The sequence below is a fragment of the Zhouia amylolytica genome, assembly GCF_900116365.1.
GTDB classification, from domain to species: domain Bacteria; phylum Bacteroidota; class Bacteroidia; order Flavobacteriales; family Flavobacteriaceae; genus Zhouia; species Zhouia amylolytica.
In genome coordinates, this window is record NZ_FPAG01000009.1 from 115,343 (window position 1) to 173,013 (window position 57,671).

Consider the following 57,671-nt stretch of genomic DNA (forward strand, 5'->3'; position numbering starts at 1 on the left):
ATCTTATTCCCTGGCATTGGAGAAATTGTAGGTGGATCACAACGTGAAGAACGTTTGGATGTTCTAAAACAAAAAGTTGCTTACCTTGGAATAGACGAAAAGGAACTGTGGTGGTATTTAGATCTTAGAAAATATGGATCTGCCGTACATAGTGGTTTTGGATTAGGGTTTGAGAGGCTTGTGCTTTTCACAACTGGAATGACTAATATTAGAGATGTAATTCCTTTCCCGAGAACTCCTCAGAGTGCAGAATTTTAACATCTGATCAAATTATATAAAAAAGGCCTGCTAGTTTAAGCAGGCCTTTTTTAATTGAAGGCTTCAAAGCCTTTGCTACAAGGCGTTTAAGAAGTTTGGCACCATAATTGTAAAAAGTAATAAAATAGAGATCGTCTTTATAGTTAATTTAAGAGCGAATTCCCTCTATATTCATTATTTTTGTTTAAGTAAACGTACTATTTTTTATGCTAAAGCAGCAACTACAATTTAAATTATCGCAAAAACTATCGCCTCAACAAATTCAATTAATGAAGCTGATACAATTGCCTACGCAAGCATTTGAACAGCGATTGAAACAAGAATTGGAAGAGAACCCTGCCTTGGAGAGTGGTCGTGAAGAAACTTCTGAATACGATGATTTAGATGACAACTACGAAGATCAGTACGAGGATGATTATGATCAGGACAATACTAAAGACGAGATCGATATTGATGAGTATTTAAGTGATGATGAAATTCCTGAATATCGTCTTCAGGCTAATAACTATAGTTCTGACGATGATGAAAAAAAAGTACCATATGCTGCCGGCACTACATTTCATCAATATTTAATCAATCAGCTGCACACTATTTCGTTGGGCGAAGAAGACATGGCTATTGCCGAATTCTTAATTGGCAGTATTGATGATAGTGGCTATATAAGAAGGTCTATACCTGATATTGTAGATGACCTTGCATTTACCCAAAGTATTTTTACCGAAGAAAAAGAGGTCGAGAGAATTTTAAAGATTGTTCAGGAGATAGATCCTGCAGGTGTTGGTGCTCAAAATTTACAGGAATGTCTTCTTATTCAATTAAAAAGAAAGGATAAAAATGCGAAGGTAGAACTCGCCATTGATATCCTGGAAAATTCTTTTGACAAATTCACCAAGAAGCACTATAAAAAGCTGATTCAAAAGCACAATATAACTGAAGAAGAACTCAAAGTGGCCATTCATGAGATTGAAAGGCTTAACCCTAAACCAGGAGGGGCATATTCAGGCAACAATAAAATAATTGAACACATTACCCCGGATTTCACCATCAGAATTATCGATGGTGGTTTGGAACTTACGCTTAATGGCAGAAACGCACCTCAATTGCATGTTTCCAGAGAATATAACAACATGCTGAAAGGATATAAAGAGGCGAAGGATAAAACGAAATCCAGCAAGGATGCTGTGCAATTTATTAAACAAAAACTCGATGCCGCAAAATGGTTTATCGACGCTATTAAACAAAGACAAGAAACGCTACTGGTGACTATGAATGCCATCATGCATATTCAGGAGGAATATTTTTTAACCGGAGATGAGCGTAAATTAAAACCAATGATATTAAAAGACATTGCTGATCAAATAGACATGGATGTCTCTACAGTATCACGTGTGGCAAATAGTAAATATGTAGACACTCCTTACGGTACGATTTTAATTAAGGATCTTTTTTCCGAATCGGTAAAAAATGAAGAGGGAGAAGATGTATCTACACGACAAATTAAAAAGATATTAGAGACTGTAATAGAGGAAGAAAATAAAAGAAAACCTATTACAGACGAAGGCCTGGCAGGGATTTTAAAAGAAAAAGGATTCCCTATAGCCCGAAGAACCGTAGCGAAATACAGAGAACAATTAAACATCCCTGTAGCCCGCTTAAGAAAAGAGATTTAATGCAAAAAATAGCCAAAGTATTAAGCTTTATATTTCATCCATTATTCACTCCTATAGCCGGGACCATTATCTTTTTTATTATAACTCCTAAATATACACCGCCGGAAATTATTCGGCCTATATTCCTGTCCATTCTGATTATCTCCGTTTTTATTCCAATTGTACTGCTCCTACTATTTAAAAATCTTGGGTGGATAAGTTCTATATATCTGGACAAGGTAGAAGAACGAAAAATTCCTATTTACGCTTATATAGCCTTAAACTATATCATTATTTTAAAGGTTATACCTTTTAATCTCTACGAAGAGCTTTATTACTTCCTGGTTGGTATCGTAGGGGCTTTAGTAGCCTGTGTAATCCTGGTTTATTTTAAATTCAAGGCTAGCCTTCACTTAATGGCCATTAGCAGCTTAACGACCTTTATAATCGGTCTAGCGTTTCATTATGAAATAAACATCACTTTCGCCATAGCTACTCTAATTTTTTTAATGGGATTAATTGCTTCTGCGCGGATGTACCTGAGAACACATAATATGCAGGAAATGATCGTGGGTTTTATTATCGGCTTTATCCCTCAACTGATAACCTTTAACTCCTGGTTATAATATATAGAAGATCAAACCCAAATGGAGTACATTCATGGCTATGGGTTCGCCTTCCGAAGTTATAGCATTATCTAACAAATCATTCAACTGATATTGCACATATACATTCCAGGTATTATATCCTACACTTAAGTAGGCTCCATATTGAAGCTTATTCACATCAGGGTTGTCAAAAGATACACGTGATTCTTTAGCTATATACCGCGATCGGTTCGCAAACGCATATCTAATTTTTAAACCTGTATGAACGCGCCAAAAACTATGTGTTTGAGTGTCGGAGGTACGGAATCTCAGCTCTAACGGAAAATCGATGGAGTGAGATTCAATTTTGTTCCGTTTAAAATCTACAGAATCGGGTATTCGATCATACAGGACCACACCATTCTCTTTATAAGCCTTTAAATTTTCGTAGAATGAATTTACTGCATAACCCAACCCCACTCCAAGGGCGATATTTCTTTTTTGATTTAAGGGAATATCTTTAATAAAACCAAAGTGCAAGCCGTACGACAAACTACTTTGCTTAATCCCTTCCGGTTTATTTAACAAAGCATTGTACCCTATCCCTATGTAAAACTGATCTTCTAAATACTTGGTATCGGGTGCTCTATTGAGCAGGGAATCGAGTTCCTGAGCATGGGAAGACACCACATTAAATAAAATAAAAAACAAAATTACAGGACATCTCATGTGCGATACTTTAAGCGAATATAAAAGTATAACTAAAACATTATTATTAAAAATAATAAAAGCGCTTCTATTACTAGAAGCGCTTTTATTAAGTTAAAAAGAAATTCAATTTAGTTCTGTGAAGCCTCTCCAACACGGGTTGTATAGTTAATCTTTAAAGCATTAACATCTCTAAGTTGTTGCTTTATATCAGATATAAGTCCCATATTGGTTTCCTTGTCAACTTTTAGAGCCGTAGTAAGAACGTTCTGAATTTCAGGACGTCTACCTGCTCTTTCTTCCAAGATATATGCACCTACATCCTTTACATCTCTCAACTGGTCATTTAACTGCACTTTAGCAGCACTACCATAGGTTGCACGGTATCTTTCATGAGGCTTACCGGCATAGATGTAAATGATCCGGTCTTTTTTATCAAGCTTCTGCACCTGATCTGCATAAGGCAATTCGTTAATTACCTTAAGCTCGCTATCCTTCATTGTAGTTACTGTCATAAAGAAGAACAACAACATGAATACGATATCTGGCAATGAAGCCGTGGAAACCGGAGGCAATTCGCCTTTCTTTTTCTTTGTGAATTTAGCCATAATACCTCAGTTTTTAATTTGTTTTGTTAGGCTCAGCTTCTGATAATTTCTGAGGATAAGCCTCCTTAATATCATCTAGCATCTTTTTAAGCCTATCTTTTACATTTTCCTCGGTTTGAGGGTCATCATACTCCTCTTGCATTTGAACATAGTTCATATTTGCATTAGGATACTTAGCTAATGTGTAACGGTTACGCAGATCATTATAGGCAGCTACCAATTCATTTTGTACTGCAATATAAGTCCCGTACTTTGTTTCACGGTCATTCTGTAATGAAATGATCGCCTTAGTAGGGTTATCAGATGATTCTGGATCTTTGGCACCTTTACAGTATGAACAAGCATCAGTCCCAGTTCCTCCACCATTGTCCAAGAACTTCATTGCGGCCTCGCGTAAGTCCTTCAATTCCATTGGCTGTTCTTCTACAAGTAATTGTCCATTTTTATTCACAACTACCTGAAAGATGTTCTTCTGTTTAATAATCGGTGGGTCAACCTGATCCTCCGCTGGCGGTAACTTTCTGTTGATACCACTATCTGTCTCAATGGTAGTTGTTACCAGGAAAAAGATAAGTAGCAAGAAAGCAATATCTGCCATAGAGCCCGCGTTAACTTCCGGTATTGCTCTTTTTGCCATAATTATCTAACTTTTTTAAATCCGGAAAAGACCATAGAAAGAACCGCTAAACCTCCCAAAATATAAAAGGCTATCAAACCAGCACCAACAGTTTTGGAGGCGCTTTCTGAAGTCTCTATACCTCTTTCAGCCATTTTGGTTAAATCTACATCTGTACCACTAGAAACAGCATAGCTAATTACAACGATCAAGGCAAAAACTCCAATAGATATTAACGCCTTCTTTAGCTTACTCGGGTGAGTAACTAAATTACCAACTGTAAATAACAATGCTACAATAGCAGCCAGAATGGTCATATACTTTCCTAAGTTAATCATTATATCAATCGTACTAGAGCTACCTGGATCATCGGTACGGGCAATTGTAACCCATAGCACTACTCCAACTACTCCTAGTATTATTGCAAGTATTTTTGCTATTTTATACATAAATAGAGTCTTTAAAAATTATTTTTTATGTGCTGCAAGCATGTCTATCAAAGTAATAGACGAATCTTCCATATCGTTAACTAAAGTATCGATTTTAGCGATAATATAGTTATAGAATATTTGAAGGATAATTGCAACGATAAGACCGAATACTGTTGTTAATAATGCTACCTGAATATCACCTGCAATTAACGATGCATCAAGGTTACCAACAGCAGCAATTTTTTCGAATGCCTGAATCATACCAATAACTGTTCCCATGAAACCAAGCATTGGAGCAATTGCGATAAATAAAGACAACCAAGAAACGTTCTTTTCTAAAAGACCCATTTGAACACCTCCGTAAGCAACAACAGATTTTTCTGCCATCTCTACTCCTTCAGCTGATCTATCTAAACCTTGATAGAATATTGAAGCTACAGGACCTCTTGTGTTTCTACATACCTCTTTTGCAGCTTCAACACCTCCTGAAGAAAGTGCATCTTCTACTTGCTGAGTAAGCTTTTTTGTGTTTGTTGTAGCCATGTTCAAGAATATAATTCTTTCGATTGCTACTGCAAGACCTAAAATTAAACAGAGTAATACTACTCCCATAAATCCTGCACCACCCTGGATAAATTTTTCTTTTAAAACCTGGTGGAATGTTTTTGATTCTTCAGCAGGGGCTTCATCTTGTACAAGAGCCGCAGCATCATCAATAGCAACAATTTCTGAAATGTTTTCAGCTACCGTAGGCTCAAGAGCCTTTGCATTGGCGTTTGTTGCGTTTAGAGCCAATAATCCAGCTATAGCTAGAATAGAGAATAATCTTTTCATTTTCTTTTAAACTTAATTTTGTTAGTTAATAGGGTTAAAGATAAAAAAATTATAATTAAATAATTAAACTACAGCAGAGAGGAAGGGATTCGAACCCTCGATACGGTTTTGCCGTATACACACTTTCCAGGCGTGCGCCTTCGACCACTCGGCCACCTCTCTGTATCCGTAACTTTTTAGGGTGCCTAAATAACAAATTTTTTTTTAGACCAAGAAATTAAATCTGGTTTTTTAACTCATTTCTCCCCTTAAAGATGTTTCAAATACTGTTTTGAATGTTTTTTTGTTAATTCCAGCGCCCAAAAGGTACATCAGTTTGGCAATCGCTGCCTCAGTTGTTATATCTTTTCCGCTGATTATGCCCAACTCCTGGAGGTGCACACTTGTCTCGTATTGCCCCATATTCACACTTCCTCCTGAGCACTGCGTTACATTTACAATAAACTTCCCGGCATCAACTGCCTTTTGTAACACTTTATAAAACCATTCTTCCGTCGGAGCATTCCCAGCCCCATACGTCTCAATAATTACAGCCTTAATATAATCGTTATCAATAATACATTCAAAGCTGTGTTCATTAATACCGGGAAATAACTTTATAACAGCTATCCTGGCATCGAGATCTTTTCGAACCACCAATTCTTTATTAGTGGGTTTCAATAAATATTCTTTATGTACTTTCAAATGCACACCACTTTCTGCTAAAGCCGGATAATTCAATGATGCAAAAGCTTGAAAATGCTCTGCATTAATTTTTGTGGTACGATTGGCTCGATATAATTTATATTCAAAATACAAACACACCTCCTTTATTACCGGTTGGTTATTTTCCATCAATGAAGCAATTTCTATTGATGTAATGAGGTTTTCTTTTGCGTCGGTCCTCAGATCTCCAATAGGCAATTGTGATCCTGTAAAAATTACAGGTTTCGAAAGGTTTTCAAGCATAAAGCTTAAGGCCGAAGCAGTGTAACTCATGGTATCACTTCCATGCAAAACCACAAAACCATCAAAAACGGTATAATTATCTTCTATAATTTCTAAAATCCTTACCCATGAATCAGGATTCATATTGGAGGAATCCATAGGTTCTTCAAAAGATATGGTCGAGATATCACAATTTAAATGGGACAGCTCCGGGATGCGTTTCAAAAGCTTATCAAAATCGAAAGCTCTTAAAGCCCCGGTTTTATAGTCTTTGATCATCCCGATAGTACCTCCTGTATAAACCAGTAAAATATTGGGCTTCTTATTCATTTTAAATCTGAATTAAATGAATATACTTTTTAGATTTAATTGTTAAAAGCAGTCTGGCGAATTTAATCCAGACTCAACTTATTTTTTACGGGGTTAGCATACATTGCTAAAAAGTTCTGAAGTGCAACTGTATTATCCTTTTCCACCCTCCGTGCTATTCTTCTATCAAACTGACGCTTTTGCTTGTCAGAATATTCAGCACTAAAGCGATCCGTATTATTAAGCAAATCATAGGCCATATAATTGGATGGCCACAACTTATAATTCTTATGAATCTGTTCATCAATAACATCAGCCAGCATCTGATATTGTTTATTCAGTGTCTCTCCGCTATTTGCTATATCATCTAATTCATCACTTAATACATCTCCCACTGAAATATGAATGTGTTTCTTTTGACCCGTAGCTCCTTTTAATATAGAGTTAAAATCTTCATTATTTGACTTCACATACTCTTTATCATAATGCTTGGCCATCAACTCCGGCATCTTCAGCATATCTGTTGGATCATATTCGTATGATATTGAAACCGGAACAATTTTCAAATTCTTAAAATATTCCATCACATTCCCTTTTCCGGCAGCCAGACCTATCATTTTTAATACTCCCTGATGCGTAAGGTCATTACCATCTTTGGTTCTACCTTCTCGCTGAGCGATCCAAACGCTTCTTTTTTCATTTGTGACCAACTCCTTAATATATTCTGAAACCAACCTGGAACTTTGTAACATCTCTCTAGGTGTTAAACCGCGTCGAATAAGAAAGTTTCTATTCAACTTGGACAAAGCCATCAAAAAGGGCTTTTGAACCAGGTTATCCCCGATGGCTGAAGCAGTCATTATTTGCTCATGCTCATAGAGGGCTACATTCAATAAAGATGTATCCAGAATAATATCTCTGTGATTAGAGATAAACAAATATGGCGTATCCGCATCTAATTTATCAAAACCACTGGTTGAAAAACCATCAGAACTCCGCCCTATGACATTTTTAACTGCATAATAAATCACCTTTGTTTGAAAATCTCTTATGGAGTGACAGTTCAAAACTTCCTGTTGAATTTCATCAGCATCTTTATCAGGAAATGCAAAATGAAGCAATGCTTTTATCATAGGATGTGAATGAATTTGCTCTAAAGCAGTATTCACCTCACTATCTTTATACGGACGTATGTGGTCGAATTTCGTCAATGATTAGATTTTAGTTAAGCAAATGAACAAAATTTTGATGAGTTAATAAATTAAACACCAAAAACTTCTTTTGAATTCAAGGTCGTTTGTTCAACGATCTCTTCGAGTGATAAGCCATAAACATCTACAAGCTTCTCTGCAACATTCATTACATAGGCACTTTCATTACGCTTTCCTCTGTAAGGCGTTGGCGCTAAATATGGGGCATCAGTTTCTAAAACAATATGTTTTAAATCAATTTGATTTAAGAACCTGTCAATTTTACCATTTTTAAAAGTAACCACGCCTCCTATCCCGAGTTTCATATTATAGGATATGGCCTTGTGTGCTTGCTCTAAAGTACCTGTAAAACAATGAAAAATTCCATACAGGTTATCATCTTTATGTGCTTCCAAAACTTCAAAAACTTCGTCAAAGGCATCACGACAATGAATTACAATTGGTAATTTATGCTTTTTGGCTAGTTCAATCTGTCTTCCGAAGGCCTCTTGTTGTTCTTTTAAAAATGATTTATCCCAATAAAGATCCACACCAATTTCTCCTACGGCATAAAACGTATGTTTTTCTAACATTTCCTCAACGTGCCTGATCTCCTCCTTATAATTCTCTTTTACATGGGTTGGATGCAAACCCATCATCAAAAACACATGTTCCGGATAATCAGCTTCGAGGTTTAACATTCGTTCTGTATAGGCCGAATCAATGGCCGGAATAAAAAATCGCTCTACACCTTGGTCGATAGCGCGATTTATCATTTCATCTCTGTCATCATCAAACGCTTCACTATATAAATGCGTATGGGTATCTGTTAAAATCATGGCGCAAAAGTAATAGATTATTAATAGCAACAAAACTTTAAAGATTCTTTCGGCTATATTTGCTGAAAATTAGAACCTATGCAAAGCCTTAAAAAGTTTTTAACCGAGAAAGGTTATCATAAAATACCCCTTGTATTAACGAAGACAAACCATTTTGAGGTGGTTGCTACTGTTAATTCAATTGAAGGCAGGTTTATTCTTGACACTGGAGCTTCAAGCACATGCATTGGTTTTGACTGCGTCGATCACTTCGATCTTTTTACCGAGGAATCTGAAATAAAAGCCGCGGGCGCAGGCGCCATAAATATGGTAACTCAAATATCCAAAAAGAACAAATTAGAGATCGGGGACTGGAAGTTAAAGAAGCTGAAAATTGTGCTTTTTGACCTGACTCATGTTAATTCTGCATTAACTCAACACGACGCTTTACCGGTTCATGGAATCATTGGAGCTGATGTTTTAAAAAGGGGAAAAGCAATTATTGATTATCAAAAAAAATCACTATATTTAAGAAAGAATAAGTAACCGATCATCAAATCTTCTTATGCCTCCCCAAAATGCATCTTGCATTGTCACGTTGTGACTTCTTATCAGTTATATACATCATTCTTGTTTAACCTTTAACAATAACAAAAGTTTTATTTTCATTTTACCTCTGTTTTAAAGAATTCAGAGTTCGAGAACCTTTACAGGATTTTAAATATCCTGGTGATAATAGGACCCTAATTTTTCCCTCCTCATATTAAGCCCTATTAAAAAGGGGAAAATCCCCGTTGATTACTGTCTTAGTAATCAGCACCTTTGAAGTGCTATTAATCAATAAACTAGAACGCAATGAAATCAAATACTCAGAAATTGAAATTAAACACCGACGATTCAGTTTTAGCTATATTAATTATCGCCTTGACGATTATCACATTTCTTTTAAACTTACTTCTCATTATTTCACTTTAAAAATTTGTTTTGGAATAAAAAAGCCCGGAAGTCTCCGGGCTTTTTTTATTAAATCATAATTGAAATCTACTTATAACTCCAATGCCTTTTTAGGGTCATTATCCATTAGAAGCTCTACCGGGTTCTCGATCGCTTCTTTTACAGCTACCAAGAAACCTACAGACTCACGTCCGTCAATGATTCTATGATCATATGACAGCGCCAGATACATCACCGGAGCGATTGCGATCTGACCGTCTTTTACTATCGGACGCTCCACTATGTTATGCATTCCTAAGATCCCACTTTGAGGAGGATTAATGATTGGTGTAGACAACATACTTCCAAACACTCCTCCATTAGAGATCGTAAAGGTACCTCCTGTCATTTCATCTACAGTAATTTTACCATCACGTGCTCTGATAGCCAACCTCTTTATTTCAGATTCAACACCTCTAAAACTAAGGTTTTCAGCATTTCTCATAACGGGCACCATTAAACCTTTAGGCCCGGAAACCGCTACTGATATGTCACAAAAATCATAACTCACCTTGTAATCGCCATCGATCATTGAGTTCACGTCAGGATATAACTGTAATGCACGCACTACTGCTTTTGTAAAAAAGCTCATAAACCCTAATCCAACACCATGTTTTGCTTTGAAGTCTTCTTTATACTCACTTCTCAAGGCAAAAATAGCACTCATATCCACCTCATTAAAAGTGGTAAGCATGGCTGTTTCGTTCTTAGCAGAAACTAGTCTTTCGGCTACTTTTCTACGTAGCATCGAAAGTTTTTTACGAGATTCTCCTCGAGCTCCTCCACCAGGTGTTCCCATAGATGGTTTGGCTTTAATGGCATCCTCTTTAGTGATTCGACCATCTTTACCACTACCTTTAACCTGAGCAGGATTCAGGTCTTTTTCGGCTAATATTTTCTTCGCTGCAGGACTAGCTGTTCCTGTAGCATAGGTTTCTTTTTTAGGCGTATCGGCCTTTGGCGCTTCAGCCTTCACTTCTTCCTTAGCTTCTTCTTTAGGAGCTGTTGCACTCTCATCACCAGCAGGTTTTTCAGCTGATGTATCAATAAGACAAACAACTTCTCCAACTTGAACAGCATCACCTTCTTCCGCTTTTAAAGTAATGATACCACTTGCTTCAGCCGGCAGTTCTAAGGTTGCTTTATCAGAATCGACTTCGGCAATAGCCTGATCTTTTTCCACATAATCTCCATCATTCACCAACCACTCTGCTATTTCTACTTCTGTTATGGACTCGCCCGGAGACGGCACTTTCATTTCTAAAACCATTGTGTTTTATTTTAGGTATTTAAAGTGAGTATTATCTTCTTATAAAATTATCTAATTCTTTATCAAAAACGTATTCAATAACGCCTTCGTGACGTCTCTTGAATCTCATTGAACTTCCCGCTGCCGGTGATGCATAAAAACGTCTTGAAGCTACACGCCAATTTCTTGCCTCTTCAAGATGCAACATCAGGTGGCTCCATGCACCCATATTCCTAGGCTCTTCCTGTGCCCACACTACCTCTTCTGCATTGCTATACTTAGCAATCACTTCTTTAATTTTTTCGGTAGGCAATGGAAATAATTGCTCCAACCTTACCAAAGCAACATCTTTTCTACCCTTTTGTTCACGAGCTTCGAGGAGGTCATAATAAAACTTCCCTGTACAGAAAACCAAAGACTTCACATCTTTCGAATTTACCTCAGCATCATCTATAACAGTCTGAAAACTTCCGTTAACCAGTTCCTCAACTGAAGAAACCGCTTTAGGGTGTCTCAACAAACTCTTAGGAGTAAACACTATAAGAGGTTTCCTGTATTTGGATTTCATTTGTCTTCTTAACAAGTGAAAAAAGTTTGCAGGAGTGGTACAATCAGCCACGAACATATTGTCTTTAGCACACAGTTGCAGGTAACGCTCCATGCGCGCTGAAGAGTGTTCAGCACCTTGCCCCTCATAGCCATGCGGCAACAACATCACAAAACCATTTTGGGTTTTCCATTTATCTTCTGCAGCAGAAATATACTGATCGATCATGATTTGAGCACCATTGCTAAAATCACCGAATTGTGCTTCCCAAATGGTTAAGGTATCAGGGCTTGCCATTGCATACCCATAATCAAATCCTACAACCCCATACTCAGAAAGCAAAGAGTTATATATATAAAAATCACCATTCTGATTATCTCCAAGATTGTTCAATAACACAACCTCTTCTTCAGATTCTTCAACTTTTACCACTGCATGTCGATGAGAGAAGGTACCTCTTTCAACATCCTGGCCGCTTATACGAACATCAAATCCTTCCTGAAGTAAACTTCCATAGGCCAATAATTCTCCCATTGCCCAGTCTAGCTTATCAGTCTCAAAGAACATTTTGTTTCGCTCCCCGATAAGTCTTACAATTTTCCTCAGGAATTTTTTATCCTCCGGAAGGTTGGTAATGGTCTCAGCTATTTCTGTTAGCTTTTCTTTTGTAAAGGTTGTATCAACCTCTTTTATCATTTCATCTTCTCGAACTAACGAAAAACCTTCCCATTCATCTTGCATAAATGGTTTAATAATTGTTTTTTCTTCCTTACGAGAATCTTCGAATTGTTGTTCAAGAGATGCCTTGTACTCTGCCTCCAGTTTTTTTACATAACTGTCGTCAATAATCCCCTCGGCTTTAAGCTTTTCGGCATATATATCTCTCGCACTTTTATGTTTAGAAATCGCCTTGTACAGTTTAGGCTGGGTAAATCTTGGCTCATCACCTTCATTATGTCCATATTTCCTATACCCCAGCAAATCGATAAATACATCTCTACCAAATTGCATTCTGAAATCAAGGGCAAACATAACGGCGTGAACTACCGCCTCGGCATCATCGGCATTAACATGTAATACAGGTGACAAAGTAACTTTTGCCACATCGGTACAATAGGTCGAAGAACGCCCATCGATATAGTTGGTTGTAAAACCAATTTGATTATTTACTACAATATGAATCGTACCCCCGGTTTTGTATCCGTCAAGCAAAGCCATTTGTACAATTTCATAAGCCAAACCTTGTCCGGCAATAGCGGCATCACCATGAATTACAATAGGCAGGACTTTTGAAGTATCATTTTGGTAATACTTATCTTGCTTTGCTCTTGTGATCCCCTGCACCAAAGCTCCTACCGTTTCGAGGTGAGAAGGGTTCGGTACAATATTCATTTTTATATTCTTACCATTCTTGGTGTATCGGTCACTTGTCCACCCTAAATGATACTTTACGTCTCCATCAAAAATATCCTGTTCATAATCTTTGCCATCAAATTCGCTAAAGATATCATTCGCAGGTTTTTCAAAAATATTTGCTAAAACATTCAATCGGCCTCTATGAGCCATCCCCAAGACGAACTGCTCCACTCCGGCATCGGCTGCTCTTTCCACAATATTATCAAGCGCAGGAATTAACGACTCATTTCCTTCGACAGAAAATCTTTTTTGACCTACGTACTTGGTATTCAAAAAGCCTTCAAAAGACAACGCTTCATTAAGCTTTCTTAGGATATGCTTTTTCGTGTCCGGGGCAAAAGAAGCATGATTATCATTTTTATTCAGCCAATTCTGAATCCATTGATTTCTTTCCGGGTTTCTAACATACATGTATTCCACCCCGATGGCATCACAATATATAGACTCCAGATGTTTTACAACTTCTCTTAGTGAAGCTGGTCCGATTCCAATAATTTCACCTGCATTGAAAACCGTATCCAAGTCTTCTTTCAGCAGCCCAAAGTTTTCTATATCAAGTGTCGGGTAATATTTTCTTCTATCCCTAACCGGATTGGTCTTGGTAAAGAGGTGGCCTCGACTCCTGTATGCATCTATTAATCGTACTACTTGAAATTCTTTATGAAGGCGTTGTGGCACCTCCATTTTTTCTCCTGTGGCAGGCACTTCAACCGTCACCATTTCTCCTTCGGAAAAACTACTAGCAGGCTCTGCGTTTTCCAGTCCAAAATCGAACCCTTGAAAGAAGGCTCGCCAACTAGGCTCAACACTATCAGGGTTAATTAAATATTGGTCATATAAATCCGCAAAAAAAGCGGTGTGCGCCGCATTTAAAAAGGAATATTTATCCATGTTATAATCTAACTGTCTCTTTTTGACAAAAATTTGTACAAAAGTACAATATTCTCAATTAATGCATATATGTTTTATGATTAATTAAGATAAATTTATTCGATTGTTGCATAGATAAAAATTCTTTTCTGAAATTGTTAAAACATTCACTTCTGAACTCTGTTCCAACAAATGTTCTTTTTACTAATTAACACTAATTCTGAAAAAACATGAAATCATAAAAAGGATATGTTTATCCGAAATATGACATTTATCATTATTTGCCTCCAAAAGCCCTCTTACATTTGACTAAAATTATTTTAAACCAATTCAGCAATGAAACACATCATTAAAATCTCACTTCTGGCACTCATTTTCTTAATAACGAGTTGCGGAGGTGAAAGCAAGAAGGAAAAAGAGGGTTTTTCATACGAGCAAAAAACCGAAAAGAAGGCTGCACCTCAGGCAACTGCTAAAAAAGAATCAAAAACACCGGCATCACAACGCGTTGATTTAGACAATAAAGGTATCGGACCTGTAAAATCAGTAACCATTTCTGAACAAATAAATACTGAAATGGCATCTACAGGGGAAGCCCTATATAAACAATACTGTATGGCCTGCCATAAACCGGACAAAAAATTCATCGGACCTGCTCCTAAAGCAATATTAGACAGAAGATCTCCTGAATGGATCATGAACATGATCTTAAATCCTGAGCAAATGGTAAAGGAGGACCCCTTAGCCAAAGATCTTCTTGTGGAGTTCAATGGTTCACCTATGGCTAATCAGAACCTCACCGAAGAACAAGCAAGAGCCGTTTTAGAATATTTCAGAACCATTAAATAATAAGCTCATGAAAAAATCAATAAAAACCATTCTTTGCCTGAGCATTGGGATTACCATGTTCACAGGATGCAAACAGAACACGCAGGCACCAAGCAATAGTGCGTTGGCCTCCGATGTAGCCTCAAAGGTTTATGTTGCCCCTGGTGAATACGACGAATTTTATGCTTTTGTATCGGGAGGATTTAGCGGACAAATGTCTGTATATGGCATTCCATCCGGGCGACTATTAAAGGTTATTCCGGTATTCTCTCAAGATGCTGAAAAAGGGTACGGTTATAACGAAGAAACCAAACCGATGCTGAACACCTCTTTTGGATTTATTCCATGGGATGATGCTCACCACCCTGAACTATCGCAAACTGCTGGTGAGACCGACGGACGCTGGGTTTTCATTAACGGTAACAACACTCCCCGTATTGCAAGAATCGACCTCACTACTTTTGAAACTGCTGAGATCATAGAAATACCGAACAGTGGAGGAAACCACAGCTCTCCATTCACTACCGAAAACACGGAATACGTAGTAGCAGGGACACGTTTCGCAGTTCCCTACCCTCAAAAAGATATGTCCATAAAAGAATATAAAGGTAATTTCAAAGGCGCATTAACCTTTATTGACGTAGAAGAAGAAACGGGTCATATGGAGGTTGCTTTTCAGGTATTGATGCCCGGTTTCAACTACGATTTAGCGCATTCCGGGAAAGGAAAATCACATGGTTGGACTTTTTTCACCACCTATAATACGGAGGAGAGTAACACACTTATGGAGGTGGGTGCTTCCCAAAACGACAAAGATTATATTGCGGCCATCAACTGGAAGAAGGCCGAAGAATATATTGAGCAAGGAAAGTTCAAAACAATACCGGCTCAATATGCCCACAATGTTTATGACGAAAAAACACATATTGCAACTTCTGAGATGAAGAAAGAAGTACGTGTATTGGATCCGGCTGAATGCCCTGGCCTGGTATACTTCTTACCTACACCTAAATCACCACACGGGGTGGATGTTGACCCTACAGGCGAATACATTGTAGGTAACGGAAAACTTTCAGCAGATTTAACCGTGCACTCATTTTCTAAAGTGTTAGCAGCCATTGAAAACAATAGTTTTGACGGCGAAGCCTACGGTATTCCAATTTTAAAAATGGATGAGATCGTTGCAGGCGTAGTAGAACAGGCAGGCTTAGGTCCGCTTCATACGGAATTTGATGGAAAAGGAAACGCGTATACCACCTTCTTCATCTCTTCAGAAGTTGTTAAATGGAATGTTGGCTCCTGGGAAGTTGCCGACAGGGCTCCAACCTATTATTCTGTCGGACATTTAATGATTCCTGGTGGTGATTCTAAAAAGCCGGAAGGAAAGTACCTCGTAGCCCTAAACAAAATAACCAAGGACAGGTATCTACCTACGGGACCCGAACTTAATCACTCAGCTCAACTCTATGACATTTCAGGCGACAAGATGGAGCTATTACTCGATTTCCCTACCATAGGTGAGCCTCATTACGCCCAAGGAATTTCAGCGAGCAAAGTAATGAACAAATCTAAAAAATACTACCCTATCGATGAGAACGCACACCCTCATGCGACCAAGAGTGAGAGTGATGTTAAGGTGGTTCGCGAAGGCAATGTCGTACGTATATACATGACTGCAATTCGAAGTCACCTGAACCCGGATAATATTGAAGGTATCAAAGTTGGCGATAAGGTATATGTTCATTTAACTAATCTTGAACAAGACTGGGATGTACCTCATGGCTTCTCCATAATGGGTGCCCAAAATGCAGAACTTCTGGTTATGCCAGGACAAACTGAAACCCTTTACTGGGAACCAAAGCAGGAAGGAGTATACCCGTTTTACTGTACCGACTTTTGCTCTGCTTTACATCAAGAAATGCAAGGATATATAAGAGTTTCACCCGCAAACGCAAATGTACCTTTAAAATGGTCCATGGGTGATGATTAGTAATTAGTGGTTTCCTGTTGTTCTGAGGCAGGCCTCGCCTGCCTCAGAACTTCCAAAAAAATGAAAAAATGAAAAAGTTCGATAACATACTAATGCTACTGGCAGCACTCCTACTCTTATTGCTGTTTGTTTTCCCTATTTGGCAGATAACCCTTATCGCTCCTCAATATCCAGATGGTATATCATTATATATCTGGATTAATCAAATAACTGGTGACAGCCCTTCAACCTTGCAAAACATCAATATTCTAAACCATTATGTAGGGATGAAGTTTATAGAACCGGATGCCATTCCCGAACTCAGTTACTTCCCCTATATCATCGGAGGAATGAGTATAGCAGGCATCGTTATTGCCATCTGGGGAAAGCGAATTTTATATCTTATATGGTCCTCTGTACTTGGAATTCTAGGATTGTTAGGAATTTATGACTTTTACCTTTGGGAATATGATTATGGGCACAACCTTAGTCCTGAAGCACCTATCAAAGTACCAGGAATGGCTTATCAACCTCCTTTATTCGGCGAAAAATATTTATTGAATTTTTTAGCTAAATCATATCCTGAACTGGGCACTTATTTTATGTTTATCGCCATCCTTTTAGCTTTCACAGCTTTCTTCATTGGGCGAAGACGCAACAAAAAAATTAAGGCAGGGATTAAAGCAACACAGTTGGCAGCTATTTTAGCACTACCTCTGACTATAGTTTCTTGCGAAATCAAACAAGCTCCCATAAAATATGGCTCTGATGCTTGTCATTATTGTAAAATGACCATCGTAGATCCGCAACATGCGGCTGAGCTTGTAAACAACAACGGAAAAGTTTTTAAGTATGATGCTATTGAATGCATGGTCAACTTCCTGCTAAATAATTCGACATCAGATTACACCTTATTCTTAGTGAATGATTACCAAAACCCCAAAAAACTGATCGACGCTAAAAACGCCAATTATGTAATTAGTCCAGCCATTAGCAGTCCGATGGGAGCAAACCTATCAGCTTTCAGTGAGCGTCCTGAAATGGACAAGATCATTAAAGACGCGGGAGGCACGTATTACACCTGGGAGCAATTAAAGAATTATTTCAAAAACCAATAAACCTCATCGGGACATGAAACACCATACAATCATATCCTTGTTCGCGCTAATCTTTTTTTCTGTTGGAAATGGACAAACCATTAACGTTTGTAAAGATTGTCCTATTTCAGATTTAGCAATAGCCATAGAGCTGGCACAAAACAATGACACGATTGTAGTTTCAAATGATATTACCACCAATAAGCCTATTAGGATCAACAAAAACCTTACCCTCATAGGCAATGAATATCCAATAATGGACGGGATGAACGAACACGAAATTCTCACTGTTCAAACAGACTCTTTTACCATTAAAGGCTTTAAATTTCAGAATGTAGGACAGAGTTTCACCAAAGACCATGCAGCCATCAGACTAATAAAGTCTAAAAAATTCAAAATCGAAAGCAATCAATTCGAAAATGTATATTACGGCATCTTCCTTGAAAAATGCAGCAAAGGCCTTATCAAAAACAACATTATAAAAGGGAATGCCACGGTTGAATATAAATCAGGAAATGGCATTCACCTATGGCATTGTAACAACATTACCATAGACAACAATAAAGTATCGAACGTGAGGGATGGAATTTATTTTGAATTTGTAGATCACAGCAACGTAATTAACAATTCCAGTCATGACAATTTACGATATGGACTCCATTTTATGTTTTCAAACGAAGACCGCTATGAAAACAACATCTTTGAACGAAACGGAGCTGGGGTGGCGGTTATGTTTTCCAAAAAAATATCGATGCACGAAAATAAATTTCTCAAAAACTGGGGCACTGCTTCCTACGGTCTTTTATTAAAAGAAATATACGATGCTGAAATCACTCGAAACACCTTTGAAAAAAACACTATTGGTATTAATGCAGAGGGCTCAAACAGAATTGAGTATCTCGGTAACAACTTTATAGAAAACGGTTGGGCAGTAAAAATTCTCGGTGCTTGTTTTGACAATAACTTTACTAAAAACAACTTTCTCAACAACACCTTTGATGTTGCTTATAGCGGAAGATTGAACAACAATTCTTTTGAGAACAATTATTGGGGTGAGTATTCGGGTTACGATTTGGATAAAAACGGAATTGGCGATGTTCCACATCGACCCGTCAAGCTTTTTTCTTATATCGTAAATCAATCACCTGAAAGTATCATACTGTTAAGAAGTTTAATGATCGACGTGCTAAATTTTTCTGAAAAAGTTTCTCCAATTTTCACACCCACCGATCTATACGACAGCAAACCATTAATGAAAAAAGCCTTATGATCACGATTGAAAAATTACATAAGAAATTTGGCAGTTTAGAAGTTCTAAAAGGCATAGATCTGCAGATTAAAAGCGGTGGTGTATTTGCCATCCTAGGGCCGAACGGCTCGGGAAAAACCACCCTTATTAAAAGCATGCTGGGAATGGTAATTCCCAATAGTGGAGACATTTGGATTCAGGGAGAAAACATTAAGAAACAGTGGCGCTATCGGCATCAGGTGAGTTATTTACCCCAAATCGCTCATTTTCCAAAAAACCTAAAGGTTGCTGAACTCCTTAAAATGATCAAAAACCTTAAAAACAAACCTTGTGACGAAACCTCTTTGGTAGCTACTTTTAATCTGGCTCCATTTTTAAACAAAAACCTTGGTGACCTTTCGGGAGGTACCAAGCAAAAGGTAAATGCGGTCTTAACATTTATGGTCGACAATCCGATTATTATTATGGATGAGCCTACTTCCGGCCTCGACCCGGTATCTGTACTTGAACTTAAAAAAATCATTCTGGCGGAACGCGCCAAGGGAAAAACCATCATTATTTCTTCTCATATACTAAGTTTTATAGAAGAAATTTCGGACGAAATAGTATTTCTGCTGGACGGTAATATTTATTTCAAGGGGTCTGTGAGTAAACTCAAGGAAAACACTAATAAGTCTAATTTTGAGGAAGCAATTGCCTCTATTTTAACCACTAGTTATGCTTAAAATAATACGATATAGTTTTTTCGATCTGATAAGAAGCAGCTGGAGCTATGTTTACCTCCTGTTTTACCTTGCTCTCGGATTTGTATTGCTGTTTTTAAATAATGATATTTCCAAATCTGTTATTACCCTTATGAACATCATTATTGTTCTTACACCTCTTATTGCTACTGTATTTGGAATAATGTATTATTACGACTCCAGAGAATTTATAGAACTCCTCCTGGCACAGCCCATTAAAAGAACGAATATCTTTTTGGGTCAATATCTGGGTATTACTATTTCATTAAGCATGAGTTTAATTATAGGATTAGGAATTCCTTTTACCTTCTATGGCCTTCTCAATTCAGCAGCGATTTGGAATTTCAGCATGTTATTGATAACTGGTGTGTTTTTAAACTTTATTTTCGTAGCCTTAGCATATAATATTGCGCTCTACAATAACAATAAAATTAAGGGATTCAGCTATGTAATCTTACTTTGGTTATTCATGGCAGTCATTTACGACGGTATCTTCTTAATATCATTATTCATATTTAAAGACTATCCCTTAGATAATTTCTCTTTGGCAGCCACCATGTTTAACCCGATTGACCTTTCGAGAATTTTGATTCTACTAAAACTAGACATCTCAGCATTAATGGGGTATACCGGGGCTATCTTTAAAGATTTTTTTGGAACGATGCAAGGAGTGATCATTTCTCTATTAACCCTTGGAATCTGGATCATTATCCCCGCCTTAAACATTTACCGAAAAGCTACAAAAAAAGACTTTTAAAATGGTTTCAACCAAGCAATTAAAAACATCAAACTCACCACTACTTTCAATTAAGTGAAGTGGTTCATCTTTTTCATTTTTTGTTTTTTAGTTTTTAGCGTACTTGCCTTATTTCAATTCGGGGAATAAGGCAAGTTCTTTTTACTATCCCTCCACATTTTCAGAAGCCATCGTACCATCGCCTTTTTCACGATACATCCCTCCTTGTTAACTTTTATGATATAACAATGTTGGATTTTCTCAATTTTGTTTCGTAATTTGCTGATAGATCATCAAATATAACGTTAACACACCATTTCTAAGTCTATATAATGAGACGAAGATTTTTTTCTTTTTTATTATGAAAACCATCAAACTATTAACATTGTTAGCTTTTTTATTTCTACTCTCAACACCTGCCAAGGCTCAGGTTCGTTATAATTCAGGTCAACAGGATTTTTGGCAAAATGTTAGGTTTGGCGGGGGTTTAGGTTTAGGATTCGGTAATGGATGGTTTAGTGGCACCCTGGCACCGAGTGCCATTTACCAGGTAAACAGTCAATTTGCTACCGGTTTAGGATTAAACTTTAGTTACGCAGATCAAAAAGACGTGTACACAGCAACCATTTTAGGCGGTAGCGTTATAGGTTTATACAATCCAATTCCGGAGATCCAGGTATCCGGTGAATTTGAAGAGCTTCACGTGAACAGAAAATTTGAATATATAGGAGACAATATTCGCGATCAATACTGGGTACCCGCTTTATTCTTCGGATTGGGATACAGCACCAGGAATGTTACTTTTGGAATTAAGTACGATGTTTTACACGATGAAGACAAAAGCTTTTACGCCGATGCTTTTATCCCCTTCGTAAGGGTTTATTTCTAGGCGCTTAATATTTGTTTTTATACCACACCTTTTGCCATTCTCGTTTTAGAATCAAATAGGTTATTTGCTCTGAAAGCAACAGCGTATCTGAACCATCGAGTTTCTTCACCTGTTGCTCCGACACATCAACTATATATAAAAGATTAAGGTAATCCGAAAACCGCTCATTGATTAGTTTATAAACAAACTCATGCAGTGTTTGTTTCAGGGTAGTTGAATCGATGTTTTTTTTAAATTCCACTTCTGTATTGGCAAGCACCAAATCTTTATTTAACTGAATTATCAGCTTTTCATACAAATGCTCCTTTTGTGCATTTGAAAGCAATGACTCACTATTTGCTATTTCTTCGGTCATGAATCAATCTTTATAAATCTTTCCGTCTTTCATAACAAAAACAACATTTTCCAGGGTTTTTACATTCTGGGTCGGATCTTCATCAACTGCTATAATATCTGCATAAAAACCCTTTTTCAACTGTCCGATCTTCATTTCTTCTCCCAACAATTTTGCCGCAACTACGGTGGCCGACTGAATCGCCTCCATTACGGGCATCCCTACCTCGGTCATATAGGCAAATTCCTTCCCATTCTCCCCATGCGGAAAAACCCCGGCATCGGTACCAAAACCAATCGGCACTCCTTTTTTATACGCCTTCGCAAAAGTCCCTTGTATTTGCGGACCTACCTCTCTTGCCTTGGGAGCAACAATTTCAGGATAAAACCCTTCCACTTCCGCTTTCTCAGCCACATACTTTCCTGCTGTAATAGTTGGTACCAGGTAGGCATCATATTCCTTCATCAGTTCCATGGTTTCTTCACTCATAAAAGTCCCATGCTCTATAGTTTTCACTCCCCCTTTAACAGCTCGTTGCATCCCCTCATCACCATGTGCATGTGCTGCTACCAACATCCCATAATCCTTAGCTGTTTCGGTTATTGCTTTCACCTCATCTATAAAGAATTGCGGATTTCTTCCACTTTTAGCCACGCTTAAAACTCCTCCGGTGGCTGTTATTTTTATCACATCGGCGCCGTTCTTATATCTTTGACGCACTGCTTTACGTGCATCTTCGGGAGAATTAACAACACCTTCTTTGGGCCCCGGGTCTCCGATGAGTTCTTTTTTACTTCCGTTTGTCGGGTCTGCATGCCCTCCTGTAGTAGCGATGGCTTTACCTGCAGTAAAAATGCGCGGACCATCCACTAAACCTTTGTTAACAGCGTTACGAAGGGCAATATTTACACCTGATCCTCCAAGATCTCTAACCGTTGTAAAACCAGCCAGTAATGTTCTTTTTGCATAAACTGCACTTTCAAAAGCGATATCTGCATCATTATATGTATAGCGTGCCATATATCGTTTAGGATTGGTTTCCCCCTCCAAATGCACATGCATATCCACCAATCCTGGTAAAACCGTTTTATCTTTTAAATCGACAATTATTTCATTAGATTTTGGATCCAGGTAACCATCTTTAATTGCTTTTATCTGATCTCCGGAAACAACAATCGTTTTATTTACATACACCTTTCCTTTTTCGGTGTCTACCATTTTACCACAGTGTAAAAGCATGTCTTGTCCGAAAACGACGGTTGAAACAATCGCAAACAGTAGGGTAGTAATATATTTCATGTTTAAAAGATTAAAGATTGGTATACCATAAAGGTATTATTTTTTCCGAATCTTTTGCTCCCATTTCCATGCAGAGGCCATGGCATCATCAAGTGTTGACACCGCCTTCCAACCTAACTCTTCGTTAGCCTTTGTCGTGTCGGCGTAAGCTTCGATAACATCTCCGGGTCTCCTTGGGGCTATTTTGTAATTAAGTTTCTGTCCGGAAACACGTTCAAAACTTTCGATTACCTCCATGACGGAACTCCCCTTACCTGTTCCCACATTAAACACTTCATAGTTAGCTTTGTTAGCACCTTTTAATAATCTCTGCAAGGCCACAACATGCGCTTTAGCAAGGTCTACCACATGTATGTAATCGCGGATACAAGTACCATCAGGAGTTGGATAATCATCTCCAAAAACTGACAACTCCTGTCGTAAACCCATACCTGTCTGGGTAATGAATGGAACTAAGTTTTGAGGAACTCCAATTGGCAACTCCCCTATTTCAGCTGACGGGTGCGCTCCGATCGGGTTAAAATATCTTAAGGAAATAGCATTTAACTCATTGTATACTTTACAGGTATCACCAATGATTTCTTCCCCTATTTGCTTGGTATTACCGTACGGGGATTCCGCAGGCTTTACAGGTGCATTTTCAGTGATTGGAAGTTGATCTGCCTGACCGTACACGGTACAGGATGAACTAAAGATAAAATTTGCATTCCCTTTTTTCGAAAGCTCCTGAAGCAAATACACTAAGGTGTTAATGTTGTTTTCATAGTACAATAGCGGCTTTTCGACACTCTCTCCCACTGCTTTGGAAGCGGCAAAATGAATCACCCCATCAATATCCTGATGTTCTTCGAAGAACGCCTGTACTTTTAATTTATCGCGAAGATCTAATTTTTCAAATTCTGGAGCTTTTTTTGTGATGCTGGTAATCCCGTCTAAAACTTCAATAGACGCATTTGATAAATTATCGATAATTACTACATCGAAGCCTGCATTTTGTAATTCTACAACGGTATGCGAACCTATAAACCCAAGTCCACCTGTTACTAATATTTTCAATGTTTCCGGTATTTATGACTAATTATTTGAATTCAAAAGTACAGAAAATTGCAGGGAGTCATTATAACACCCCACCTGTTCTTCCCATAACCTGTATTGTTTTTTGAACCACAAGAACTTTTAGTATCAAAAATAAAATGTGAGGAGATCACCTTCAGATAAAAAGACCATCTTATTAACTTAAGACTACCCTAACCCAAATCATAGTCAGGGCAGACCTTATATATTTAGCGATTTACAAATTCAATAACTTTGGAAGTTATAAAATCAATTTGATCGTCATCCAGTTCTGTATGCATAGGTAAAGAGATAACCTCTTTTACCAATTGATTTGTTGTTTTAAATTCGGATTCATTATAACGATTATCCGAATAGGCCTTTTGCAGGTGTAGTGGTATTGGATAATATACTCCGCAAGGAATCCCATTTTCATTCAGGTACTTCACCAAATCATCACGTTTTCCGTTGGTAATTCGCAAGGTATACTGATGAAATACATGTTCCTCCTTTTTGTCTGAGAAATAAGGAGTGATAACATGCTCACATTCCTTAAGAGCTTCGGTATATTTTTTTGCTGCTAAATAACGTGCCTCATTATAAGCATCCAGATTTGGCAATTTTGCTCCCAGAACGGCTGCCTGAATACTGTCCAATCTAGAGTTAACTCCAACTACATCGTGATGATAGCGTTCGTACATTCCATGGTTTACTACACCTCTAAGGGTATGAGCGAGTTTGTCATCATTGGTGAATATCGCTCCTCCATCCCCATAACACCCAAGGTTCTTGGATGGAAAAAAAGACGTAGCTGCAACATGACCTATGGTTCCTGCTTTTTTCTGAGTACCATCTTCAAAGGTATAACTAGCACCAATTGCCTGCGCATTATCCTCTATCACAAAAAGATTATGTTTTTCAGCCAGCTTCATTATCGCCTCCATGTTGGCACATTGGCCAAATAAATGTACGGGAACGATGGCTTTAGTCTTCGGAGTGATGGCTTTTTCAATAGCCTCTATTGAAATATTAAAATCTTCTTCATTAACATCTACCAAAACAGGCGTAAGATTAAGAAGGGCTATAACCTCCACAGTGGCTGCAAACGTAAAATCGGCTGTAATGACTTCATCGCCGGGCTTCAAACCTAACCCCATCATTGCAATCTGTAAAGCATCGGTTCCATTAGCACATGGAATAACATGTTTAACATCTAAATATGACTCGAGATCTTTTTGGAATTGATGGACATACGGTCCGTTTATAAACGCACTGGTTTCTAAAACTTCATCTATAGAATTCTTTACGGTATCTTTAATCGCCTCGTATTGACCTTTCAGGTCAACCATTTGAATTTTCTTCATCCACTTAATTAGTTATATGAAACAATATTACAAAATTAAGGAACTGCAGCCAATGAATTTACCTAAAGAGATGTATTTTAGCAGCAAACTAACAAATGGTGTTTTTTATCTATAACATTTTAGTAATTATAACGGGAGGTTTACTACACATAGTTGCCTTATTCAATAAAAAAATAAAGCTATTCATCACCGGCAGAAAAGATGTTTTCAGGCATTTAAAAAGCAATATACATCCGTCCGATAAGGTGGTCTGGTTCCACACCGCTTCTTTAGGTGAATTTGAACAGGGCCTTCCGGTAATAGAGGAGGTTAGAAAACGATTACCTGGCTATAAAATCCTGGTTACCTTCTTTTCTCCATCAGGATACGAGGTTAAAAAAAATACTGATGCAGCTGACATTGTAACCTATTTACCTCTGGACACCCGTTCTAATGCAGGTAAATTTATTGATATCGTTGATCCTGAATTGGTGATTTTTGTAAAGTATGAATTCTGGCCTAACTACCTTTCTGAATTAAAAAAACGAAAGATTAAAACATTGCTTATTTCAGCTATCTTCAGGGAAGATCAAGCCTTTTTCAAATGGTATGGAGGTTTTATGCGGTCTTCATTATCCACCTTTGATCATTTTTTCGTTCAGGACACCAACTCGAAAAAACTTTTGGAGGGTATTGATTACACCAACGCTACGGTTAGTGGCGATACAAGGTTTGACAGGGTTTCGGAAATTTTAAACAGAGACAACTCCCTCCCTTTCATTGAAACATTTAAAAGCAATGAACTTTGTATTGTCGCGGGAAGCACCTGGCCTGAAGACCATGAGCTACTGGCATCATTCATTAACAATGACACGTCGAACACGAAATACATCATTGCCCCGCATAACATTAAAAACAAGGAGATCGAAAAGCTACAAGCTAACATTCTAAAAAAAACAGTCTTATTCTCTAAAAAAGATGATCAACTTCTGGAGGAATACCAGGTTTTCATTATTGACACGATTGGCATATTAACCAAAATTTACAGTTATGCAGACATTGCTTATGTAGGCGGAGGCATGGGCACCACTGGACTGCACAACACTTTAGAACCGGCTGTATTCGGAATACCTGTAATTATTGGTAAAAACTATCAAAAATTCAAAGAAGCAGTTGATTTGATAGCCAATGGAGGTATCACCTCTATTAAATCTCAAGAGGAATTCAATAATATTCTTAAAATTTTAATAGAAAAAAACACCGTTAGGTTAGAGAAAGGTAAACTTAACGCTAAGTACATCGAAAAAAAGAGGGGCTCTAAAGACCTGATATGCAAATACATTGGCGAAAACCCCTCAAAAAACACCTCCTACTAAAAAAATGTTAAAAAACATTTTGAAGCTACTAAAAAAAATTGCACTTTCGCACTTTAGTTAATAAACTGATAAAACTCAAAACAAATCATGAAGAAGTCTATTTTAAACATCGCTCTTATCTTAGCACTTGGTACCTCACTAGTTGCTTGTAAAGACACTAAGAAAGCTGAAGAAGCTGCACAAGACAGCATCGAAGCTGTAGAAGAAAAAACTGAAGAGGCTGCTGAGGCTGTTAAAGAAGTAACTGAAGACGCTAAAGAAGCTGTAGAAGAGGCTGTTGATACTCTTGAAGAGGCTGCTGAGGAAGCTAAAGAAGCTACTGAAGAAGCTGCTAAAGATGCTAAAGAAGCTGTAGAAAACGCTGGAGAATAAATTTTCCTGCTTATACAACATTAAAGCCTTTCTCTTAAAACAGAAAGGCTTTTTTTATTTTAATTCCTTTTTGGTATCATAATTGTTTAACAAACTTTAAGACAGTATGTAACTGAATTTATTATTTTTACAACAGATTTTAAAGTATGAATAAACTACTTATATTACTTGCATCGATTTTTCTTTTACCGATTGAAACCAAAGCTCCAAACTCTCACAGTGCTTTTAGAGATGGTGAATGGTTTCAGTTCAGGATTCACTATGGAATTTTCAACGCGAGCTATGCCACTTTAAGTGTCAATGAAACTACGCTAAAAGGCAAGGATGTTTATCATGTAGTCGGGAAAGGAAGCACCACGGGCCTGGCGAGAATGTTCTTTAAAGTTGACGACAACTACGAAAGTTATTTCGACAAGGAAAAATTGATTCCCTATAAATTTATAAGACAAATTGACGAGGGTGGTTACACTAAAGATCTGGAGATCAATTTTAATCACGAGCAGGACAAAGCAACGGTCTTTAATCATAAGCACAACAGAACAACTACAATAAACACTCCTGATGGCATACAGGATTTAATCTCTGCATTTTACTATTTAAGGAACAGCTATGATTTTTCCAATTTTAAAATTGGACAAGAGGTTGACCTGGAGTTACTCTATGACGACGATGAAATTTTTAATTTTAAACTCAGGTTCCTTGGATGGGAAACCTTAAATACCAAGTTTGGAAAGGTACGATGTTTAAAATTCAGACCTTACGTACAATCGGGAAGGATTTTTAAAGAAAAGGAAAGTGTAACGCTCTGGGTTAGTGACGACAAAAACAGAGTACCTGTAAGAATACAGGCAGATTTAATAATCGGTTCATTAAAAGCAGATCTCAATGCCTTTAAAGGATTAAAACACCAATTCAAAATTCAGTTAGACTAAACAATGGAAATAAAACCTGAAATTGCAGAGAGGATAGCAAAGCTTGAAGAGAAGTATAAAAATTCAGGACAGGATCTTGGTTCATACCTTGACGGACTATTACACGACAGATATCTTACCTATTGGGACTATATTCATTTAGACACTTTACTGAGTCTTCAAATTCCCCGAACGCATTTCCCGGACGAGGAAATATTTATAATGTATCACCAGATCACTGAGCTTTATTTCAAACTGATCATTCATGAGCAAAAACAACTTATAGACGATAAGTTACAGCGAGCTGAGTTTTTCATTAAAAAGGTCAACCGTATCAACAATTATTTCAAGGCCTTAATTTCCTCATTTGAAATTATGATTACAGGCATGGAACGCGAACAGTTTTTACAATATCGTATGTCTTTGCTTCCTGCCAGTGGCTTTCAATCAGCACAGTATCGAATGATTGAGTTTTATGCCACCCCGATGCAAAACCTGGTACATCTTTCAATGCGGGATGAACTAGCATCGGAAAATGAACTTGAAACCCTGTATGAAAATATTTATTGGAAAAAAGGCGCAACGGATATAGAAACTGGTGAAAAAACACTGACTTTAAAACAGTTTGAGTATCGATACACTCCCAGATTTATGCGGATCGCGAATCAAGTAAAAAATTCGACGCTATACCAAAAGTATTTGCAATTACCTGAAAACGAAAAAAACAATAAAGATCTTATTAAGGCGTTAAGAACGCTAGACACTAATGCGAATGTGCATTGGCCACTGATGCATATGGGGTCAGCATATCGCTATTTAAGAAGAGAAAAAGAAACCATAGATGCCACTGGCGGAACCAATTGGAAGCAATTTTTACCTCCAAGTTACCAAAAAATCATCTTTTTTCCTGAACTTTGGAGCGATCAAGAAAAACTCGATTGGGGAAAGCAATGGGTCGATCATATGTTTAATCCTGAAAAATAAAGAATAAATGCTAAGGAAACTCTTGTTGGGAACGCTGGTATTGTTAAGTTTATCAGCATGTAAGAAAGAAAAGGAAGATGCTCATGTTGAAAAACAAGTAGTTATTGAAAAACCAAAAGAAGTTAAAGAATTCGGTTTTAACCTAAACAATTTTTTTGTTCTTCGCGACACGATCAAACAAGGAGATAGTTTTGGTGAGATTTTAGCCAAGAATAGAATCGATTATTCACTGGTTTACCAGATTGCGGAACAAACTAAGGATAGTTTCGACATCAGAAAGCTACAAGCCGGTAAACCTTATACCATATTATGTTCCAAGGATTCACTTCAAATCCCGCAATGCTTCATTTATCAACCAAATAAAATTGACTATGTGGTTGTAAACTTTGCAGATTCAATTCATGCCTATTCAAAGAAAAAACCCGTTAAAGTTGTTGAAAGGGAAGCCACAGGAACTATTACAAGCTCTTTATCCGAAGCTATTCTGGAAAAAGGAATGGACTATCAGGTATCGCATGAATTGGCGGACATATATGCCTGGACCATTGACTTCTTCAGATTACAGGCTGGTGATCGTTTTAAGGTAATTTACGAGGAACGCTATATCGATGATACTATATATGCAGGAATGGGTAAAATAAAAGCTGCCTATTTCGAGCATATGGATGAGTCTTTCTATTCATTTAGATTTAAAACAGACACAATTCACGACAGAAGTGACTACTATGATGAAGAGGCAAATTCATTAAGACGTTTCTTCTTAAAAGCACCAATAAACTACTCTAGAATCTCCTCCCGTTTTACAAAAAGACGTTTTCACCCTGTTCAAAAAAGATGGAAGGCACATTTAGGAACTGACTATGCAGCTCCAAGAGGCACTCCTATTTGGGCCACTGCCAATGGTATTGTGACAAAATCGAGCTACACCGGCGGGAACGGTAAATATGTTAAAATACGCCACAACAGCGTGTACGAAACACAATATCTCCACATGTCAAGGAGAGCTGTTAAAGTTGGTGAATATGTCAAACAAGGAGACATTATCGGTTACGTAGGAAGTACCGGATTAGCTACCGGACCCCATGTATGCTACCGTTTTTGGAAAAACGGAAGACAAGTGGATCCGTTCAGCCAGGACTTACCATCCGCAGAACCCATCAAACCCGAGATCAAAGAAAGATATCTTGAATTTGTCCAGCCCGTGAAGACTCGTTTGGACAATATCATTTTTGAAGAAGAAAAAGAAGAATATATTGCAGAATTAAACTAAACATGGCATTAAACAGCATTAACCCAACCCATACTGAAGTTTGGAAAAAACTTCAGAAACACCACCTTGAAATTAAAGACATAACAATGAAATCTCTCTTTGCTGAAGATAGCAATAGAGCTGATTCATTTACAATAAAATGGAATGACTTTTATGTAGATTATTCCAAAAACAGAATTACAAAGGACACGCGATCTCTGCTTCTAGATCTGGCAAAAGAATGTAAACTGGAAGATGCCATTAACAAGTATTTTTCTGGCGAAATCATTAATGAAACAGAAGGGAGAGCTGTACTTCATACAGCGTTAAGAGCTAAAGAGAGCGACAGTGTTTTAGTAGACGGAGTTAATGTGATTCCTGAAGTATACGCGGTTAAGAATAAAATCAAAGCCTTTTCCAATTCAGTGATATCAGGTGAAAGAAAGGGATATACCGGAAAAGCATTTACCGATATCGTTAATATAGGCATCGGCGGATCAGATCTGGGACCTGCCATGGTTACTGAAGCTTTACAGTATTACAAAAATCATTTAAACGTACACTTTGTCAGCAATGTTGATGGCGATCATGTTCATGAGTCTATTAAAGGCTTAAACCCTGAAACCACTCTTTTCATCATTGTTTCTAAAAGTTTTACAACCCAGGAAACACTCAGTAATGCTCAAACGATAAGAAATTGGTTCCTGTCAGATCAATTTTCAACCGTTCAGGAAGATGTTGCGAAGCATTTTGTTGCTGCTTCTACCAACCTTCCAAAAATAGAAGAATTTGGAATCGCCAGCGAAAATGTCTTTCCTATGTGGGACTGGGTTGGTGGCCGTTTTTCATTGTGGAGTGCTGTAGGACTATCAATCGCTTTAGCGGTTGGTTATGATAATTTCGACAAACTCCTGGAAGGTGCTCACCAAATGGACGTGCACTTTAAAACCACCCCTTTCGAAGAAAACATACCTGTACAATTATCTCTTTTAAGCATTTGGTACAACAACTTTTACAACGCCGAAAGCGAGGTTATCATCCCTTACACTCAATATCTAAGCCGATTTGCTGCATACCTGCAACAGGGCATTATGGAAAGCAACGGTAAAAGCGTTGATCGAACCGGTAATTCAGTGGACTATCAAACGGGTACCATCATTTGGGGAGAACCTGGCACAAATTCACAACATGCATTCTTCCAATTGATCCATCAGGGAACCAAAATAATTCCAGCTGATTTTATAGGGTTTACAAATTCTTTACACAGAGATAAAGACCACCACAATAAGCTTATGGCTAATTTCTTCGCTCAAACCGAAGCGCTTTTGAATGGAAAAACAGCTTTAGAAGTGCAAAATGAGCTCGAAGGAAAAATGGATACTGAAGCTATTAAAAAACTTCTTCCTTATAAGGTTTTTGAGGGCAATAAACCATCAACGACCATCCTTATTGACGAACTTACCCCTGAAAGCCTGGGAGCACTTATTGCCATGTATGAACATCAAATATTTGTTCAGGGAGTCATTTGGAACATATACAGTTATGATCAATGGGGAGTTGAATTAGGTAAGCAATTAGCCACAAATATTTTAAAAGATTTGACCTCAGAAAACATTGAGAATCATGACTCATCTACCTGTAATTTAGTGAAATACTTCAAGAAAAATCAAAAATAATTGTTGATAATTCAGTTTATAAGTTAATTCGCCATAAGCCATACCGTTAGACCAATTGGCTACATTTGTTATGCACGTATAATATTTAACATTCTCTTAATATAATAGTATGTTAAATAGTAGAATTTTGCACCGTAAAAACAAATTTAACTAACAAATGAAGACAATTTACAATTGGATTTTTACAGCAGTATTTACCTTAGTAGCTACTGCTGCATTTTCACAAGGTACTGTTACAGGTACTGTAATTGATGGCGAATTCAATGAGCCATTACCAGGGGCTAATGTTATGGTTAAAGGAACCAGTAACGGCGCTTCGACCGATTTCAATGGACAGTTTTCAATTGATGTTTCCGGCAACTCAGGAACACTCGTGATCACTTACGTTGGTTTTGTAAAAAAAGAAGTTAATTTCACCCTTTCCAATGGCACTGCCAGTGTAGGCAACATTATTTTAAGTGCTGACGCACAAGAACTGGAAGGTGTTGTTGTTACAGGAGTTGCGGATATTGCTAAAGACAGAGAGACACCTGTTGCCGTATCGACCATTAAAGCTTCTGAAATTCAGGAAAAATTAGGTTCTCAGGAATTTCCTGAGATATTAAAATCTACTCCTTCGGTTTATGTTACCAAGCAAGGTGGTGGATTTGGTGATGCGCGTATTAACATACGTGGTTTTGACCAAAGAAATACAGCGGTTATGATTAACGGTGTTCCTGTAAACGATATGGAAAACGGATGGGTATACTGGTCTAACTGGGCTGGATTATCTGACGTAACATCTGCCATGCAGGTACAAAGAGGTTTAGGATCTTCAAAACTTGCCATTTCATCTGTAGGGGGTACCATCAACGTACTTACAAGATCTGCCGAAAGAAGCGAAGGTGGTTCGGTGATGGCTGGAGTAGGTAACAATAACTACCTAAAATTACTTACATCTTACAACACCGGTTTAATGGACAATGGCCTTTCTGCTTCCATACTTTTTAGCAGAACTGCCGGTGATGGTTATGCTCAGGGTACTTCGTTTGAAGGGTATAACTACTACTTTGCCTTAGGTTATAAGCCTAACAACAAACACGATTTTCAATTTACTGTAACGGGGGCACCTCAACAACACAATCAGAGAGGATTTGCACCTAGCATCAGTGACTACATCAGATACGGTCAGAATGGTGACCCTAATATAAAATACAACAGTGATTTCGGATACAGAAATGGCGAGGAATTCACTTTTAGTGGTAACTTCTATCACAAGCCTGTTACTTCATTAAACTGGGACTGGAATATTTCTGACAGCTCTACTCTATCATCTGTTTTGTATGCTTCATTTGGACGCGGAGGATCAATCGGATCCATTGGTAGAATTAATGGCGGAAGATCATACTACGGTCAGTTTAAAGACAGTCAGGGTCATGTTAGAGTTGACGATATAATTGCCTGGAATCGCGGTGTTGATGTTCCTGCTTTCGGAGATCCAAGACAAGGATATACCGGAGGTGGAGACCCTATGTACCAGGGAATGTTTGTAAATGGTGGTGATTACGATTCTCGTTATGTCGATGACGGTGGTCATATTTACGGAGGTCAAAACGGTATTTCTCAACGTTCTTCAGTAAACTCTCATAACTGGTTTGGCGCCATCATTAACTTTAACAACGAAATCAATGAGAACTGGACTTTCGATCTTGGAGCTGACCTAAGAACTTATAAAGGTATCCATTACAGAAGATTGGTTGATCATTTAGGAAGCGATGTATATGTTGACAATGACAACATCAATGAAAACTACAGGTTTATCAATGAAACATACGCTCCTACCATCGGAAATGTTTGGAATGTATTTAAAGACACCGATAAAGAAGTTAAGATCGATTACTTTAATGATGGTAAAGTAAACTGGGCTGGTGCCTTCGGTCAGTTAGAATACAAGAATGAGGCATTATCTGCTTTCGTTCAAGCGGCGATATCAAATCAAGGATTCAAAAGAATTGATTATTTCAACTATTTAGATTCTGATCCAGAGCAAGAGTCTGACTGGGAGAATTTCTTAGGAGGAAATGTAAAAGGTGGACTTAACTACAACATCAATGAGCAACATAATGTGTTCGCTAATGCGGGTTATTACTCAAAGCAACCTTTATTTGACGGGGTGTTTATCGACTATAACTCCAATACTGTAAATGAAGATGCCGTTAATGAGAAAGTTTTCGGACTAGAGTTAGGTTACGGATTCAGGTCAAGTAGATTCAGAGCCAATGTTAACCTTTACAGAACCTCTTGGAAAGATCGATTCTTATCAGAAGGTGTAACTGTTAGTGGTGATCAGGATGGATCTGCTAACTTCCAGGGTCTTGAACAAATTCACTCTGGTGTTGAAGTAGACTTCACCTATATACCACATTCAATCTTCAACGTATATGGTATGGTTTCAGTTGGTAACTGGGAATACGGAGGCGATGTAGAAGCGAATGTATTTGACTCTGGTCAAAACCTGGTAGGCACTTATACCTTATACCTGGATGGTGTTAAAGTGGGAGATGCTGCACAATTTACTACAAGGTTAGGGGTAGATGTAGAACCACTAGAAGGATTAAAACTTGACGCTAGCTGGTATCATGCTGACAATCTATATGCAGATTTCGCAGGAGATAGTGGAGATTTTGTAGAGCAGTTTGGAAATCCTGATAACCAGGGAGCACTTCAACTTCCTGCTTACGATTTGATTGACGCCGGTCTATCTTACAAGATGCTTGTAGGTCGCGATAAATCTAAATCTGTTAGCTTAAGACTTAATGTTAACAACGTATTTGACGAGACTTATATTTCAGAATCCGAGACCAATGTTTTTGCTGAGCCTGGAGACGAAACCTATAATGGTATCAGCACCAGCAACAGAGTTTATTTTGGTTTTGGAAGAACCTGGAACTTTAGCTTACGATACAACTTCTAATTTTTTTTTAGAATTCACATATAAATAAAACCCGGCATTTGCCGGGTTTTGTGTTTAATGAAAATACCTACATTTGTCTGGTCTAACAAATATTCAACTATGGCTCTCGATCATTTAAATGAAACTGTAGATTATTTAATAAATAAAGGATTCGACAATCCCGAAATTGGAATTGTTTTAGGATCAGGTTTAGGGAAACTTGTCAATGAGATCACGAACCCGATCGTGGCTCACTACAATCATATCCCCTTCTTCCCTTTAGCTACTGTAGAATTCCATAGCGGCAAACTTATTTATGGAACGATAGAAAACAAAAAAGTAGTGGTTATGCAAGGTCGTTTTCATTTATACGAAGGATATGACCTTATCGATGTAACCTACCCTATTAGGGTAATGCACCAATTGGGTATTAAAAAGCTTTTCGTATCAAATGCTTCCGGCGCCATTAACTTAGACCTGAAAAAAGGAGATTTGATGCTCATCGACGACCACATTAACATGTTAGGGGGATCACCTCTGGCCTTTAAAGGGGTTTCCCAATTTGGTGAACGCTTTGCCGACATGAGTGAACCTTACGACCTTAAAATGAAGGAGCAACTACAATCTATTGCAGAAAAACAAGACATCGACTTAAAAAAAGGTGTTTATGTTTCTGTATTAGGACCACAGCTTGAAACTAAGGCAGAGTATAGAATGCTAAAAATAATCGGAGCGGATGCCGTTGGCATGAGCACGGTACCAGAGGTAATTGTTGCGAACCATTTAAACTTACCCGTGGTTGCCGTATCTGTTATAACAGACATAGGAGATCCTGACAATCTAAAACCTGTTAGCATTGACGAAATAATACAGGTTGCCGGTCAGGCAGAACCTGACATGATTCGGTTATTCAATGAACTTATTAAGCTACAATAAAAAAAGCCCTGATCGAATGATCAGGGCTTTTTTATGGCTTTATATCTTTTCGACATTATTTATTTTTCACCAACTGACTTTCCGAACTCCAGGTGGTAACATTTGCAATGCGATTGTCGGTATAATCAACTTCACTTAATTTACCATCTGACCAAAAGAACCATTTACCGGCTTTTTTACCCTGATCGTAATTAGCGATCGCTGTCTTTTTTCCGTCCTTATCATAAGAGACCCATTCTCCCTGCAACTTTCCATCTAAATAGAAACCCGTTTGAGCTACTTCCCCATTACCGTGAAAATAGGTAGCTTTAACCATATTGTCCTGCTTTTCGAAAATAGGTTCTATTTTTTGTTCTTGAGCAAATAAAACTACAGAAAACAAAAGTGCTAATGTTAATGTTATATTTTTCATAGTATATGTTTTTAAAGTGCTTTTGTCGACCCTTTTGTTTACATTATACTAACAAATATAACTAATTTTTACCTTAAAGCAACATTCACGTAACATTAAATTAACATTAAAACGGTAATCCACTCATTCAAAACACCTTAAAAAATATCTTTCACTGAAAAACATCACTAAATGATCGAATTTTTAATAAACGAGAGCGTCCCAATATGGTTATAAAAAGCTCATTAAAATCTAAAATGATCTTATATAACTTATTACCTTTGCAGGATTAAAATCTGATTTAGAATGTTTAGATCTTATACATGTGGCGAACTACGCTCAGCAAATATAAATGAAGAAGTTACCTTAGCAGGTTGGATACAAAAATCAAGAGATAAAGGATTCATGATCTGGGTTGACCTCAGAGATCGATATGGCATTACTCAACTTATTTTTGATGAGGAGAGAACCCCGAAAGATGTTTTTAACCAGGCTAAAGAACTTGGTCGTGAATATGTAGTTCAGATAAAAGGAACTGTTATTGAACGAGAATCTAAAAACAACAATATCCCTACCGGAGAAATTGAAGTTTTAGTTTCAGACATTAAGGTGCTAAATGAAGCTGACACCCCTCCTTTTACCATAGAAGATCAAACGGATGGTGGTGAAGATTTAAGAATGAAGTATCGTTATCTTGACATTCGGAGAAACCCTGTTAAAAATAAACTTATATTTCGTCATCAAGTGGCTATGCAGGTTCGCAACTACCTTTCGAATGAAGGGTTTATTGAAGTTGAGACCCCATATCTTATAAAGTCTACACCTGAAGGGGCAAGAGACTTTGTGGTTCCTTCGAGAATGAACGAAGGTCAGTTTTATGCATTGCCACAATCGCCACAAACCTTCAAACAACTTTTAATGGTTGGTGGAATGGATAAATATTTTCAGATCGTGAAATGTTTCCGCGATGAGGATTTAAGAGCAGACAGACAACCGGAGTTCACACAAATAGATTGTGAAATGGCCTTTGTTGAGCAAGAAGACATCTTAACTATTTTTGAAGGCTTAACTCGTTATATATTAAAAGAAGTTAAAGGTGTTGAAATAGCACAATTTCCAAGAATGACCTATGCCGATGCTATGCGTAAATATGGAAATGACAAGCCTGATATTCGTTTCGGAATGGAATTCGGCGAATTGAACAGCGTGGCTCAACATAAGGACTTTAATGTATTTAATACTGCCGAGCTTGTGGTTGGAATTGCAGTTCCCGGAGGTGCTTCATATACCCGAAAAGAAATTGACAAACTAATTGATTGGGTAAAACGCCCTCAGGTTGGCGCCAAGGGAATGGTTTACGTTAAGTGTAATGAAGATGGATCCTTTAAGTCTTCGGTAGATAAGTTCTACGACCAGGAAGATCTTGCTAAATGGGCTGAGGCTACAGGTGCCAAAGCAGGTGATTTAATCTGTGTTCTTTCTGGAAATATTAATGAAACCAGGACTCAGTTAAGCGCGCTTCGCATGGAGCTAGCCGAAAGACTTGGATTAAGAAACCCTGAGGAATTTGCTCCTTTATGGGTTGTCGATTTCCCGTTACTGGAATGGGATGCAGATACAGAAAGATATCATGCCATGCACCATCCTTTTACCTCTCCTAAACTAGAGGATGTGGAATTATTAAATTCTAATCCGGGAGAAGCAAGAGCCAATGCTTATGACCTGGTTTTAAACGGAAATGAAATAGGAGGAGGTTCAATTCGTATTTTTGATCAGGAATTACAAAGTAAAATGTTCTCTTTATTAGGATTCACCAAAGAGGAAGCTGAAGCACAATTCGGCTTTTTAATGAACGCCTTCAAATATGGTGCTCCGCCTCACGGTGGTATTGCATTTGGGTTTGATCGCCTGGTTGCCATCCTTGGAGGTCAAGAGACCATTAGGGACTATATTGCATTCCCTAAAAACAACGCAGGACGCGACGTTATGATCGACGCTCCGGCTCCAATTGATGATGATCAATTAAAAGAATTATGCTTAAAACTTGATGTTTAAGCATTAATAACTAAATACTTATCCCGCTATATGCGGGATTTTTTTTCATCTTTGTTATTTCAAAAGCAATTATAGCTGCATTTAAACTATGCCTAATCAAAAGAAATCTTTATTAGCCAAGCTATTAATATGGCGCGCGAAACATATATCGCATCGCCAGTTCATACTTATGCTCAGTGTTCTAGTCGGGTTCACATCTGGAGTTGGAGCATTGGTATTAAAGAATTTCACTCACTTCATTCAGCATTTACTGGAAGGCAACCTGGTTCAGTATTACCATCATGCCTTTTACTTTATATTTCCCATAATTGGGTTTGGCATTGTTTATCTCATTATGAAGTATGTGATCAGGAATAAGGTAAGTCACGGTATCCCCTCTACCCTTTATGCTATTTCAAAACGAAAAGGCATTATGAAGCAGTATCAGATGTTCGGGAGTATATTGACTGCTCCGATCACTGTTGGTTTTGGGGGTTCGGTAGGACTGGAAGGACCCACGGTTGCAACGGGAGCTGCCATCAGTTCGAATATAGCAAGGTTGTTTCACATGAACCAACCTACCAGAACACTCCTTATAGGGTGTGCCGCTGCGGGGGCACTATCATCGATATTCAAGGCACCGATCGCCGCCATTATTTTTGCAATTGAAGTGTTCAGTCTTGATCTAACGCTAACATCATTAGTACCGCTCTTACTAGCTTCGCTATCAGCTATTCTTACTTCCTATTTTTTCTTTGGGGATGATATTTTACTCCCCTTTCGTATAGAAGACAAATTTATCATTGCGGATGTTCCTTATTTTATGATTTTAGGGGTTATTGCCGGGTTGGTCTCAATATATTTCTCTAAGGTATATGAACATATTCATCGCTTCTTTGACCAGATTGAATCTCCTTTTAAAAGGATAATTATAGGTGGGGTGGGTATTGGCTTTCTGGTGTTTCTTATACCTCCCCTATACGGGGAGGGCTTCGACGTTATGAACAACATTATCAAAGGAGATCTCGCTGCTGCCTTAAAGGGCAATATTTTTAATATGGACCTCAGTAATAACTGGAATGTAATTGCATTATTGGGCGGTTTGGTGTTATTCAAAGTGGTTGCGAGCAGTATTACTTTTGGTGCAGGCGGGGTTGGTGGAATATTTGCGCCTACCTTATTTATGGGGAGTATTCTCGGGAATTGTGTTGCCAAAATAATCAATAGTTTTGGCATTCTGAACACTTCGGTTTCTGAAAGTAATTTTACCCTGGTAGGAATGGCAGGTCTGATGGCCGGTGTCCTACACGCTCCACTTACAGCAATTTTCCTCATTGCGGAATTGACCGGCGGATATGAACTCTTCATTCCACTTATGATCACAGCGGCGATATCGTATTCTTTCACTAAATATTTTGTATCCCACTCCGTTTATACTATGGAATTAGCACGAAAAGGAGAACTAATCACCCACGACAAGGATCATGCGATCTTAACTTTTATGGATCTGGAAAGTGTGATTGAGAAAAACTTTATGCCTGTACATCCGGAAATGACCTTGGGAGCTATTGTCCACAAGGCTGTTGTGAAATCAAAAAGGAATATTTACCCGGTATTGAACAAAAAGGATAAAACTCTTGAAGGCGTTATATTACTGGATGATATTCGTCCTATTATGTTCGACCAAACTATGTATGAATCTGTTCTGGCCTCGGATGTTATGCAAACACCACCTGCTATCATAGAAATGGAAAAAGATAAAATGACCACCGTCATGAAAAAATTCCAGGATAGTGGCGCCTGGAACTTACCGGTCACCAAAAATGGCATTTATGTTGGTTTTGTTTCAAAATCGAAGCTCCTTACCGCTTATAGAAGAAAGTTAATTAACTTTGCGGTATAACTAGCAGATTTCACTTATATGAAACGATTTCTTCAGATATTATTTGTTGCCATCATAGGCGCTATTGCAGTCGGGTTTTATTTCAAAATGAACGATAATAATGTTACCGGAGATCGAATCGTTGGTATTGGGGTACTTACCATTGCATTCGTTTTAATACCTCTTTTCATCTATCACAGATCGAAAGGAAAGAAAATTCAGGACTATATGTTTACCCAGGAAAACATCGACAAAATGAACAAAAAAAATAGCAATCACCCTGAAAATCAATAATTTTTTCAAAAAAAACATTCTTTTTACTTGCTGTATCATATTAAATATTACCTTAGCACCATCTAATTAATTTTTTATTTTTTTATAATGACTGGTACAGTAAAATTTTTCAATGATTCCAAAGGTTACGGATTCATTACCAACGATGAAACAGGAAGTGATATCTTTGTTCATGTAACTGCATTGAACGGAGTAGAACTTAACGAAGGAGACAAAGTAGAATATAACGAAGAAGAAGGCAAAAAAGGAAAAGTTGCCTCTGACGTGAGAGTTATAGGATAATCATATTTTATTTTGGAAAAAATTAAAGCGCAACATTGGTTGCGCTTTTTCTATTTTATGCCCCCTGGGGATTACTGAATTAATTTAAATTTCTTTTCTCAATAAAAAAACGCTTCATAAGTGTCGCGGCTTCATTTTCCATTACCCCTCCAATAATTTTAGTTTTAGGATGTAAGGTAGTTCCCATGGTTTCAAACCCGCGCTTTTCATCTTTTGCTCCATAAACGATTTTGGAAATCTGACTCCAATACAACGCTCCGGCACACATTTGACATGGTTCTAAAGTGACATACAAGGTACAATCGATAAGATATTTCCCTCCTAAATAATTGGCTGCAGCGGTTATCGCCTGCATTTCGGCGTGTGCCGTTACATCATTTAAGGTCTCGGTCAGGTTATGTGATTTGGCAATTATCTTGTTGTCTATTACAACTACTGCTCCCACAGGCACTTCCCCTTTATCAAAAGCCATCTCTGCCTCTTGCAAAGCCTTCTTCATAAAATAATTATCATCAAAAGGATTCATCATGCATCAAAAATACAATTTCAACTCGTACTTTTGCCTAATGGCATCAAATTTACTCACATCTATTAACACTCCGGATGACTTGAAAAAGTTAGCTCCTGAACAGCTACCTCAGCTGGCAAAGGAGTTAAGATCCTTTATCATTGACATACTCTCTGTTAAGGAAGGACACCTGGGAGCAAGCTTAGGTGTGGTCGAGCTAACCATCGCCTTACATTATGTTTTCAACACACCGGATGACCTTTTAGTTTGGGACGTTGGGCATCAAGCTTACGGACATAAAATCCTAACAGAACGAAGGGAGGTCTTTCACACGAACAGGCAGCTCAATGGGATTAGTGGATTTCCTAAACGTTCAGAAAGTAAATACGATACTTTTGGAGTCGGCCATAGCTCCACAAGCATTTCAGCAGCATTGGGAATGGCTATCGCCTCTAATTTAAAAGGTTTAACAGACAGACACCATATAGCTGTTGTCGGAGACGCCTCTATTGCAAGCGGAATGGCTTTTGAAGCGCTGAACCATGCCGGGGTTTCAGATGCTAATCTCCTGGTTATTCTTAACGACAATACCATTGGGATTGATCCAAGTGTTGGTGCACTTAAAGAATATTTAACCAATGTTAAAGAGCGTAAACTTCGCAATCAACAAAACATTTTTGAGGCCTTAAACTTTAATTATTCAGGACCGATTAATGGCCATGATATTGACATTGTAGTTAATGAGCTTAGTCGTCTTAAAAAAATTAAGGGCCCCAAATTTCTGCATATTATCACCACAAAAGGCAAGGGATTAAAAAAGGCAGAACAAGATCAGGTTCGTTATCACGCTCCAGGAAAATTTGACAAGGTAACAGGCGAATTGGCTCCAAAGACAAATAAGGTTCAACCACCTAAATTTCAGGATGTATTCGGGCGTACTATTGTAGAGTTAGCCCAGAAAAACAAAAAGATTGTAGGGATTACCCCTGCCATGCCAACAGGTAGTTCTTTAAAATTCATGATGGATGAAATACCAGACCGAGCCTTTGATGTTGGTATTGCCGAACAGCATGCCGTGACCTTAGCGGCCGGAATGGCAACAGAGGGACTGATCCCTTTCTGTAATATTTATTCCACATTTTTACAACGTGCTTATGACCAGGTCATTCACGATGTAGCCATCCAAAACCTACCGGTCATCTTTTGTTTAGACAGAGCAGGATTAGTTGGGCAGGACGGGGCTACCCACCATGGTGTTTTTGACATCGCCTACCTAAGGTGCATCCCTAACCTCATTATTTTTGCTCCTGCCAATGAGACGGAGCTTAGAAACATAATGTATACCGCACAGCTAGGACTTAATCAACCGATAGCCATTCGATATCCCAGAGGAAGAGGGATTTTAAATGAATGGCGAACTCCTTTTGAAAAAATTGAAATAGGAACAGGAACGCTCCTGAAAGAAGGGAGTAGTATTGCAGTTCTTTCGCTAGGCTTTATAGCTAAAAACGTTACAGAAGCAATTAATCGATTTAATAATGAGAAAATCGCTCACTTTGGCATGCGTTTTGTGAAACCTTTGGACGAAAACTTGTTGCATCATATTTTCAAAAAATTCAATACGGTCATCACGGTTGAAGATGGTTCCATAAAAGGTGGATTTGGAAGTGCTATTGCCGAATTTGCCACTGAACACCACTATACATCAACTATAAAATCGTTGGGGGTACCGGATAGATTTATCGAGCATGGTACAGTAGAACAATTACAAGAAATTGTAGGTATTGATACTAATTCGATTGAAGAAACTTTGCAACAATTTTTATAACGTTATTTTTTTTATCAATTTTGCGTCGCTAAATCACTAATAATGAAACAGTTTGTAGTTTTATTTTTCCTTTTTTGTTGTTATTTCTCATATGCTCAGGTAGATACACTGACAGTTATTAAAAGAGATACTATCGTAAACACCAAAGACACCTTGATTATTAAAAACTATTATTTTATTTCTAAGGTGGATTCTTTGATAAAAAAGATAGCTCCTCCTATTGTAAAGGTTGATTCGGCGGCCATAAAAAAAGATTCTGCGCTCGCTGCGAAGGATACCGTTCCTAAATCTAACTGGACTAAAGAAAACAAACTAGGACTCAGTTTAACTGAAGTTGCTTTTGTAAACTGGAATGCAGGGGGAAATAATTCCTTCTCTGCAATATCCCGCGCGAATTTTGTTCGTAAATACAAAACTCCAATGGTTTCCTGGAATAATGAATTAAGACTTAGCTTTGGTCTCAACGCTCAGGAAGGAAGAGAGTTACGAAAAACCGATGACAGGATCGAGTTTAACTCTACGGCAGGTTTTAAGCGAAAAGAAAAGTCAAGCTGGTATCATTCTGCCAAATTTAATTTTAGAACCCAGTTCAGTAACGGTTATAAATATCCGGATACCGATAATCCTATTTCACGTCTTATGGCACCAGGATATCTTTTTATAGGTATTGGTGCAGAATACATTGAAGACAAGCCTGATTTTAATTTATATATATCTCCATTAACGCAAAAATCAACCTTTGTATTAGATCAAGGATTGGCGGATAAAGGGGCTTTTGGTGTTCAGAAAGCCAAATACGACATGGATGGCAATCTTATCCAACACGGTAAAAACATCTATACGGAGGTGGGTATTCTCATAACGAACTCCTTTAAAAAGGAGATCTCTAAAAATATGAACTTCAACAACCGACTCAACCTATACACAGATTACCTGAATAGTTTTGGTAATGTTGATATTGACTGGGAAATGTTGCTTGACCTAACGGTAAATGAATATGTTAAAGCCAATATTGGAACACATATCATATACGATAACGATGTTAAATTCAAAGAATCTGAAACTCCTGAAGGAGAGGTTGACAAATACGGAGCAAGAATTCAGCTTAAGCAATTACTAGGCGTTGGAATTTCATATTCCTTCTAACTTATTGCTATTTAATCATTCTCTTTTTCTTCCTCATTTTCTTTATTCTTTTTTTTGAGGAAGGAAAAGAACCCTTTGTTCTTTTTCTCTCCGAATTTCTTTTTAGGCGCCTCTGCACCAAACAAACGTTCAAAGAAGGTCTCTTCCCTTACCGGATCACATTCTAGAGCTGCTAAAACTTCTTCTGAAGATTTCTGGAACTTAGCATTTGAAATGGATTGAAATTCATTATCTGAATTAAGCTTTTTAAGAAAAAGTGCCACATTAGGCAATGCTGAATTAGCTCCCTGTCCAATACCGGTATTACTAAAACCGATTCTGTGATCATCATTACCAACCCAGGAGGCCATTACCAGTTTTGGCGTAACACCAACGAACCATCCGTCTTTATTGTTCTGGGTGGTACCTGTTTTCCCGGCCATATCATTTTTTAAACCATACCTACTTCTTAACCTAACTGCAGTCCCTTCATCTACCGTAGCCTTTAGCATCTCTATAATGGTTTCCCTGGTATTCTCAGAAAATGCGGGTTCTTCCGTTGTATTTTCAGCCTCATGTTCCCACAAAACATTCCCTGCTTTATCTTCGATTTTTGTTACTAAATAAGGTTGCACAGAAACTCCATTATTTACATATCCCGTATAGGCCGATGCTAATTCAATCAACGACATTTCTGCCGTTCCGAGTGCCAATGAAGGGACTTCCGGCAACTTGCTTTTAACCCCCATTTTACGAGCTTGATCGACTACCGCATCAATACCTGTTTCATCCATAACCTTTACTGCTATGGTGTTTATGGAATTGCTCAATGCTTTCTCAAGCGAATACTTGACTTCTATATCCTCTTCTTTCTGAGTGGCATTTTCCGGCGTCCAGTCTTCTTCCCCTTCATAGGTAATTGCTTTTAGAGAGAAGTACGTACACGGATCCATTCCATTCTCTAATGCTGCGGTGTATACGAAAGGCTTAAAGGTCGAACCAACCTGTCTTTTACTTTGAATGACATGGTCGTACTTATAAGACTGAAAGTCAATTCCACCGACATAGGCACGAACAGCTCCGGTATGCGGATCCAAGGCAACAAATCCTGTATTCAGAAATTTTAAATAGTGCGATATGCTATCAAGTGTAGACAAGTTTTTTAATTCTTCACTCTTCCAGTCAAAAACTTTCATTTTTTTCTTGAGTTTCAGGGAGTCAAGAATTAACTTTTCTTCCAGCCCTTTCTTTTTCAATCGCTTATATTCGGGCAATTTTCTGGCAGACTCAAGAATGATCTCATTATTTTTCCACGGTTTTCTCTTGCCATAGGCATTTTCAAACTGTGATTGCAAACGACTCATATGTTCTTTCATAGCAGCTTCCGCATATTCCTGCATATCTCTATTAAGGGTGGTATGCACCCGTAAGCCATCCTTATATAAGTCGTATGTTCCTCCATCCTCCTTTTTAAGGTCTGCAACAAGCAATGCAGCCTCTTTTCTAACTTGTTCCCTGAAATAGGGTGCTAACCCATCATTGGCATTAAAATACTGATAGGAGAGGGCTATTTTGTTTTCTTTAACTTCCCTGGCCTCTTCTTCTGTAATAAACTTGTATTTTACCATTTGCTGCAATACCACATCTCTACGGAATTGACTTCGCTCCGGAAACAACCTGGGATTATAGCTATGTGAAGCCTTCAGGCTACCGATCAAGGTGGCTGACTGTGATAAGTTTAACTGAGTCGTTGAACAATTGAAAAACTTTTGTGCTGCACTTTCTATTCCATAGGTATTATCACTAAAAGGAACGGTATTTAAATAAAGGGTAAGGATATCTTCTTTTGAATATATTTTTTCAATTCTTCTGGCAATTATGGCTTCCTTCATTTTAATAACCGGCATACTAAAGATTCCATAGTCATCTCTACCATAAAGATTTTTGGCCAATTGGGTTGTAATGGTACTTCCACCTCCGGAAGAATCATCTCCTAACAAAATGGATTTAAAGAACACTCTTCCTAAACTTCGGGTATCGAGTCCTGAATGTTCATAAAAGCGCACATCTTCAGTAGCGATCAGGGCATCGATTAAATGTTGTGGGAGCTCTTCAAACTTTACAGATTGACGGTCAAAAACAAAGTATTTACCTATAAGTTCATTATTTTCATCTAAAACAAGACTTGCCTGCGCTTGTTTTAATTCCTTTAACTCTTCTACCTTGGGTAATTTTCCCCAGAAACCTGCATAAACAGATAAAAAGAACAGAATACCCAACAGAAAGCATGCGCCAATAATTTTTAAGAACAATTTCAAGAATTGCTTCTTCTTACTTTTACCCATATTTTAGGAGTAGGTTTAAATCTTAACTCGTTTAATATACGACAATAGGGTCTTAAAGAGATGTTAACGTTATGATTATCCCCGAAATAAAATCAAAAACAGGGGATGAAATATAACTTTCATCCCCCATCACAGTTGAGTTACTAATAGCAATCTTGGGTTTTCTTATTTACGTTTTAAATATTGCGCTCTCAGCATTTTCTTTTTCAGGTCACTTACATTTGTCGTTGTTCAGTTTAAATACCTGAAAAATCAAAGTAAGCTCAATACTTTAAACAAGGGAGAAACCCTCACCCCAAGCCCAATTTATTTTCTCAATAAAATTGTAATGAATAGTTCCTCCCTGTATTGTATATGAAAAATGTGTGTATGCAATCCCTTCAAGAAGGTCTTACATATATTAAGACACGGTCAATTCAGAAAAGTCACTTTTAAGTAAAAAAGAAAAGGCTGATAGTCGCATTAAATCATAAAAGGCTAAAAACAAGCTGATTATATGTCAAAAAAAAAGCTTCTCTAATTGAGAAGCTTTCTGTGCGGGTGAAAGGACTCGAACCTTCACACCTTTCGGCACTAGATCCTAAGTCTAGCGTGTCTACCAATTTCACCACACCCGCGGTTATTTTGTGGGTGCAAATATAAATCAATTTTTCAATTTTCAAACCCTAAATGCATAAAAAGTTCTTTTTGTACTTTTGGAAAAACTGAAAATTTCTTCATGGACACTATTAACGAGTATATTGATCAACATAAAGATCGATTTATAAACGAACTTATTGAGTTATTAAAAATACCTTCAGTAAGTGCTGATTCCGCTTTTACACAGGATGTACTTGACACAGCCAAGGCTGTAAAAAACGCACTTGACAAAGCAGGTTGCGATAAAACGGAGATCTGTGAAACACCAGGTTATCCGGTTGTATATGGTGAAAAAATTATTGATCCGAAGTTACCAACTGTATTGGTGTATGGTCATTATGACGTTCAACCGGCAGATCCGTATAATTTATGGGACTCCCCTCCTTTTGAGCCGACGATTAAAAAAACAGAGGCGCATCCTGATGGGGCTATCTATGCTCGTGGTGCCTGTGATGACAAGGGGCAAATGTATATGCATGTAAAGGCCTTAGAGTACATGACCCAGACAGGTAATTTGCCTTGTAATGTTAAATTCATGATCGAAGGAGAAGAAGAGGTTGGAAGTGAAAACCTGGGGTGGTTTATTGAGCGTAATCACGAAAAATTAAAGAATGATGTTATTCTCATTTCAGATACAGGAATGATCGCAAAAGATGTACCTTCTATTACAACAGGGCTTAGGGGGCTTAGTTATGTGGAGGTAGAAGTTACCGGTCCTAACAGGGATTTACATAGTGGGTTGTATGGTGGCGCTGTTGCGAACCCTATTAACATCTTAACCAAAATGATTTCATCGCTTCACGATGAGAACAATCATATTACCGTACCCGGATTTTATGATAAGGTAGAAGAACTATCTGCCGAAGAACGCGCTCAAATGGCCGAAGCTCCATTTTCTTTGGATGCTTATAAACAAGCTTTAGACATTGACGATGTGTACGGAGAGACCGGATATACTACTAACGAACGTAACTCTATTCGTCCGACCCTTGATGTAAATGGTATCTGGGGTGGTTATATAGGAGAAGGAGCTAAAACAGTTATCCCGAGCAAAGCTTATGCGAAAATATCTATGCGCTTAGTTCCTAACCAGGATTGGCAGGAGATTACAGAACTTTTCAAAAAACACTTTGAAAGTATCGCTCCGAATGGCGTTAGGGTAAAAGTTACTCCTCACCATGGGGGTCAGGGTTATGTTACCCCTATTGACAGCCTAGGGTATCAGGCTGCTTCAAAAGCTTACGAAACTACCTTTGAAAAGACACCAATACCGCAGCGAAGCGGAGGAAGTATTCCGATTGTCTCATTATTTGAGAAGGAGTTAAAAAGTAAAACCATCCTAATGGGGTTTGGTTTAGACACCGATGCCATTCACTCTCCGAATGAGCATTTTGGGGTATGGAATTATCTCAAGGGTATTGAAACCATTCCATGGTTCTATAAATATTTTACCGAATTGAATGACTAACTACATAAAACTTCCGACCTAAATGAAAATTTTAAAAAACACTACCGGAAACGTTACACTCAGTATCGTTTCCGCACTTTTAATGATCGGTTGTACGGAAACCCAAACTAAGGAGGCCATTACAACCGCAGACTACCAGGATGCTGCCAAGCACCTTTCTTCTAATTTAAATCAATATGTATATGGCTCTGCTGAACGTGGTCTTTGGACAGGCGATTCCATTTACACCTATCAGAAGAAAACAAAATCAGGTAAAGAGTTTATCACGGTGAACACCAATACTTCGGAGAAGCAAGCTGCTTTTGATCATCAGAAGCTTGCTGAAGCCCTTGCTGGTGTACTCGAAGTGGATGTTAAACCTGAACTGCTTCCGTTTTACGGGATTGCACATACGAGTCATAACACGATCGAATTCAGTATTGATGGTAAAACCTATAGCTGCAACCTGGATGATTATAGTATTTCGACCGTTGAAGCCTCGAATAATGCGAGACCTAATCGTAATGAATATGTAGCACCAAACGGAAAAATAGCTGCCTTTATCAGTGATCATAACTTATGGGTTCGAAATCTGGAGACCGGAGTGAAAACACAACTTACCTCAGACGGAAAACAAGATTATGGCTATGCAACCAACAATGCCGGTTGGATCAAGAATGATCGTCCGGTTTTAAAATGGTCGCCAGACTCTGATAAAATTGCCACTTTTCAGCAAGATGCCAGAGGCGTTGGAGAAATGTATCTTACCAGTACTAAAGTTGGTCATCCTGATTTAGAGGCATGGAAATATGAATTACCCGGAGATAGTATCGTATTCATGTTGGAGCGCGTTATTATCGATATTCCTACCCGAAAAATAACTCGTTTAAAAACAAATGCCGATTATCAACGATCGACCATTACGGACCATGTCGCTGACTGGAGTGGTGAGTTACTGGATGCTGAATGGAGTAAGGATGGCTCTAAGTTTGCTTTTGTGTCTTCATCAAGAGATCATAAAATTGCTGAACTTAAAATTGCGGATGCGAAAACAGGTTCTGTTACTTCTATTTTTAAAGAAGAAGTAGATACTTATTTTGAATCGGGTGTTGACGAAGTTAACTGGCATGTATTGTTTGACAGCAATGAATTTATCTGGTATTCGGAAAGGGATAATTGGGGGCACCTTTATTTGTACAACCTGCAAACAGGCGAGTTAAAAAATCAGATCACTAAAGGCGACTGGCAGGTAAGAGCGGTATTGAAAGTAGATACTGAGGCAAGAAAACTATACTTTACTGCCGGAGGAAAAGAAGAAGGAAACCCGTACCACGATTACCTTTACAGCATAAATTTCGACGGGAGTGACCTAATTTGCCTTACTCCTGATAAAGGAACGCACCGTACGCAAATTTCTCCTTCATGGGAGTATATCGTAGATACTTACTCTAGTACCACCAATGCACCTGTAACTGTTTTAAGAAATATGAAGGGTGAAAAGATCCTGGATTTAGAGGTTACTGATATTTCGGAATTAAAGGCCAACGGATGGCAGGAGCCAATTGAGTTCACTACCAAAGCCAGAGATGGAGAAACCGACTTATACGGTATCATGTATGTTCCTAGCTCGTATAAGGATAGTGAGTCGTATCCGGTGCTTAATTATATCTATCCCGGGCCACAATCAGGGAGTGTGGGCAATTATTCGTTCAGAGCTGCCCGAAGCGATTTCCAGGCTATTGCCGAATTAGGTTTTGTGGTCGTAGCTGTGGATGCTATGGGTACTCCGGGAAGGTCGAAATCGTTTCACGATGCCTATTATGGTAATATGGGAGATAATGGTTTACCAGATAATATCACGACGATCAAGCAACTTGCGGAAAAGTATCCGGCCATGGATACTACCCGTGTTGGGATCTGGGGGCATTCCGGAGGTGGATTTGCTTCAACGGATGCTGTATTGCGTTATCCTGACTTTTATGATGTTGCCGTTTCGAGTTCGGGGAATCACGATAACAGAAACTATGAAGCTGATTGGGGTGAAAAATGGCATGGTTTATTAAAAACGAATCCTGACGGAACTACCAACTATGACAGTCAGGCCAATCAACTACTAGTAGAAAATTTAAAAGGGAAATTACTCTTAGCCCATGGTACGATGGACAACAATGTACCTCCTTCCAATACGCTATTGGTTGTAGAAGCTCTTATTAAAGCAAATAAAGATTTTGATCTCATCATGTATCCGAATAAAAGACATGGTTATGGAGACATGACCAAGTACATGATGCGTAAGCGATGGGATTATTTTGTAAAACATTTAAAAGGAGTTGAACCGCCTAAAGAATTTTCATTAGACGAGCTCTAAGCATCGAATATCTTAAATAGTTCTAAAAGTCCTTGAAAATCTTCAAGGACTTTTTTTAGATCCTATAATTCTATATACATTTGAGGCTCAATTAAAAAAACACACCTATGTTTTCAAAAGATATATATGTTTCGAGAAGGCAACAGTTACAAGCGACTGTTAAAAGTGGTATCTTATTATTTCCGGGAAACGGCAATGTTGGAATGAATTGCAGAGACAACTGGTTTCATTTCCGTCAGGACAGCACGTTTTTGTACTATACCGGAATCAATCAACCTGATTTATATTTTCTGATCGATATAGACAACGATAAAGAAATTCTTTTTGGTAACGACCTCACTCCGGAAGATATGGTATGGGTAGGTGCTGCTGATCCGTTGCAGGTTTTTGCAGACAAAGCAGGCATTCAAGAAGTTCGACCATTAAAGGAGCTTGCCTCATACCTTAAAACGGCAAGCGGTAAAGGACAGAAAGTACATTATCTACCTCCATACCGAGCGCAGACCACTGTTGAAATCAGTGAAATGCTGGACATTCCTACCCAGGAGGTTGCTAATCAAAAATCTGTTGATTTCATTAAGGCCGTTGTAGCACAACGTTCATATAAAAGTGATATTGAATTATCGGAAATCACTAAAGCAGTTGACATTACGGCCGACATGCATATCCATGCTATCAAAAATGTAAAGGTGGGTCGCACTGAAAAAGAAATTGCTGCAGAATTAGAGGCCATTGCTTCTGCCAAAGGAAGCAGTATTTCCTTCCCTATTATTTTAACAAAGGATGGACAATACTTACATAATCATGCTACCTCAGCCGTATTGAATGAAGGCGACCTGGTATTGGTTGATTGCGGAGCGGAGACTTTGATGAATTACGCAGGAGATATGACTAGAACCATGCCTGCAGGAGAGCGATTTACCGACCTGCAAAAGGAGGTTTACAATATTGTTTTAGATGCGCATGAATCGTCTATCGCTGCATTAAAACCGGGTGTCTTGTTTAAAGATGTTCACGAGTTAGCTGCTTCGAGACTTGTTGAAGGTCTTAAAGGCATGGGACTCATGAAAGGGAATACAGAAGATGCAGTTCAAGCAGGAGCGCACACCTTATTCTTCCAGTGCGGATTAGGACATATGATGGGGATGGATGTTCACGATATGGAGAATTTAGGAGAAGAATATGTGGGATACACAGAAACACTTAAGAAAAATCCAGCGTTCGGATTCAGATCTTTACGATTGGGTAGAGCCTTAGAAGAACGATTTGTTATTACTGTAGAACCAGGCTTATATTTCAATCCATTCCTGATCGACAAATGGAAAGCAGAAGGGAAATATACTGACTTCGTGAATTACGATGCAGTAGAAAAATTTAAAACCTTCGGTGGAATCAGAGTAGAAGAAGATCTTTTAATTACTAAAGATGGTAGTCAGATTCTAGGAAAGCCAGTTGCTAAAACGGTTGCTGATGTAGAGGAGTTGAAGAATTCTTAATAATATTCACAACATATAAGGAGTCCGCCTGGTTAAAGTTACCCAGGCGGGCTTTTTTTTGACTGCTCTTCACATCAATAGATATCAAAAGTGGAATACCCCTCTTTTGTAAGGAGCCTCTTTATATTCTTATATATTTCCAACACATACTTCAGGCATACACCAACTATACTTTATCCATACTGTATCTATACCTTATCCATGCCTTTGCACCGGGCCTAGAGTACCTAAACCCATAGTATTCAACTGTTTAATATTTCTTTAAGCTCCTCTAAAAAAACACCCTTATTTGCCGGCAACCACGATCATTATATGAGGATTGAATCTTCTTTATCTTCCCTGTTATCTCGGTAAGCTTTATTAATTAATTCTTAAAATTATTACCTCTACAGTTGTAGAATTAAATTTTATTTCTACATTTGTAGAGAACAATACCATTATAGTCTATGAAACTATCAAAATCAGAAGAGGAGGTGATGAATCATTTATGGAGGTTAAAGAAAGCTTTTATGAAAGATTTATTGGAACAATACGAAGAGCCAAAGCCTGCCAATACGACTATTGCCACCCTTTTAAAGCGTATGCAGGACAAGGGGTTTGTTTCTTACAAGCTTTTTGGCAAATCGCGGGAATATTATCCTTTGGTTACGAAAGAGAGCTATTTTTCAAAACAATTGAAAGGCTTGATCAAGAACTTCTTTAACGATTCACCGGCTCAGTTTGCTTCATTTTTTACGGAGAAGACTGATTTGAGCGAGGAAGAATTAAAGGAATTAAGAAAGATTATCGACGATCAATTAAAGAAATCGTAAATCATGCTATTCTACTTTATAAAATCGGGAGCTTGTTTAGCTATTTTATTAGTGTTTTATAAGTTTTTCTTAGAAAAGGAAGGCATACATACCTTTAAGCGCTATTACCTCCTGACAGCTGTTATTATAAGTTTTGTTATTCCTTTGATAACCTTCACGCAATATATTGAGGTTTCAGAAGGGGCCACTCCTGTATTTACCGGTGCCATGTCTTTTGATGAAGACACTAGTGCCTTATCAACCGTTAGTTACCGGCCTGCCGTTTTATGGAGCATCTACGGTATTGGAGTCCTGTTCTTTTACCTGCGATTCCTGGTACGAATAAAAGGCATTATAAACCGAATAAAACAGAACCCTGTTAAGCAATACGCTATTTATACCAACGTATTACACAAAGACAAACTAGCGCCCCATACCTTTTTAAAATACATCTTTTTAAACGGCGACGACTACCATCAAAACAACATCCCGGACGAGGTATTATTACACGAAAAGGCTCATGCCAGGCAGCAACACTCGCTCGATATTATATTTCTGGAAGTCTTACAGATTATATGCTGGTTTAATCCGTTCATTTATTGGGCTAAAAGGCATATCAAACTAAACCATGAGTTCTTAGCAGACCGCGAGGTTTTAAATCACGGAGTTCATTCATCAACCTATCAGGAACTATTACTGGCATTCTCATCAAGTGCCAAACATACAGGCCTTTCTAGTGCCATTAATTATTCATCAATCAAAAAACGATTTACCGTTATGAAAAAACAAACATCAAATTTCACCTGGCTGAAGTCGGCTTTATTATTGCCACTGTTAGCGGTACTTATTTACAGTTTTAGTGAAAAAGAAACTAAGTTGATACACGATCAACCAGATGTGATTGTACTGAAAATGTCAATCGATAATGAAATTGAATTTCAAGAATCTACCTTCACCTTAAAAACCATCGAACAGAAACTCTCCAGTTATATTGAAAGAGGGGAAGTTCATATTGAATATGGTCCGGATGTAAGCGTTGAGGCTTGCAATTCACTTCATAACCTTTTGATTACGCTTGGCTTTCCTACTATTAAAGAATATGCTATTGGAACGAATGGAATTCTGATGAAGGAAATGTACAATCACCTATTGGAAGCAAACACTCCCGAGGAAGCCTTGCGCGAATATAATAGTTTAGTTAAACATTATAATACCTTCAACCTGGAAAAGGGTATGGACCTTATCGATATTAGTAAAATTCAACATCTCTACGAAAAGTTATCGCCAGAGCAAAAGAAATCTGCTGAACCTTATCCTGATTTATCCTCTTTTAAAAATTCGAAAAAGTTAATTACAACCATACAACAGGGTGCTTCCAAAAAAATGATTGCCGAATACAACAAACTGGCGAGAAAATACAAGAATGCTAATTCCGGCACCATTAAAATTGATAAAAAGGAGGTAGAGCGTATGTATTATATCTACGGTATCATGACGGAAGCGCAGAAAAAGGAGGCGGAGCCTTATCCCAATATTCCACCCCCACCACCAGGATCATCTAACACGGCCAATTATTCAAAATCCAGAAGCAAATTTTTAGCATACGTTACGCCTAAAGGAGCATGGCCACAAGTATATTTAAGTTTACCAGAGGACGAAGCCAAGGTTGCTAAAAAATTATACGACCGTATGATTGAGGCTTATTACCAACTGAGTGCGGAAGAAAAAAGTAACCAGGAAAAATTACCACCTCCTCCTCCACCTGCGCGGAAACACAAGCAGGTAAAAGAAGAAATCATCGAAGTTATTGAGGTCCCGGCACCCCCTGCTCCACCAAGACCTAAAGAGCCTGTAGTTATAGAGGTAGTTGAAGAAAGAGCGAGTGAGGTAGTAGAGGTACGCGAGGTCATTGAGGTGGTTGAAGTTCCTGTAGAAACAGAAAACACTCCTAAAAAGGTAATTCAGGTTATGGAGGTAGAAGGTGCCGTGCCACCTCCACCGCCACCACCGAATCCGGAAGAGCACATGAAGGAGCTAGCCAAGCAAAACGCAACGTTTTATTTTAACGGTTCGAAGATCAGTGCTAAAAAAGCGATTGAACTGGTAAAATCAAAAAAAGCGATCAACATATCGGTTCTCAAAGGTAATGAAGGCATACCTACGGTAAAACTAACCGACCAACCTATTGAACACTAAACAAGTAACTATATTGACCGGTTCGCCTCAAAGAATTCTTTGAGGCTTTTTTATGTTATATTTTTGGCATAGTAATTGTAGGAATTGGATTAAATTATTGAACCAATCAAATACATCCAAAATTATGACCAAAACACTTCTCATGTTTATGGCAATCACATTATGTATTGCCTGCAAGTCAGATCCTGAAAAAAAAGAATCAACTACTAGCACCTCTATTCGTCCGGATTATATTGCTTATCAAAGCCATATCAGTATGGCTGAAAAGCACATCCTGGACTCCAACTATGTGGCCGCCTTTAAGCAATACGACACCGCATTTACTTTGGTGAAAAAACCACTTGCCAAACACTGTTTTACCGCTATGCAGGTTAGTGCTACCGTAGACAGCCTTGATCATTTTAAGAAATATAGCCTTGAAGGAATGCGCCGAGGCTTGTTGCCGCAATATTTTAAAGAAGACTCTCTGCTAAACGGCTACCTAAAGCAAAAAGAACTGTATCCATTTATAGATGAAAATTTTGAGTCCAGTAATAAAATCTATGAAGAAAGCATCAACACTTTTTTAAGCGATACCTTGTATAAGTTAACAATCTTAGATCAAAAATGGAAAGTACATTATTGGGATTCCTTAGCAAGGGTAGACCCTATAAACAAACCTAAATATGATTCTTTATACAATATTGTCATCAGTGATATTGTGGAAAACAAATTGATTCCCTTGATTAAAGATTATGGGTATCCGGGTGAACGACTAATTGGCGCTAGTGCTGTAGGATATGATCCTAATGACTCCTATAGGAGAGCATACGTCCAAAATTCAGCAAAAATCATTCTATGGCACTATTATTCCCTGCCTAGACAAAAATGTGATTATAATGATCTTTTTTGGGAAGAAGTAACGAACGGGAACTTAGACCCCGGACATTATGCTACCTTTATTGACTTTCAGGCAAGAAAAGGTGCAGACACTATTTGTAACAATGTCAAAATCTACGACCAACATTTTATCGTCACGGATTCCACAAGATTTGATGAGTTTAATACCAGAAGGGCTCAACTTGGTTTAGAACCAATCGAGGAACGCAATAAAAAATACAAACGAGGTCAAAAAGCTTGTAAAGAAATTAAAGAAGGAAACTTTAAGCACATCAAACTCTTTTACTGGTGTGGTTAAAATAAAAGCCCGCTAAAATAGCGGGCTTTATTTTCTGATTATTGTTCCATTAAACACTCTTTATGTTAGAAAACAAAAAACAGTTTGTCATCAACCATTAGATCATCTATTTTTAAGCTTAGAGGTATCAAACAATCTAAACATTGATGAAATTTATAACAATCGCTTTTTTCCTAATTTGTTCTTTCCTCCATCGCCAGCCCGCACATGCGCAACATTGGAAAGAAATTAAAACAGTTGAGGACTTAAACACCAACTATCCTGAATTAATCAACCATCTTTTCTCCCGAATTGATCTCACCTATGATGGTCTTGATGTTGTAGATAGTGTGCTCCGGCAGAACGATACCATTGAAGCCTGTAAACTATTAATTCAGTATTATCAACACAATCGTAACGGTTCTAAATACAGAAAATCAAACATCCCCCCTACTGATATTTCAGTTGCCAAAGCCGATACCATCCTTAAAAATGTATTTACAATTCAAAATGTAAAGGGAAAAGTACCATGGGGTGACGACGGACATAGAGACTGGCACTATAAAGGCCCGAATAACGACAGGGAATGGGCCTGGTTATCGAATCGTCATTTTCAGATTGATACGGTCTACCATGCTTATTTAAAAACCGGAAACTCCAAATATGTTAGTTATATCGATGAGTTTCTTCGCGATTTCATTATTAAGAGTCAGCCCTACCCTGAGAAATGGGGAACTGATGCTATCTGGAGGGGGTTAGAAGTTTCGTACCGGAATAAATACTGGACTTCCATTTTTTACGGAACCATCAATAACGATTTAATTTCAGATGCTACCAAACTATTATTATTGTCCAGCTTACCGGATCATGCGCATTACAGCAGGCATTTTCATGCAAAAAAGA

49 protein-coding genes and 2 tRNA genes (2 of these 51 running past the window's edge) are annotated in these 57,671 nt (G+C 38.1%); 32 read left to right on the plus strand and 19 right to left on the minus strand.

The genetic code is table 11. The features are described from left to right. From asnS to BM361_RS15170, 3 genes are all read left to right on the plus strand, one after another. Positions 1-258, plus strand: partial view of an asparagine--tRNA ligase gene (gene asnS / locus BM361_RS15160; protein ID WP_074979930.1) — the end only. Its footprint begins 1,176 nt before the window's first position; 258 of the gene's 1,434 nt are visible here — the last part of the coding sequence; its start codon lies off the left edge, out of view; its stop codon occupies positions 256-258. Positions 259-464: 206 nt separating this feature from the next. Then, positions 465-1,928: an RNA polymerase factor sigma-54 gene (gene rpoN, locus BM361_RS15165; protein WP_038266880.1), complete on the plus strand. Its 1,464-nt coding sequence runs from the start codon at positions 465-467 to the stop codon at positions 1,926-1,928. Continuing rightward, on the plus strand, positions 1,928-2,533 hold the full coding sequence (locus BM361_RS15170) for a hypothetical protein (protein WP_038266883.1): 606 nt from the start codon (positions 1,928-1,930) through the stop codon (positions 2,531-2,533). Before rpoN ends, BM361_RS15170 begins: the two co-directional genes overlap by 1 nt. On the opposite strand, the gene BM361_RS15175 is transcribed toward BM361_RS15170, so the two are convergent. The 9 genes from BM361_RS15175 to BM361_RS15215 form a co-directional block, all read right to left on the minus strand. Then, entirely contained in the window at positions 2,528-3,223 is a 696-nt protein-coding gene (locus tag BM361_RS15175; RefSeq protein WP_074979931.1) for a porin family protein, read from the minus strand. The two genes, BM361_RS15170 and BM361_RS15175, sit on opposite strands and share 6 nt — an antisense overlap. Positions 3,224-3,333: 110 nt before the next feature. Next, positions 3,334-3,810: an ExbD/TolR family protein gene (locus BM361_RS15180; RefSeq protein WP_038266888.1), complete on the minus strand. Its 477-nt coding sequence runs from the start codon at positions 3,808-3,810 to the stop codon at positions 3,334-3,336. A 13-nt stretch (positions 3,811-3,823) separates the two neighbouring features. Beyond that, positions 3,824-4,447 carry an ExbD/TolR family protein gene (locus BM361_RS15185; protein WP_038266889.1) on the minus strand — a complete coding sequence of 208 codons (624 nt, stop codon included), beginning with the start codon at positions 4,445-4,447 and terminating at the stop codon, positions 3,824-3,826. Between the two features lie 2 nt (positions 4,448-4,449). Further along, entirely contained in the window at positions 4,450-4,875 is a 426-nt protein-coding gene (locus tag BM361_RS15190) for a hypothetical protein (RefSeq protein WP_038266892.1), read from the minus strand. Positions 4,876-4,893: 18 nt separating this feature from the next. Then, positions 4,894-5,691, minus strand: coding sequence for a MotA/TolQ/ExbB proton channel family protein (locus tag BM361_RS15195; RefSeq protein WP_038266895.1), 798 nt, complete (start codon positions 5,689-5,691; stop codon positions 4,894-4,896). Positions 5,692-5,765: 74 nt separating this feature from the next. Then, a tRNA-Ser gene (locus BM361_RS15200) sits at positions 5,766-5,853 on the minus strand. 69 nt (positions 5,854-5,922) lie between these two features. Next, entirely contained in the window at positions 5,923-6,948 is a 1,026-nt protein-coding gene (locus BM361_RS15205) for an asparaginase (RefSeq protein WP_074979933.1), read from the minus strand. A 62-nt stretch (positions 6,949-7,010) separates the two neighbouring features. After that, entirely contained in the window at positions 7,011-8,138 is a 1,128-nt protein-coding gene (locus BM361_RS15210; protein WP_038266900.1) for a 1-acyl-sn-glycerol-3-phosphate acyltransferase, read from the minus strand. A gap of 50 nt (positions 8,139-8,188) precedes the next feature. Next, a complete protein-coding gene (locus BM361_RS15215) occupies positions 8,189-8,956 on the minus strand; it encodes a TatD family hydrolase (protein WP_074979934.1) in 768 nt (255 codons plus the stop codon). Positions 8,957-9,034: 78 nt separating this feature from the next. Here BM361_RS15215 and BM361_RS15220 point away from each other — a divergent pair, with 78 nt between their 5' ends. Then, the gene (locus BM361_RS15220; protein WP_038266906.1) at positions 9,035-9,481 is read left to right on the plus strand and encodes a retropepsin-like aspartic protease family protein; all 447 of its coding nucleotides are present in this window, start codon (positions 9,035-9,037) and stop codon (positions 9,479-9,481) included. 499 nt (positions 9,482-9,980) lie between these two features. Here the strand turns inward: BM361_RS15220 and odhB are convergent, their stop codons facing one another. Continuing rightward, positions 9,981-11,198: a 2-oxoglutarate dehydrogenase complex dihydrolipoyllysine-residue succinyltransferase gene (gene odhB / locus BM361_RS15225; protein ID WP_038266908.1), complete on the minus strand. Its 1,218-nt coding sequence runs from the start codon at positions 11,196-11,198 to the stop codon at positions 9,981-9,983. A 31-nt stretch (positions 11,199-11,229) separates the two neighbouring features. Beyond that, positions 11,230-14,031 (minus strand): 2-oxoglutarate dehydrogenase E1 component, encoded by a 2,802-nt coding sequence (locus BM361_RS15230; protein WP_038266910.1) that lies wholly within the window; start codon positions 14,029-14,031, stop codon positions 11,230-11,232. Positions 14,032-14,346: 315 nt separating this feature from the next. Here BM361_RS15230 and BM361_RS15235 point away from each other — a divergent pair, with 315 nt between their 5' ends. The 7 genes from BM361_RS15235 (at position 14,347) to BM361_RS15270 (ending at position 21,521) form a co-directional block, all read left to right on the plus strand. Next, positions 14,347-14,859, plus strand: coding sequence for a c-type cytochrome (locus BM361_RS15235; protein WP_074979936.1), 513 nt, complete (start codon positions 14,347-14,349; stop codon positions 14,857-14,859). A gap of 55 nt (positions 14,860-14,914) precedes the next feature. Continuing rightward, on the plus strand, positions 14,915-16,828 hold the full coding sequence (nosZ, locus tag BM361_RS15240; RefSeq protein ID WP_394364648.1) for a Sec-dependent nitrous-oxide reductase: 1,914 nt from the start codon (positions 14,915-14,917) through the stop codon (positions 16,826-16,828). Between the two features lie 68 nt (positions 16,829-16,896). Continuing rightward, positions 16,897-17,925, plus strand: a complete 1,029-nt coding sequence (locus BM361_RS17215) for a nitrous oxide reductase accessory protein NosL (protein ID WP_317039407.1) — start codon at positions 16,897-16,899, stop codon at positions 17,923-17,925. 13 nt (positions 17,926-17,938) lie between these two features. Beyond that, on the plus strand, positions 17,939-19,174 hold the full coding sequence (nosD, locus tag BM361_RS15255) for a nitrous oxide reductase family maturation protein NosD (RefSeq protein WP_074979939.1): 1,236 nt from the start codon (positions 17,939-17,941) through the stop codon (positions 19,172-19,174). Then, complete coding sequence (locus BM361_RS15260; RefSeq protein ID WP_038266922.1) at positions 19,171-19,878, plus strand: ABC transporter ATP-binding protein; 708 nt, start codon at positions 19,171-19,173, stop codon at positions 19,876-19,878. The genes nosD and BM361_RS15260 overlap by 4 nt, the downstream gene beginning before the upstream one ends. After that, entirely contained in the window at positions 19,871-20,653 is a 783-nt protein-coding gene (locus BM361_RS15265; protein WP_074979940.1) for an ABC transporter permease, read from the plus strand. Before BM361_RS15260 ends, BM361_RS15265 begins: the two co-directional genes overlap by 8 nt. A 340-nt stretch (positions 20,654-20,993) precedes the next feature. Further along, the gene (locus tag BM361_RS15270; protein WP_074979942.1) at positions 20,994-21,521 is read left to right on the plus strand and encodes an alpha-ketoglutarate decarboxylase; all 528 of its coding nucleotides are present in this window, start codon (positions 20,994-20,996) and stop codon (positions 21,519-21,521) included. A gap of 4 nt (positions 21,522-21,525) precedes the next feature. On the opposite strand, the gene BM361_RS15275 is transcribed toward BM361_RS15270, so the two are convergent. The 4 genes from BM361_RS15275 to BM361_RS15290 all read right to left on the minus strand — a co-directional run bounded on the left by BM361_RS15275 (position 21,526) and on the right by BM361_RS15290 (position 25,571). After that, on the minus strand, positions 21,526-21,876 hold the full coding sequence (locus tag BM361_RS15275; RefSeq protein ID WP_074979944.1) for a hypothetical protein: 351 nt from the start codon (positions 21,874-21,876) through the stop codon (positions 21,526-21,528). A gap of 3 nt (positions 21,877-21,879) precedes the next feature. Continuing rightward, positions 21,880-23,154 carry a metal-dependent hydrolase family protein gene (locus BM361_RS15280; protein WP_074979945.1) on the minus strand — a complete coding sequence of 425 codons (1,275 nt, stop codon included), beginning with the start codon at positions 23,152-23,154 and terminating at the stop codon, positions 21,880-21,882. Between the two features lie 36 nt (positions 23,155-23,190). Next, on the minus strand, positions 23,191-24,210 hold the full coding sequence (galE, locus tag BM361_RS15285; RefSeq protein WP_038266936.1) for a UDP-glucose 4-epimerase GalE: 1,020 nt from the start codon (positions 24,208-24,210) through the stop codon (positions 23,191-23,193). A gap of 227 nt (positions 24,211-24,437) precedes the next feature. After that, positions 24,438-25,571, minus strand: a complete 1,134-nt coding sequence (locus BM361_RS15290; protein ID WP_074979947.1) for a DegT/DnrJ/EryC1/StrS family aminotransferase — start codon at positions 25,569-25,571, stop codon at positions 24,438-24,440. 95 nt (positions 25,572-25,666) lie between these two features. On the opposite strand from BM361_RS15290, the gene BM361_RS15295 reads away from it, so the two are divergent. The 8 genes from BM361_RS15295 to BM361_RS15330 all read left to right on the plus strand — a co-directional run bounded on the left by BM361_RS15295 (position 25,667) and on the right by BM361_RS15330 (position 35,986). Continuing rightward, positions 25,667-26,926: a 3-deoxy-D-manno-octulosonic acid transferase gene (locus BM361_RS15295; protein ID WP_317039408.1), complete on the plus strand. Its 1,260-nt coding sequence runs from the start codon at positions 25,667-25,669 to the stop codon at positions 26,924-26,926. A gap of 87 nt (positions 26,927-27,013) precedes the next feature. Next, positions 27,014-27,298 (plus strand): hypothetical protein, encoded by a 285-nt coding sequence (locus BM361_RS15300; protein ID WP_038266942.1) that lies wholly within the window; start codon positions 27,014-27,016, stop codon positions 27,296-27,298. A 146-nt stretch (positions 27,299-27,444) separates the two neighbouring features. Beyond that, complete coding sequence (locus tag BM361_RS15305; RefSeq protein ID WP_038266945.1) at positions 27,445-28,230, plus strand: DUF3108 domain-containing protein; 786 nt, start codon at positions 27,445-27,447, stop codon at positions 28,228-28,230. A gap of 3 nt (positions 28,231-28,233) precedes the next feature. Next, positions 28,234-29,193, plus strand: a complete 960-nt coding sequence (locus tag BM361_RS15310; protein ID WP_038266948.1) for a tryptophan 2,3-dioxygenase family protein — start codon at positions 28,234-28,236, stop codon at positions 29,191-29,193. Between the two features lie 7 nt (positions 29,194-29,200). Then, positions 29,201-30,463, plus strand: coding sequence for a M23 family metallopeptidase (locus BM361_RS15315; RefSeq protein ID WP_038266951.1), 1,263 nt, complete (start codon positions 29,201-29,203; stop codon positions 30,461-30,463). 2 nt (positions 30,464-30,465) lie between these two features. Beyond that, complete coding sequence (gene pgi / locus BM361_RS15320) at positions 30,466-32,118, plus strand: glucose-6-phosphate isomerase (protein ID WP_074979948.1); 1,653 nt, start codon at positions 30,466-30,468, stop codon at positions 32,116-32,118. Positions 32,119-32,275: 157 nt separating this feature from the next. Continuing rightward, positions 32,276-35,071 (plus strand): TonB-dependent receptor, encoded by a 2,796-nt coding sequence (locus BM361_RS15325; protein ID WP_074979950.1) that lies wholly within the window; start codon positions 32,276-32,278, stop codon positions 35,069-35,071. A gap of 99 nt (positions 35,072-35,170) precedes the next feature. Continuing rightward, a complete protein-coding gene (locus BM361_RS15330; protein WP_074979951.1) occupies positions 35,171-35,986 on the plus strand; it encodes a purine-nucleoside phosphorylase in 816 nt (271 codons plus the stop codon). A gap of 55 nt (positions 35,987-36,041) precedes the next feature. Here the strand turns inward: BM361_RS15330 and BM361_RS15335 are convergent, their stop codons facing one another. Beyond that, the gene (locus BM361_RS15335; RefSeq protein ID WP_074979953.1) at positions 36,042-36,398 is read right to left on the minus strand and encodes a toxin-antitoxin system YwqK family antitoxin; all 357 of its coding nucleotides are present in this window, start codon (positions 36,396-36,398) and stop codon (positions 36,042-36,044) included. A gap of 285 nt (positions 36,399-36,683) precedes the next feature. On the opposite strand from BM361_RS15335, the gene aspS reads away from it, so the two are divergent. From aspS to BM361_RS15355, 4 genes are all read left to right on the plus strand, one after another. Beyond that, positions 36,684-38,432 carry an aspartate--tRNA ligase gene (gene aspS, locus BM361_RS15340; RefSeq protein ID WP_074979955.1) on the plus strand — a complete coding sequence of 583 codons (1,749 nt, stop codon included), beginning with the start codon at positions 36,684-36,686 and terminating at the stop codon, positions 38,430-38,432. A gap of 88 nt (positions 38,433-38,520) precedes the next feature. After that, positions 38,521-40,314 (plus strand): chloride channel protein, encoded by a 1,794-nt coding sequence (locus tag BM361_RS15345; RefSeq protein WP_074979957.1) that lies wholly within the window; start codon positions 38,521-38,523, stop codon positions 40,312-40,314. Positions 40,315-40,332: 18 nt separating this feature from the next. Next, positions 40,333-40,587 carry a hypothetical protein gene (locus BM361_RS15350; RefSeq protein WP_074979958.1) on the plus strand — a complete coding sequence of 85 codons (255 nt, stop codon included), beginning with the start codon at positions 40,333-40,335 and terminating at the stop codon, positions 40,585-40,587. 87 nt (positions 40,588-40,674) lie between these two features. Beyond that, a complete protein-coding gene (locus BM361_RS15355) occupies positions 40,675-40,869 on the plus strand; it encodes a cold-shock protein (RefSeq protein ID WP_038266979.1) in 195 nt (64 codons plus the stop codon). 79 nt (positions 40,870-40,948) lie between these two features. Here BM361_RS15355 and BM361_RS15360 read toward each other — a convergent pair whose 3' ends face one another. Further along, positions 40,949-41,398, minus strand: coding sequence for a nucleoside deaminase (locus BM361_RS15360; RefSeq protein ID WP_074979960.1), 450 nt, complete (start codon positions 41,396-41,398; stop codon positions 40,949-40,951). Positions 41,399-41,435: 37 nt separating this feature from the next. Between BM361_RS15360 and dxs the strand changes: the two genes are divergently transcribed. Further along, positions 41,436-43,205, plus strand: coding sequence for a 1-deoxy-D-xylulose-5-phosphate synthase (dxs, locus tag BM361_RS15365; protein WP_074979962.1), 1,770 nt, complete (start codon positions 41,436-41,438; stop codon positions 43,203-43,205). Between the two features lie 42 nt (positions 43,206-43,247). Beyond that, positions 43,248-44,351, plus strand: coding sequence for a DUF3078 domain-containing protein (locus BM361_RS15370; RefSeq protein WP_038266987.1), 1,104 nt, complete (start codon positions 43,248-43,250; stop codon positions 44,349-44,351). A gap of 11 nt (positions 44,352-44,362) precedes the next feature. Here the strand turns inward: BM361_RS15370 and BM361_RS15375 are convergent, their stop codons facing one another. Together BM361_RS15375 and BM361_RS15380 are read right to left on the minus strand one after the other, a co-directional pair. Continuing rightward, positions 44,363-46,675 (minus strand): penicillin-binding protein 1A, encoded by a 2,313-nt coding sequence (locus BM361_RS15375; protein WP_074979963.1) that lies wholly within the window; start codon positions 46,673-46,675, stop codon positions 44,363-44,365. 535 nt (positions 46,676-47,210) lie between these two features. Continuing rightward, positions 47,211-47,292: transfer RNA gene (locus tag BM361_RS15380), tRNA-Leu, on the minus strand. 101 nt (positions 47,293-47,393) lie between these two features. On the opposite strand from BM361_RS15380, the gene BM361_RS15385 reads away from it, so the two are divergent. From BM361_RS15385 to BM361_RS15415, 7 genes are all read left to right on the plus strand, one after another. Further along, on the plus strand, positions 47,394-48,782 hold the full coding sequence (locus BM361_RS15385; RefSeq protein ID WP_074979965.1) for a dipeptidase: 1,389 nt from the start codon (positions 47,394-47,396) through the stop codon (positions 48,780-48,782). A 22-nt stretch (positions 48,783-48,804) separates the two neighbouring features. After that, a complete protein-coding gene (locus BM361_RS15390; protein ID WP_083425971.1) occupies positions 48,805-51,129 on the plus strand; it encodes a S9 family peptidase in 2,325 nt (774 codons plus the stop codon). A 107-nt stretch (positions 51,130-51,236) separates the two neighbouring features. Further along, the gene (locus BM361_RS15395) at positions 51,237-52,625 is read left to right on the plus strand and encodes an aminopeptidase P family protein (protein ID WP_074979966.1); all 1,389 of its coding nucleotides are present in this window, start codon (positions 51,237-51,239) and stop codon (positions 52,623-52,625) included. Positions 52,626-53,071: 446 nt separating this feature from the next. Beyond that, positions 53,072-53,437, plus strand: coding sequence for a BlaI/MecI/CopY family transcriptional regulator (locus BM361_RS15400; RefSeq protein ID WP_074979968.1), 366 nt, complete (start codon positions 53,072-53,074; stop codon positions 53,435-53,437). Between the two features lie 3 nt (positions 53,438-53,440). Then, on the plus strand, positions 53,441-55,612 hold the full coding sequence (locus BM361_RS15405; protein WP_083425972.1) for a M56 family metallopeptidase: 2,172 nt from the start codon (positions 53,441-53,443) through the stop codon (positions 55,610-55,612). A 148-nt stretch (positions 55,613-55,760) separates the two neighbouring features. Continuing rightward, on the plus strand, positions 55,761-56,789 hold the full coding sequence (locus tag BM361_RS15410; protein WP_139226735.1) for a hypothetical protein: 1,029 nt from the start codon (positions 55,761-55,763) through the stop codon (positions 56,787-56,789). Between the two features lie 146 nt (positions 56,790-56,935). Then, positions 56,936-57,671, plus strand: partial view of an alginate lyase family protein gene (locus tag BM361_RS15415; RefSeq protein ID WP_083425973.1) — the beginning only. 1,310 nt of this gene lie beyond the right edge of the window; only the first 736 of its 2,046 coding nucleotides appear in the window; the start codon lies at positions 56,936-56,938; its stop codon lies beyond the right edge, outside the window.

What these genes read in the sequence shown, in the direction of transcription:
- rpoN (WP_038266880.1), top strand. Translation starts at nt 465, where the DNA reads ATGCTAAAGCAGCAACTACAATTTAAATTATCGCAAAAACTATCGCCT.
- BM361_RS15170 (WP_038266883.1), top strand. Translation starts at nt 1,928, where the DNA reads ATGCAAAAAATAGCCAAAGTATTAAGCTTTATATTTCATCCATTATTC.
- BM361_RS15175 (WP_074979931.1), bottom strand. Translation starts at nt 3,223, where the DNA reads ATGAGATGTCCTGTAATTTTGTTTTTTATTTTATTTAATGTGGTGTCT.
- BM361_RS15180 (WP_038266888.1), bottom strand. Translation starts at nt 3,810, where the DNA reads ATGGCTAAATTCACAAAGAAAAAGAAAGGCGAATTGCCTCCGGTTTCC.
- BM361_RS15185 (WP_038266889.1), bottom strand. Translation starts at nt 4,447, where the DNA reads ATGGCAAAAAGAGCAATACCGGAAGTTAACGCGGGCTCTATGGCAGAT.
- BM361_RS15190 (WP_038266892.1), bottom strand. Translation starts at nt 4,875, where the DNA reads ATGTATAAAATAGCAAAAATACTTGCAATAATACTAGGAGTAGTTGGA.
- BM361_RS15195 (WP_038266895.1), bottom strand. Translation starts at nt 5,691, where the DNA reads ATGAAAAGATTATTCTCTATTCTAGCTATAGCTGGATTATTGGCTCTA.
- BM361_RS15205 (WP_074979933.1), bottom strand. Translation starts at nt 6,948, where the DNA reads ATGAATAAGAAGCCCAATATTTTACTGGTTTATACAGGAGGTACTATC.
- BM361_RS15215 (WP_074979934.1), bottom strand. Translation starts at nt 8,956, where the DNA reads ATGATTTTAACAGATACCCATACGCATTTATATAGTGAAGCGTTTGAT.
- BM361_RS15220 (WP_038266906.1), top strand. Translation starts at nt 9,035, where the DNA reads ATGCAAAGCCTTAAAAAGTTTTTAACCGAGAAAGGTTATCATAAAATA.
- odhB (WP_038266908.1), bottom strand. Translation starts at nt 11,198, where the DNA reads ATGGTTTTAGAAATGAAAGTGCCGTCTCCGGGCGAGTCCATAACAGAA.
- BM361_RS15230 (WP_038266910.1), bottom strand. Translation starts at nt 14,031, where the DNA reads ATGGATAAATATTCCTTTTTAAATGCGGCGCACACCGCTTTTTTTGCG.
- BM361_RS15235 (WP_074979936.1), top strand. Translation starts at nt 14,347, where the DNA reads ATGAAACACATCATTAAAATCTCACTTCTGGCACTCATTTTCTTAATA.
- nosZ (WP_394364648.1), top strand. Translation starts at nt 14,915, where the DNA reads ATGTTCACAGGATGCAAACAGAACACGCAGGCACCAAGCAATAGTGCG.
- BM361_RS17215 (WP_317039407.1), top strand. Translation starts at nt 16,897, where the DNA reads ATGAAAAAGTTCGATAACATACTAATGCTACTGGCAGCACTCCTACTC.
- nosD (WP_074979939.1), top strand. Translation starts at nt 17,939, where the DNA reads ATGAAACACCATACAATCATATCCTTGTTCGCGCTAATCTTTTTTTCT.
- BM361_RS15260 (WP_038266922.1), top strand. Translation starts at nt 19,171, where the DNA reads ATGATCACGATTGAAAAATTACATAAGAAATTTGGCAGTTTAGAAGTT.
- BM361_RS15265 (WP_074979940.1), top strand. Translation starts at nt 19,871, where the DNA reads ATGCTTAAAATAATACGATATAGTTTTTTCGATCTGATAAGAAGCAGC.
- BM361_RS15270 (WP_074979942.1), top strand. Translation starts at nt 20,994, where the DNA reads ATGAAAACCATCAAACTATTAACATTGTTAGCTTTTTTATTTCTACTC.
- BM361_RS15275 (WP_074979944.1), bottom strand. Translation starts at nt 21,876, where the DNA reads ATGACCGAAGAAATAGCAAATAGTGAGTCATTGCTTTCAAATGCACAA.
- BM361_RS15280 (WP_074979945.1), bottom strand. Translation starts at nt 23,154, where the DNA reads ATGAAATATATTACTACCCTACTGTTTGCGATTGTTTCAACCGTCGTT.
- BM361_RS15290 (WP_074979947.1), bottom strand. Translation starts at nt 25,571, where the DNA reads ATGAAGAAAATTCAAATGGTTGACCTGAAAGGTCAATACGAGGCGATT.
- BM361_RS15295 (WP_317039408.1), top strand. Translation starts at nt 25,667, where the DNA reads ATGGTGTTTTTTATCTATAACATTTTAGTAATTATAACGGGAGGTTTA.
- BM361_RS15300 (WP_038266942.1), top strand. Translation starts at nt 27,014, where the DNA reads ATGAAGAAGTCTATTTTAAACATCGCTCTTATCTTAGCACTTGGTACC.
- BM361_RS15305 (WP_038266945.1), top strand. Translation starts at nt 27,445, where the DNA reads ATGAATAAACTACTTATATTACTTGCATCGATTTTTCTTTTACCGATT.
- BM361_RS15310 (WP_038266948.1), top strand. Translation starts at nt 28,234, where the DNA reads ATGGAAATAAAACCTGAAATTGCAGAGAGGATAGCAAAGCTTGAAGAG.
- BM361_RS15315 (WP_038266951.1), top strand. Translation starts at nt 29,201, where the DNA reads ATGCTAAGGAAACTCTTGTTGGGAACGCTGGTATTGTTAAGTTTATCA.
- pgi (WP_074979948.1), top strand. Translation starts at nt 30,466, where the DNA reads ATGGCATTAAACAGCATTAACCCAACCCATACTGAAGTTTGGAAAAAA.
- BM361_RS15325 (WP_074979950.1), top strand. Translation starts at nt 32,276, where the DNA reads ATGAAGACAATTTACAATTGGATTTTTACAGCAGTATTTACCTTAGTA.
- BM361_RS15330 (WP_074979951.1), top strand. Translation starts at nt 35,171, where the DNA reads ATGGCTCTCGATCATTTAAATGAAACTGTAGATTATTTAATAAATAAA.
- BM361_RS15335 (WP_074979953.1), bottom strand. Translation starts at nt 36,398, where the DNA reads ATGAAAAATATAACATTAACATTAGCACTTTTGTTTTCTGTAGTTTTA.
- aspS (WP_074979955.1), top strand. Translation starts at nt 36,684, where the DNA reads ATGTTTAGATCTTATACATGTGGCGAACTACGCTCAGCAAATATAAAT.
- BM361_RS15345 (WP_074979957.1), top strand. Translation starts at nt 38,521, where the DNA reads ATGCCTAATCAAAAGAAATCTTTATTAGCCAAGCTATTAATATGGCGC.
- BM361_RS15350 (WP_074979958.1), top strand. Translation starts at nt 40,333, where the DNA reads ATGAAACGATTTCTTCAGATATTATTTGTTGCCATCATAGGCGCTATT.
- BM361_RS15355 (WP_038266979.1), top strand. Translation starts at nt 40,675, where the DNA reads ATGACTGGTACAGTAAAATTTTTCAATGATTCCAAAGGTTACGGATTC.
- BM361_RS15360 (WP_074979960.1), bottom strand. Translation starts at nt 41,398, where the DNA reads ATGATGAATCCTTTTGATGATAATTATTTTATGAAGAAGGCTTTGCAA.
- dxs (WP_074979962.1), top strand. Translation starts at nt 41,436, where the DNA reads ATGGCATCAAATTTACTCACATCTATTAACACTCCGGATGACTTGAAA.
- BM361_RS15370 (WP_038266987.1), top strand. Translation starts at nt 43,248, where the DNA reads ATGAAACAGTTTGTAGTTTTATTTTTCCTTTTTTGTTGTTATTTCTCA.
- BM361_RS15375 (WP_074979963.1), bottom strand. Translation starts at nt 46,675, where the DNA reads ATGGGTAAAAGTAAGAAGAAGCAATTCTTGAAATTGTTCTTAAAAATT.
- BM361_RS15385 (WP_074979965.1), top strand. Translation starts at nt 47,394, where the DNA reads ATGGACACTATTAACGAGTATATTGATCAACATAAAGATCGATTTATA.
- BM361_RS15390 (WP_083425971.1), top strand. Translation starts at nt 48,805, where the DNA reads ATGAAAATTTTAAAAAACACTACCGGAAACGTTACACTCAGTATCGTT.
- BM361_RS15395 (WP_074979966.1), top strand. Translation starts at nt 51,237, where the DNA reads ATGTTTTCAAAAGATATATATGTTTCGAGAAGGCAACAGTTACAAGCG.
- BM361_RS15400 (WP_074979968.1), top strand. Translation starts at nt 53,072, where the DNA reads ATGAAACTATCAAAATCAGAAGAGGAGGTGATGAATCATTTATGGAGG.
- BM361_RS15405 (WP_083425972.1), top strand. Translation starts at nt 53,441, where the DNA reads ATGCTATTCTACTTTATAAAATCGGGAGCTTGTTTAGCTATTTTATTA.
- BM361_RS15410 (WP_139226735.1), top strand. Translation starts at nt 55,761, where the DNA reads ATGGCAATCACATTATGTATTGCCTGCAAGTCAGATCCTGAAAAAAAA.